Genomic DNA, 57,671 nt, shown 5'->3' on the forward strand with positions numbered 1-57,671 from the left:
ATCAACCTGACCACCGCCACGTCACCACCGAAACCCGCAAAGAACGCCGCCCCCTTGAAGACACTTGGATCGAACTCCTAAGTTGACGCGAATGGTCATCTCATCTTCAGTGACCGCAAACTCAATTACATTTGCCCGATCCAAAACTTTGGGACTAAACATATACGTCGTCTCATCAATATTCACAGTGCCGATCACAAAAAGATTTTGGGGATAGGGCACACTACGGGGAACATCACCCGGCTGTCCTAAAAATCGCTGCAGATTAGTCCCCTTCACTCCTTCCTGGTGCAACACTAGTTCTCCCTCTGACCGCTCCATCGCCGAAAGGAAATCCGCCAGATAGCGCTCGACGTGAGAAAGGTTCATCTCGTCCAGAATCAGGAAAAAGGGGGTCTTTTGATTTTTAGGCAGGTTGGCCTCTAGCAGGAGGTCTAGGACTTGGGTCGATTGATAGATGGGCAGACCATCCTCTCCCTCCCGCAGATGGTTCACATAACCCAGCACATTACGGCTATCAGTCCAATCCGAGCCTACGGCCACAACCGCGTAATTTTCCCTATTCTCATTTGTTAGCTGCTTCGCCAATGACTCCGCCACCTTGGTTTTCCCCGTTCCGGAAGCGCCGGTGAGAATCACAAAAGGTTTCGTAATAACACTGCACACAAGTGAAGCCATCTCTCTTTTCGAGTTCAGATTGCGCAATAACTCCTTACCGGACTCCAAATCATAATGCCTACTCGTGAAAAGCAGACCACTATCATTAACCAAACCTAACCCCTCTAGCCACCCCTTCTCTTCCAAACGCTTTATTGCTCTTCTTGACAAACGATTGCCACCTTCAACCCAATGACGAACATCCAGCTTGGATATACCAGCAAGCCCCCCTTTTCCTCTTTCTTCTGCAACCGGATCGAGGAAGCGATAATTAGCTAACTTATAAGCAAGAGTAGCACTCGTTATACCTATACTTTCAGCCACCTCCCGAACTCGACTATCATTAGCATCAGGCAAAACTTGATCGAACTCTTTATACAGGCTCAAAGCAGCCTCTTGATACTCGGGCGTCCATTTCACGGTGTAATTTTGGCTTAAATCTAACTAGTCGGCCAGCTCAGTTTACCCGAACCTCGAAAATTTTTGACTTCCGCTCCGGAAAAAGGAATCGCCTCTAAAATGCTACTCATAGTCGGTAGACCTTACCACCAGAAGGGGCTAGCTTTCCCTTATGCAATCCGCTCCTGATGAGGAAACTCCGACTCGGAAAGAATTACCGACGGTTCGCCTGACTCTCCTCGACTGGGGACAGGTGCAGGAAGGGCTCTCCTGTCGCCAAGAGGAATGGCAGGCGACAGCGGACTGGCATTCTGGACGGCTGGCTGATCTCCCCGATGGCTTCAAAGAAGTTCGTGATGCGGAGGAAGCTCAATGGATCGCCGACAATTACCAGCGCATCCTCGCCCTCATCGAGAGTCAACTTGAGAAGGGGAAGTGACCTGTTCGAGTCGACTTTCCGATTGCGAAAATCTACCCTTCCCCATGGCTCGCTGGACTCGGGAAGAATTGTTGCAGGCGCTGAACTTGTATCACCGCACGCCCTTCGGGCGACAGCACAGTCGGTATCGCCCCATCATTCAACTCGCGGACAAACTCGGACGCACGCCGGGGTCGGTCGCCATGAAGCTCAACAACTTCACTTCCCTCGATCCGCTGGAAAAGGCCCGTGGCATCAAGGGACTATCCGGGGCCAGTCAACTCGACCGTGCTATCTGGGAGGAGTTCGAGAACGATCTGCCAGCCCTGGCTGAAGAGTCTGAGCCTCTTCTCGACTCCGCACCCGAAGCAGGCATCAAGCCCATGGAACCCAATGGTCCCACTGAGAAGGTCACCCTAAGCAAGAGTCGCCGCCATCAGTCCTTTTTTCGCCGCACGGTGCTAGCTACCTACGACTATCGCTGTTGTCTCTCGGGCAACCCGCTCCCCGAACTTCTCCGCGCCTCCCACATCATCCCTTGGTCCGAGTCAAAGGCTTTGCGACTGAAACCCACCAATGGGCTCTGTCTGGCAGCCACCTACGACGCGGCCTTTGACCGAGGGTTGATCAGCTTTGACGAGAATTACCGTCTATTAATTGGCGCACGCCTGCACCAGTTTGCCGAGTGCGAGGACGTGCATCGTGCCTTCCTCGACCGCGCGGGTTCGCCGCTCTCTCTCCCTGAAAAAAACCTGCCTTCTCAGGAAGCTCTCGACTGGCATCGCAGACATCTTTTCCGTTCCTGAACCAGCGCCCCCTTCCCTCTTCAGCCAAGCCCCCTACCCAGCCAAGCCCCCTACCCGGGACTGGTGGAAAAATCGCCCGATAGAGCGACCAAAAGGAGCGATCGCACAGCCGAAATCAGTGATTTCACCGCTCGGATCATCGATCTCACCGCTCGGATCATCGATCTCACCGCTCAGATCATCGATCTCACCGCTCAGATCATCGATCTCACCGCTCAGATCATCGATCTCAGGGCTCAAATCGCCGATCTCAGGGCTCAGATCGTCGATTTTGGAGTCGCAATCACCACTTTCGGCCCCTTTTTTTGCGCCTGGAGAAGGTTTTCGGCACGCTTTCTGGACGGCAAAAAAGTGAAGAAATTTCTCTTTTTGGGAACTCACTACTCTCTTTTCGTAGGTTATGACAAATTCGATTCCTCTTCCATCTTGCCTTTTGTTCCATTTTCGGGAAATGTATCGGCCATGAACTTGAGCGGCCGTATCCCCCTGCTTCATGAAGCCCATCAGGTCCCCCACGCTCTGGATGCCTGCCATCATTGGTTGCGCGAGCTGCACCGGGCGCGCTGGCCGACGAGGCGGGCTCTGCAAGCTGATTTCCCCGGAGCGCTGCTGCTGCCGGCCAAGCTGGTCATTTTTCCCATTCTGGGAGAGGACTTCGCGGCGCTGGTCGTGCTCTGTCACCAGCGCCAGACGGCCTCGGTGCTGGCCGCCGGGCCCCTGTCCGCCCTCCTGCAACACTCTGCCCTGTCCGCCCATCGGGACCTCCTGGCCTCTTAGCCACCCGGAATCCCCAAGCATTAATGAACAAGACACATGAACAAATTATTGAAAACCAAAGACGATTACGAGCGGGCGCTCGCGAGGCAGCAAAAGCTGCTGCTGCGCGAGGAGGCCCTGACCGAGGGAGAGGAGAATGAGCTGGAGCTGCTCACCCACCTGCTGGAGGTCTACGAGGAGAAGGAAGCCCCCCTGCCGCCGGCCGATCCGCTGGGCGCGCTGCGCTTTCGCATGGCGCAGCTGAAGCTGAAGAACCGCGACCTCATTCCCTATCTGGGCAGCGCCAGCCGGGTCTCGGAGGTGCTCTCCGGCAAGCGCGAGCTCTCGCCCGCGATGATGAGCCGACTGCACTTTCAGCTCGGCATCCCGGCGGAGGCCCTGCTGCGTCCCCCCCCGGGCCAGGCGGCCAATGCGCGTCCGGCCACGGAGGCGGACGCTCCCCAGTCCCCGCAACCAGCCCCCGCCGCCACCGGACAGGCGCCGGGCGGGCAGACGAGTCGCCCCGAGCTGAACCCCAAGGCCCTTCCCATGGCGCAGATGCACCGCCACGGCTATTTTTCGCGATTTTCCACCCGGAAGCCCCTGCCCCGCAAGAACCGCGAGGCCATTCTCGCCGACTTCTGGCAAGAGGGGCAAGAGGGGCAAGAGGGGCAAGAGGGGCAAGAGGGGCAAGAGGGGCAGGAAGAGAGCGGAAGGGAGGCGGCGACCCCGCCGCTGGTGCTCAACCGGCAGAGCGAATCCCGCCGCGCGGGGGTCAATGCCCTCGCCCTGGCGGCGTGGCGGCACCGGGTGCGCCAGCGGGCGGCGGAGGCGAGCCAGGATTGGCCCGCGCATGATCCCGCCTCCCTGCGGGAGGACTTTCCCCACTGGCTGGCCGGGCTGAGCGCGCTCAAGCAAAAGGGCCCCAGCCTGGCGGTGGAGGCGCTGCAGGAGCGCGGGGTGGTGGTGATCATCCAGCCCCATCTGGACAAGACCTATCTCGATGGCGCGGCCTTTCTCCTCCCCGGCGGCCGTCCGGTGATCGCCCTGACCCTGCGCTACAACCGCTTCGACAACTTTTGGCACACCCTCTTCCACGAGCTCGGACACGTCGTCAGGCACCTCCGCCAGCCGGAGGACGAGTTTCTCGACATCGACATCCAGAATGTCCCGCTCGATCGGTATGAGAAGGAGGCCGACGCCTTCGCCCTCGACACCCTCATTCCCCCCGAGGACTGGGAACTGGTCCGCACCCTGAACCACGCGCGGGAGATTCGCCAAGCCGCCGCGGCCCTGAGTCGCGACGAGTCCATCCTCGCCGGTCGCCTCCGCCGCGAGGCCGGTGACTACCGGAAGCATCCCACCCTGGTGAGGAATAAGGAGCTGCGGCAGGCGCTGGGTTATCCGGATGAGGAGTGGCCGGGGTGACAGTTTTTTCCAAAGACGAAAGGTCTGGGGTTTAAAAACGAAAAACTCAAAAACCAAAGGTCTGGAACTGAAGGACGAAGAACGAAAGCTCGCTTTTGAAAAACGAAAAACTAAAGACTTAAAAACTAAAGAACCAAGAGCAACCGCTCTCAACTCTCAACTCTCAACTCTCAACTCTCAACTCTCAACTCTCAACTCTCAACTCTCCCCCCCTTTCCCCCTACCCGGCTGGCTGGCGACGTGAAGGCGTGGCGGCCCGATTCTCCGGGAAGGGGAAAACCCCAAATTGTAATCGTCATGCACGAAAACAACCCCCCCAAAAGAAAAAGCCGTTCCCTCGCGGAGCGGATTGAAGATGTCCACTCAGCGTGGACAGAATTGGCTGCGGAAGAGAGCTTCCACGGCATCTCGTTGGCAGACTTGGAAGCGGCCATGGCCCTTCTTGGAGAAGCCGACGCGGCGATCAAGGCCCTCGACACGCGGCGACGCGCGGCGGTCAATGATCGCAAGGCCACCGAAGCGACCCTGCGCGATCTCCTGGTCGAGGTCGTGGATGGCGTGAAGGGAGCTCCCAACCACGGGCAGAACGGTCGCCTCTATCGTGCCATGGGCTACGTGCCCCGACGCGAGCGGGCGAGCGGGCTCATCCGCCCGGGTTCCGCCAGCCAAGCCTCCGAATCGGAAGCGCCGGGGGCTGCCGGTGCCTCCGGAAATGCGGAAGCCGCCGCGTAGTCCTCCTGGCAGAGATTCGCTACGCGACGGCTTCTGAGGTGAGCCAAGCCATCGGTCCGGAAGGGCCGGTGGCTTTTTTCGTGATGGGAAGGTAAGCCGGTTTTTCCCCTTTTGCCAGCGTAAACAGCGAGGAGTGACAGAGGGGAAAGAAGCGCTTGCTCCGGTGGCCCGGCAGGGGCGCACTGCCGCATTTCTTGATCCTCCCGCCTTGCCAGAGGGAGGCCTTCTCGCTCAGTCTGGAGGCATGAAGAACCATCTCCTCGCTCTCGCCGCGCTTGCCGCCCTCTTTCTCGCCAGCTGCGGGGAGATGAGTACGGGGGGCTACACGGGCGGAGGAGCTGCCAATATGGGCGGGCCCACCGTCTCGGAGCGCGCGGCCCAGATTGCGGGCGAGCCCCGGGGGAACTTCTTCTACGGCCGCCGCTACTATGTGCACAAGACTCGCTTCTGGGGCTATGTGCGCAAGCCCGGCGAACCCTGGAATCGCGCCCAGCTGGTGGTGATCAATGAGCGATACGGCAAGCAGCCCGATCGTCTGCCCGAGGTGGGACCACCCGACCGCCGCTACGGCTACGACAATAATTACGAATACAAGCTCAAAGGCCGCTTCACGGGAGAGAAAGTTTACGAAATCAACTCCAACCAGTTCTTGCCCGAGTTCATGCTGACCGGCTACGAACTGCTCGACACCGACCCGGGCTGGCTCTTCTCGCCCAGCGACCATTACGACCCGAAACGCATCACGCTCTTGCCCCGCATCTAACCTTTCCACTGCCGCCATGACGCCACTGACCGACCTGAATGTAGTCGCCAACAATCCCCTGCCTTCGCCGGCCTTTCTCCACTCCGAGATACCCGCCAATGCCGCGCAAGCCGACCTGGTGGAACGCTCCCGCCGCGAGATTGGCGACATTCTCTTCCACCGCGACGAGCGCTTCCTCCTCGTGGTGGGCCCTTGCTCCATCCACGATACTACGGCCTGCCGCGAGTATGCGGAAAAGCTGGCCGCGCTCTCCGAGGAGGTGAAAGACAAGATTCTGGTGGTGATGCGGGTCTATTTCGAAAAACCGCGCACCACGGTGGGTTGGAAGGGCCTCATCATGGATCCGGACCTCGATGGCTCGGACGACATCATCAAGGGGCTCACCGAGGCCCGGCGCTTCCTGCGCGAGGTCCTCTCCCTCGGTCTGCCCACCGCCACCGAGCTGCTCGACCCCATCACCCCGCAATTCATCGCCGACCTCATCAGCTGGTCGGCCATCGGGGCACGCACCTCGGAGTCGCAGACCCACCGCCAGATGGCCTCCGGGCTCTCCATGCCGGTGGGCTTCAAGAATGCGACCTCGGGCTCGTTGAAAGCCGCTACCAATGCCATCAAGGCCGCCTCCCAGGGGCAGACCTTCCTCGGGGTCTCCGGCCAGGGGCTGGCCTCGGCGGTGACCACCAAGGGCAACCCCTACTGCCACCTCATCCTGCGCGGAGGTGAGAACGGCCCCAACTTCGATGAAGAGAGCGTGGCCCAGTCTTGCCAAATCCTGCGTGAATCCGATCTGGTGGAAACGGTGATGATCGACGCCTCGCACGCCAATTGCGGCAAAAAGCAAGAGCAGATGCCAGCGGTCTTTGAAAACATCATCGCCCAGCGGGTGGCCGGCAACAAGGCCATCACCGGGGCCATGCTGGAGAGCCACCTCGTGGCCGGGAACCAGTCCTTCCCCCAGCCCCTCGATCAGCTCACCCGCGGCCAATCCATCACCGACCAGTGCATCGACTGGGCCACCACCGAGCGCCTCATCAAGGAAGCGGCGGCCGCGCTCTGACCGCAATGGCGATCCCTCCCCTGCAGCGCCTCTACGAGGACGAATGGCTCATCGCGGTCAACAAAGAGGCCGGGCAACTGGTCCATCCCGCCGATGAGCCGCAGCCCGATGACGTGGTGACCATGAAGCTGGTGCGCGATGCCATCGGCGAGCATGTCTACACCGTGCACCGGCTCGACCGACCCACCTGCGGAGTGCTCGTCTTTGCCAAAGGAAAGACCGCCGCCCGGGCCCTGGGGCGGGCCTTCGAGCGCCAGCAGGTTAGGAAGATCTACCACGCCATCGTCACCGGGCACCCCCCCTCCGGGGAGTGGATCTGCCGGGAGCCCTTGCAAAAAACACCCGGGGCCCCCTCCCGGGAGGCCGAGACCGGCTTCCGATTACTGGCCCGGCTCCCCCACGACCTCGCGCGCCTGGAGGCCCGGCCCCGCACCGGCCGCTATCACCAGATTCGCAAGCATCTCCTCCACTGCGGTCACCCCATCGTGGGCGACTACCGCTACGGCGGCCTCGAACTCTGCGAAAGCCAGCGCACCACCCTCGGCACTGGGGGCCGCATGATGCTGCAGTGCCGCCGTCTGGAGCTCCCCCACCCCGTGAGCAAGGAAGTCCTCACCTTGGAAGCCCCGGAGGAGCCCTGCTTCGCGGCCCTGGCCTGAGCTTGGCAAAGGGCCTGCGAAAGAGATCGGTGATGACAAGCGATCACGGACCCAGCATCAAGGACGACGAGCAATACGAGGCCCTCCGCGAGGAAGGGATGAGCAAAGGCAAGGCCGCCGCCATCGCCAATACGCCCCGCGAAGAAGCGGGCAGGAAAGGCGGGCAGGCCCCACCCTACGAGGAGTGGACCGTGGCCGAGCTGCAGGAACGTGCCCGCGAGCTTGGCATCGGGGGACGATCCCAGCTGAACAAAGAGGAACTGATTGACGCTCTGAGAAACTCATGAAGATCGACCTCAGCAACAAAATCGCCTTCGTGACCGGCTCCAGCTCCGGGATCGGCCAAGCCATCGCCCTCGAACTGGGTCGGGCGGGAGCCCGGGTGGCGGTCCATTACCGCGGAAATCACGCGGGCGCGAAAAAAACTTTTGCCGAATTGCAGGCTCTGGGAGCACCCGATCCGCTCATCGTGCAAGGTGATGTGTCCTCTCCCGAGGACCTTGCAAAGTGCTTTACCGCCATCGATCAAGAGCTCGGTCCTCTGGATATTTTCATCAACAATGCGGGCTTGGACGGAAAAAAAGAAAATATGGCCGAGGGAAATCTTGCGACCTTCGAGAAAGTCATCGCCGTCAACCTCAAGGGTGGCTACTGCGGCATGCAGGAAGCCCTCCAGCGCATGGTCCCCCGAAAAAAAGGGGTGATTTTATCAATCACCTCAGTGCACGAGAAAATCCCTTGGGCGGGACAGGCGGCCTATTGTGCCAGCAAGGCCGGAGTGGCCCTGCTGACCCAATCACTCGCCCTGGAATTGGGCGATTGCGGGGTGCGCGTCCTCAACCTTGCTCCCGGAGCAATCAAAACTGCTATCAATAAAGACGTTTGGCAAGATCCGGAACAGAGGGCCGACCTTTTGCAAAAAATTCCCCAAGGCCGCCTCGGAACAGTGAAAGAAATCGCCGAAATCGCCACTTTTCTCGTTTCCGAGCAAGCGGGCTACATCCACGGCACGACCATTTTTGCTGACGGAGCGATGACAGCTTTCCCAAGTTTTTCGAAAGGAGGTTAGTAATTTTCCCAAAATGATACTAATAAAATAATAATAGCAACTCGCTTACGACAAGCAACTTTTGAGCTTTTGTTAGATTTTTTCCTTGCTAGGGAAGAGGGCGATGAAAACATTGGCCCGCTGGATAATCGCTACGACCTTATTCGTAGGTTCCCCCCTTCTCCCGGCTCTTGAGTTCGAGTTTCGCTACGACTTGGACCACTCTGGATTCTTCGACAACCCCGAGGCTCGGGAGTGTCTGGAAGCGGCGGGAGCGTTCTTTGCCGAGCTCATTAGCGACCACTTGGAGCCGATTGATCCGCTGGGATTCCACCCCGGCACATCCTATCGCTGGTATCCCACCTATCTGGAACCGGACAGTGGGAGCCAGCAACGGGCGACCGCGAGTTCCCAGCTGCAAGTGGCGGCCGACACGCTCGTCATCTTTGTGGGAGGCCGGGACTTGAGCAAATACGGGGTCTACACTTCAGCGGTGGGAGGCCCCGGAGGCATCGAGTTTGCCACTCCCGCCAACATGGAGTGGTTCGACCACCTGCTCAATCGGGGAGAAGCCGGGGCGGTGCACTTCGAGGGGCAGTCGTATTCGAGCAACCCGACGGATTTCGCGCCTTGGGGCGGGGCCATCTTTTTCAACTCTGCCCGTGAATGGAACTTTTCGACCACGGATGCCGAGGCCTCGGAGGGGGTGGATTTTCTTTCCATTGCCTTGCACGAGCTGATCCATGTGTTGGGAATCGGCAACACCAGCCCTCTTTCCAGCTGGTCTCCGCTGGTCAAGAACGGTCATTTCCAAGGACCTCTGGCGACCATTTCCAATACCGGGACCCCGCCAATTTGCACGGGCGACAAGCTCCACTGGTCGGCCCAAATTGAGGAGAACCACACTGCGGAGGCCTTCGGGCTGCCGCAAGCCCAGCCACAGGAACCTCTGATGACCCCGGCAACTGGCACCACCCGCTCGGCCAACTTTGAGATTCCCACCGATCTCGATTTGGCGGCCTTGCAGGACATTGGCTGGGAAATGGATTTCTCGAACAAAACAGTGGCCCCGGAGGTCGTCTTCGAGGGTGGATTGCCTTGCTTGGCCATCCCCACCATCACCGGGCTGCGCTATGAAGTCGAGCGCGCCCCTTCACCTGACGAGCTAGCTCCCCTCGGGGCCGCGCTGGAGGGCGACGGCTCGGTGCAGGTTTGGGAGGACGAGCAACCCCTCCCCGGCAAAGCCTTTTACCGCATCGCCATCACGGCGAGTGAGAAGCGGGCCCTGCCAACCGCCAAGAAGGCCCCCTCTTCCGCCCCACCAGAAGAATACCCGGGAGGGCTTCCCGCCGCCCTCCCGGCCAGCGACTGTGCCTGCAGCCACCCCTGAAGGCCGCGTCTCTCTAAAAAATTCCCGCCCGGGGGAGACTTTTTTCAAAAAGAAGGCACTTCCCGCTTGGAGATCGGGCCCCGCTCCCATTTGCTGTCGGAAGCTCTTCGCTGCTCCATGAGTCTCCGCCAACAACTGACCGATTCCCTGCCGCACATTCTCCCCGCCGATCCCGCCCAAGCCATCAAAGGCACCGAGCTCATCCGGCTGGTCCGGATGCGGCTGGATGGCGATTACTCGGATGCGTCCCTGCGTTACCACTTCTCCATCATGTCCTGCGATCCGGCCTCGCCCATTGCGAAGGTGGAAAAAGGCCAGGGCTACTACCGCCGCGCTCCCGCCGTGCCGGACCTGGTGAAGGCCCGCGAGATGATGTCGCAGGGCCAGCTCGACGACGTGGGCACCGACCCCCAGGCCCTCGACTACGCGGTGGCCCGCATTCAAAAATTCCGCGCCATCGTCACCCGCTACTGCGAGACCAACAACCGCTTCCCCTACCAATTCCGCTCCTCCCTGAGCAAGGGAGCCTCCATTGGCAATCTGTGGAAAATCCCCGATATGGTCATCGTGGACTGGGAATCCGGCGAACCCGGAGACCATGGCTTCGAGCTCGACCGCACCAACATCATGCTCCGGCGCTCGGTGGGACTGGCCCCCTACCGCCTCGATGCGGTCTCGCTGAAGCTAACGCCCAATCTCGAGCTCTGCCGGGAGGACTTTTTCCAGGCCCTCGCCGTCTCCTCCTGGTGCAATGCCGGGGAACTCTACTACGCCAATCCCATTCCCGACGAAGCCCTCGCCGAGGCCCTGCGCCACCTCGCCAGCCGCTACGGCGTGGGCATCACCACCTTCGGCCTCTCCCTGCAAGGACTGGACGAGCTCCCGGCAGCGGAGCACATTCTCAATGCCCAGCCCCGCGAGACGGAAGCCCTCATGGAGCGCCTCGACGTGCGCCGCATCGCCCCCTCGCAACGGCGCGACCATCTGGACTGGTCTTCCCTCCAGAATCTCCGCATGGAAAACCCCGAAGTGCACCAGCTCTTCGTCTGGATTGCGAAATCGCTGGATGCCAACCGGGTGGACCCCCAGAGCTACGAGTAGGGCCGCCGAAGACGGACGGGGTCCCTGCGGGAAAAGGACAAAAAGTTGATTTAGCCAAAGCGGTGACATTTCTTATGCTGGAGCACAAAGACCCAGTATGAGCTACACAATCGGAATCGACTACGGCAGCAACTCGGTGCGCGCCATCGTGGTGCGGACAGCGGACGGAGCGGAACTCGGCACCGCCGTCTATGACTACCCGAGCGGGCATCAAGGCATCTTGCTCGACCCCCAGGACCACAACCTCGCCCGCCAGCACCCGGGCGACTATCTGGCCGGCGTGGAGGCCACTGTTTCCCAAGCGCTCGCGGAAGCAGAGAGCAGCGATGGCGACTTTTCCCGCGACCAGGTCATCGGCCTCGGAGTCGACTCCACCGGATCCAGCCCCATCCCGGTCGATGCCCGGAATGTGCCCCTGGCCCTCAAGCCGGAATTCGAGGGCCACCTGGCGGCCCAATGCTGGCTCTGGAAAGATCACACCGCCATCGCGGAAGCAGAGGAAATCACCCGGCTGGCCGGAGAGCATCGCCCGCATTATTTGGCGAAAATCGGCGGCATCTATTCCTCGGAATGGTTCTGGGCCAAGATTTGGAAATGCCTGAAAGTAGCCCCCGAAGTCTTCGAGGCCGCGGACAGCTGGGTGGAACTCTGCGACTTCATCCCCGCCCACCTGGCCGGGGTCACCGACCCCACGCAAGTGGTGCGCGGGGTGTGCGCGGCGGGTCACAAGGCCCTCTACGCGCCGGATTGGGGCGGGCTGCCAGACAAGGAATTTCTCTCCCTCCTCGACCCCAAGCTCGCCGATCTGCGCGACCGTCTCTACGCAGAAGCCCACGATGCCAGTGCCACCGCGGGCCAACTCTCGCCAGCGTGGGCGGAGAAGTGGGGCCTCCCCGCGGGCATTCCCCTCGCGGTGGGAGAATTCGACGTCCACTACGGGGCCATTGGCTGCGGGGTGGACGAAGGCACTCTGGTCAAGGTCATCGGCACCTCCACCTGTGATTGCGGGGTGGTTTCCGCCGACCAGGAGGTGGCCGATATCCCCGGCATTTGCGGCATTGTGAAGGGAGCCATTCTCCCCGGATTCTACGGTATCGAAGCCGGACAATCGGCGGTGGGCGATATCTTCAAATGGTGGGTGGAAGTGGTCTGCGAAGGCTCCGACGAGCTGCACCGCACCCTGACCGAGGAAGCGGCCAAGCTCCGTCCCGGCCAATCCGGCCTCCTCGCGCTGGACTGGAACAATGGCAACCGCACCATTCTCGTGGATCAACGCCTCACCGGTGCCCTCATCGGGCAAACCCTCTACACCACCCGGGCCGAGATTTACCGCGCGCTTATTGAGGCCACCGCCTTCGGCGCCCGCGCCATCATCGAGCGCCTCCGCGAGCACGGCGTGCCCGTCAACCGCATCGTCTGCTCCGGTGGCATTGCGGAGAAGAATGCTCTCCTGATGCAAATCTACGCCGACGTCACCGGCTGCGAGATGCGGGTCTCCCGCTCGGCGCAGAGTTGTGCCCTGGGCGGGGCCGTGGCCGCCGCCGTCATCGCAGGAGCTCATCCTGACTTCGCCACCGCGCAAGGAGCGATGACAGGGCTGAAGGAGGTCACCTACACCCCCGCCGCAGAAGGCCAGGCACGCTACGAAAAGCTCTACCGCCTCTACCGCCAACTCCACGACGCCTTCGGCGGAGTGGACGAACAGGCCAATCTCGGCCAGGTGATGAAGGACCTCCTCGCCCTCAAACAGGCCTAAACCTTTTCCCCGAAATCAAACGATGAGTGAGTATCAAGCGATCAAAGAAGAATGCTGCGAAGCCAATATCCAGCTGCCCAAGACGGGACTGGTCGACATCACCTTTGGCAACGTCAGCGTGGCCGACCCGGAACGCCGCGTCTTTGCCATCAAGCCCAGCGGGGTGAACTACGAGGCCCTCACCCCCGACCACATGGTGGTGCTGGACTACGACGGCAAGCAGCTGGAAGGCGAGCTGCGTCCTTCCAGCGACACCCCCACCCACCGCTGCCTGTTTCTCAACTTCCCCGGCATCCGCTCGGTGGTGCACACCCACTCCCGCACGGCGGTGTCCTTCGCTCAGGCGGCCAAGGACATCCCCTGCTTGGGAACGACCCACGCGGATTACTTCTACGGTGACGTGCCCGCCAGCCGGGACATGACGGCAGAAGAAATCGCCGCTGGATACGAGTGGGAAACGGGTGAGGTGATCGTGAAAACCTTCGCCGAGCGCGCACTCAATCCCCTCGAGATCCCCGCCGTGCTCGTGCGCAATCACGGCCCCTTCGCCTGGGGTCCCAGTGGAGCCAAAGCCGTGGAGACCGCTCTCGCGCTGGAGGTGGTCGCCGAGATGGCTTGGAAAGCGCTCCAACTCAATCCCCAGGCCCCCCGCATTCCCCAACACTTGCTCGACAAGCACTACCTGCGCAAACACGGTGCCAACGCCTACTACGGACAAAAGTAAGAGCACCACTCTCCGCCCCCACCAGCCCGCCGAGCACGATGCTCTGCGGGCTTTTTTTGCTCCCCACCCCGGCTTGAGCGCGTCCCGAAAATTCCTCCCGCCACCACGAGCAAGAAGCCTAACAATTCAATCTTGTCGCATTTTTACACATAATTAGTCGAGAACTTCTGGTTTTCGATCGATAACAGTAGTTTCAACTCTTGCATTATCCATACCATAACAGACAGTTCCCCATCTCCCGCCTCCAACAAGAAGAGAGCACGGCACCCCCCAAAAAACGAACTTGTCGTTTTTTTCTTAGTCCTGCCTGTTCTCGGTGTCGGGAAGTCAAACTTAGCAACTGATGAAAAAAGAAACCTCCAATCCAACGAATCTCCCTAAGATTTGGTCCGCTCCTCTGACCAGTCTTTTGGCGATGACCGCATTTTGCGGATCAGTCAGCACAGTCTGTGCCGACTTTACCCCCATTGAAAATTTCCAGAGCCTGACCGAAGGCGCTCTGGAAGGACAGGGCAACTGGGTCACCAACGGCACCGGCTTCAACATCGTCTCTGAGCCGGGCCGCCCTTACAACAAGGTCCTGCAGCACACCGGGGCGAGCGACGCCGGCCTGCCTTGGCCCCAGTCGTTCGCAGAAGGCGGCACGGCCACCTATTTCTTCCGCGTGCTGGTGAACAATGGCTCGCAAGACATCTCGCTCGGCATCACCCACGTGGCGCCCACCACCGAATCCGTGGCCAACTTTGGCAACTTCCTGGCCCAGCCCGTCATCGTGGGCGGCAATCTGGGCGCACGGGATGGCATCCCCGGCACCGGCAATCCCAACTTCCAACCCCAGGTCAATGGCCTTCTCCCGGGAGACTGGTACAAGATCTGGGTCGTCTTCGACAGCGCGGCGGACAGCTACCAATTCTATGTGCAGAGTGACGACGACTCCCTCGTGGGCACCCAGCAGGAGTTTCCTCCCCTCGATGGCACCTGGGACTTCCGCTCGATTGTGACGGATGCCATCGTGGCCACCCAGCTGACCTCGAACTCAGGCAACACCAACTATTACATCGACGACATCTACCTCGATGACGCGGGCGCCAATCTCGCCGACCCCTCTGCGGCGGATCGGGCGGATGGCGACAACGATGGCATGACCGATGCCTGGGAGATGTTCTACTTCGGCAATCTCAACCAGAGCGCGGGCACGGACTTCGACAACGACGGTCTGCGCGATGTGGAGGAAGAACTGGAAGGCACCGACCCCACGGAAGCAGACACCGATGAGGATGGAGTGAGCGATGGCGATGAAGTCTCCGGCGATGCCAACAACGCCTTCTTCAACCTCGGCACCGATCCCCTCGACAGCGACAGCGATGACGACGGGCTGACCGATGGCGAAGAGATCAGCGGCAGCAAAAACCCGGTCGGCAATCGCCCCACCGACCCCAACTATGCGGACACCGACGCTGACAATGTGAGCGATCCCGAGGAATTCCTCTACGGGTCCAATGCCATCGACCCCGACAGCGTGCCACAAATCCACACCCTGATCGCTCCCGGCAAGCGCAATGGCGGCTTCGAATCCCGCAGCGGGGCCGTGGTGGGCACCAATTACAAACTGGGCTGGGACGGTCCCGATCCAGACAACATTGATGCCTGGACCACTTGGAGCGAGCAAACCACGACCTCCACCGACAGTGGCGTCGAGGCCGGCGGCCAGTCCGAAGGGGCGGTGCACGGCTTCACCCAGAATGGCAATGGTGCCAAGAACATGACTCCTTACCTCGTGCAGGAAGGCGACGTCATCCGCCTCACCTATGATCGGGTCAATGGCTACACCACGGGGGACACCTTCCTCCTCTCCGACCTCACGGAGGATTCCCTTGGCTTCGTGCAACTGCCCGGCAGTCCCGCGCAGGAAGACACCGCGGACGGCTCCTACACCATCACCTACGTGGTTCCGGCAGGCAGCCTGGCCATCGGCCACCCGCTGGGCATTGGCATTCGCAACAACACCGCCGCCTCTTGGCCCGGTTGGGACAACATGGTCCTCACCATCAATGATCGCGATAGCGACAACGATGGGCTGAGCGATTTTGCGGAAGACTTCTACTGGGGCAATGGCGATGACCTGGTGACAGCGGAAGAGCTCGAGGTCACCACCGGTTCCGCCGACTCCGACAACGACAGCTACAGCAACGCCGAGGAGGTGGCCAACGGCTCCGACCCCCTCGATGCCAACTCCGGCCTCAATGACTCCGATGGCGACGGCCTCAACGACGACTGGGAAAGAGATATCTTCGGCGACCTGTCCCAATCGGCGGAAGGAGACTTCGACAACGACCAGGCCACCAACCTGGAAGAAGAATCGGCAGGCACCGACGGTGCGGATGCCAGCAGCTGGCCCGACCTCGACAACGACGGCATGAGCAATGCCTGGGAAATTGCCAACGACCTCAACCGCTTCACCAATGACGCCAATGGCGATGCCGACAATGACGGCTTCACCAACTTGGAAGAACACGACGCTGGCTCCGATCCGCAGGACCCGAACTGGACCCCCGAGAATGCCCTCCTTGCCCATCGTTGGAGCTTCAACGGCAATCTCACTGATTCGGCTGGCGACTCCGATGCCACGATCGTGGAAGTGGGTGCCAACGACGTCTCGCTGAACTCCACCGGCATCACCCTGACAGGCGGCGCGCAAGGCGAGTCCGACTATGTCGTCCTGGGTGAAAACCTGATTGGCGGGAAAACCACCCCCGTGACCATCGAGCTGTGGGCCACAGCGCACACCGTGCAGAACTGGTCCCGCATCTTCGACTTCGGCTCCGACACCACCGACTACCTCTTCATGAGCTGGTCCACCGGCACCAACGGAAATACCGATCGCGTTGGCTGGGTTTCTCCCAACGACACCGGCTTCAACTCCGACAGCACCAATGCCCCCTACGTGCTGGATGTGCCCTACCACATCGTCCTGACCATCACCCCGGCCTACTACTCCGGCGCCCTGCAGGGCTCCACAGTGACCTGGTATAGTGCCCCGGTGCACGATTCCCAGCCGGGTGGACACGGACTTCTCGCCGCCCAAGGCTCGGTCGAGACCAACCTCCACCTCACGGACCTGACCGACGCCATGAACTTGCTTGGCCGCTCCTTCTTTCCGGACAACACCGCCCATGCCACCTACGACGAGGTTCGTATTTGGGATGGAGCGCTCAGCGAGACCGAGCGGGAGCTCTTCCATTTGCTCGGACCCGACTCCATCGACCGCAGCAATACCGATGGCGACCCCTTCCCCGATGCTTGGGAGCAAGCCTACTTTGGCAGCACCAATGTGGCCCGGGGCGGCTCCGATAGTGATGGCGATGGCGACAACGACGATGAAGAGTTGGCCGCCGAATCCAATCCCAACGATGCCACCTCCACCGTGGCCGATACCGATGGTGATGGTCTGGACGACGAGAACTTCGAGCTCGTCTACTGGAACAACCTTCTCCAGAACGGAACCCAGGACCCCGATGGCGATCTCGTCAACAACGAGGAAGAAGAAACCGGCGACAGCAACCCGCTCGACGCCAACTCCTCCCCGGACAACGACGAAGACGACCTCTCCGACAGCTGGGAGCTGGTGAACTTCGGCGACCTGGATGAAACGGGAAGCACTGATCCCGATAACGACGGCGACAACAACGCTCTCGAGTTCGCCAACGGCACCGACCCGAACGATCCCTTCTCCTCACAAGACTCCGAGCCCGATGGCTTGGCCGATGGCTGGGAAACGTTCTACTTCTCCGATTTGGATGAAGGGGCGGCCGGCGATCCGGACAGCGATGGTGCGACCAACTTGGCTGAATTCAATGCCGGCACCAATCCCACGGATGGCACTTCCGTGCCCGATGTGAACAACGACGGCATCCCGGACGGACGCACCCTCATCGCCTCCGATGGCCTTGGCACTTCTTCCTTCGACCAAGACGGAGTCAACAACTGGGACGATACCCTCGACCCCACTGCAGGCTTGAACTACCTGGTCTACGGCTACGATCTACGCACCCCGGCGACTGGTGACGTCACCTTCGCCGGAGCCCGCCTGATCATTGCCAGTGATGAAAACACCACCTCCAATCTGGTAGCGAAGAACGCGGGCGTGGCCACCATCCCCTACTTCGGGCTGGACGGCCTCACCATCAACCAGGCTGGCGGAGCCAACCTCACCCTGGCTGGCAGCGAGTTCCGCGTCTCCTCTCCCTCGGAGTTGTGGGCCAACAATGGCAACCTGATCATCAACGCGCCCTTCACCGGTTCAGCCCAGCTGAATCTGACCACCACGGGACCAACGAATCAGGTCATCCTGAACGGGCAGAGCACCTTCACAGGTGACCTCAACCTGACGACCCACGGAACCAACCCCGACAACGGGAAACTGGTCTTGGGCAATGCAGGTCGTCTCACCTTCGCCCCTACCACCAATGGCGTGACCAATGCCATTACCGGGGCCGGAACGGCCGCCTTGAACGGGTCCATCGCCTTCGACCTCAGCAATGCGGATGAAACCAATGGCAACCAATGGCTCATCTTCGCCACCACCGGCGAGGTCACCATCGGCGCCACCTTCAACGTCACTGGATTCACCTCCGATGGCGGAGCTCCCGGCAGCCGGATCTGGACCCAGGGAGAGTATACCTTTGACGAAGCGACAGGGGTGCTCACCTTTGGCGCGGTCTCAGCAGGCTATGCCGATTGGGCCAGCTTGAACGGTCTGGACGCGGGCAACAGCGGTGCCACCACCGATGCGGAGGGCGATGGCTTCGACAACCTGCTGGAATATCAGCTGGGCGGCGATCCCCTGGCAGCCGATGGCGGCGAACTCGTCTCGACCAGCGTGAGTGACACCCACCTCGTCTTCACCTTCGAGCGCTCCGATGCCTCGGAAAGCGACACCACCCTGACCTTCCAGTGGAGCGGCAATCTGCAGACTTGGCAGAACGCCGCCGTGGGGGCCGCCAGCGCAACCAGCGCGGAGGGGGTGATTGTCACCGTGACTGAAGACGGCGGCTCCAGCCCCGACTTCGACCTCATCGAGGTGCAGGTGCCCAAGACCCTCGCCACTGACGGCAAGCTCTTCGGTCGCCTCAGCGGCAGCCAGCAGTAAGGAGGCGTCGCCAACAATCGAAATCACAACCAAAAAGCCCGGGAGTGCGCTCCCGGGCTTTTTTGGGGTAAAAAAAGAAGGGGAAGCCATCTCGCTCCCCCTTCTTTCTCTCTCTTATGCCTCTCGGAAAGCGGTCTTTACCAACTGAAACGATGGATCATGGTGTGGGAATAGGTTTCCCCGGGGCGCAGGATACAGTCCGGGAAATCCGGTTGATTCGGACTGTCCGGGAATCGCTCGGTCTCCAAGCAGAAGGCCGAGCGCTTGCCATACTCGACCCCCTTCTTTCCCGTGACCGTGCCATCGAGAAAGTTTCCTCCATAAAATTGGATGGCCGGCTGATCGGTGAGAATCTCCATCGTGCGCCCACTGGTCGGCTCACTCACCCGGGCAGCCAGACGGAGGCCGTCTCCATTGAGGACCCAGGCATGGTCGTAGCCTCCTCCAAAGTGGAGGGCCTCGAAATCGGCCTCCACCCGCTGGCCAATGGCAGTGGCTTCCCGGAAGTCCATGGGGGTATCCTCCACCGGAGCCAGTTCACCGGTCGGAATGAGCCCCTTGTCGGTGGGCAGGTAGCGATCGGCATTGAGCTGGAGGAGATGATTATTGATGGAGGTGGTCGCCTCGCCGCTGAGGTTCCAGTAGCTGTGATGGAGTAGATTCACGGGAGTCGCCTTGGTGGTGGTCGCTTCCGCCTGCCAAATGAGCTCGTTGTCATCATTGAGCCGATAGGTCACCGTCACGCTCAAGGCTCCGGGATAACCTTCTTCGCCGTCGGCGGAGAGATAGGAAAAGCTCACCCCCCCGGCGATGGCTTGCCCCGACCAGAGAACTTTGTCGAAGCCCCGGGTGCCGCCATGCAAGTGGCAGGGAAGGCCTCCGGGCTCATTATTGGTGGCGAGCGTGTAGTCCTCCCCATCCAAAGTGAATTTGCCCGCCGCGATGCGATTGCCGAAACGACCCACGCTGGCTCCGAAATAAGAGGTATTGCCCAACCAACCCGCCAGATCATCGTAGCCATGGGTCAAGTCCTCCACCTGGCCGTTCTGATCGGGGGTAGAGAGGGAGACCAGGGTGGCCCCATACTCCATCACCCTGGCCTCCACGCCGTCCTCGTTGCGCAGGGTCCAGATCCGCACCTCCCGCCCGTCCGGCAAGGTGCCATACACTTCCGCCTGGGGGAGTTCGTCCGCTGCCGGAGCCGCGCCCGCGACCATTGCCAGCAGGCCCAGCATCGCCCCCATCGCATCATATTGCTTCATACACCTCTCACTCTGAGGAGAGGAAGAAGAGTGGTCAACGCAATGAGAATGGTCAAAATGCACGGACTCCTGCGAAAAATCCACCGCGCTCGCTGGCAGACCAAGCGAAAAGGGCCGGCGGGAGAGCCGGCGGCTGGACTCTCCCGACGAAAAAAGCCCGCAGAAAACTGCGGGCTTTTTGCCTTCTCTTCCGGGAAGCTCCCAGGGGAGAATGGCGGAGCGGACGGGACTCGAACCCGCGACCTCCGGCGTGACAGGCCGGCGTTCTAACCAACTGAACTACCGCTCCGGGTAGAACCGGAAGGCTTGCTTTTCAGCGTCCCTTCCGGCGTGGGCGCGAACTCTAATGACGACCGAGCCCCCTTGCAACTAAAAAAGGGACTTTATTTCAATTTTTCTATCAGAGCCTCCAAGCTGGCCCAATCCCCGGCCGTTTCGATGGTCGCTCCCTTGTCGATGCGAGGCATCAATCCGGCCAAAACCTTGCCCGGACCCAGCTCGATGAAAAGCTCGTTACCCTCGCTACGAAGGAGTTGCATCGACTCGACCCACCGCACGGAGCCAGTGACCTGCTTTTGCAGAGTCTCGCGGATGGCCGCCGGGTCGGTCACCGCTTCCGCGCGGTAATTGCTGACGACGGGAAATTTCGGGCTCTGAATTTGCGCCTCGGCGAGCACGGGACCGAGTTTGGCCTCCGCATTTGCCATCAGCCGGGAGTGATAAGCGCCCGCGACCTTGAGCTTTTTGGCCAGTTTGATCTTCCGGGCTTTGGCACCCGCCACCGCCTGATCGATACCCGCCACCGTGCCGGAGAGAACAATCTGCCCCGGGGCATTGAGGTTGGCCACATCGACATCCGCTTCGGCGGCGAGCTCACGCACGGCCGCCTCATCTCCCCCCACCATGGCCGCCATGGCCCCTTCGGTCTCGGCACAGGCCTCGTCCATCAGCTTGCCGCGTTGAGCGACCACGCGCAGACCTTCCTCGAAGGAGAAACTGCCCGCTGCGGTGTGCGCGGTCATCTCTCCCAAGGAAAGACCCGCGGCCGCCACGGGATTGAGGTCGGGACATGCGTCTTTCAAAATAGCCCACATTGCCAGACCATGGACGAAGAGGGCAGGCTGGCAATTGGCGGTCTTGGTCAGCTCTTCCTCGGGGCCTGCAAAAAGGATCTCGCTGAGCTTGCGCCCGAGCACCTCATCGGCTTGGGCAAAGAGATCCGAGGCAATGGGGCTGGCCTCCATGAGGTCCTGGCCCATCCCCACCTTTTGAGCACCTTGTCCGGCAAATAGTAATACGCAATTGGTCATGTGGACGACAGCCAAACCGCTTGAACTGGGTCAGGCAAGCCCGGAAAGCGACCAGAAGCCGGGGAGGTTCCTGTTTTTGCGACTTGAAAAAGGAGGCCACTCGCAGAGATTCGGGTATGATCGTTTCTTTCACCAAGATGAACGGAGCCGGTAACGACTTCGTCGTCCTCGACAACCGCGACCTCACCTACAACTTGAGCAAGGAGCAGATTGCCCGGCTCTGTGACCGGCATCGCGGCATCGGTGCCGATGGCCTGCTGGCGGCAGAACCAGCGGAGAGCGACGCCGATTTCCGCTTCCGCTATTACAATGCCGATGGGGGCGAAGCGGAGATGTGTGGCAACGGAGCACGCTGCTTTGGCCGCTTCACCGCCAGCCTCCTGGCGGAAGAGACCGACGAGGTGAGCTTCGAGACCATTGCGGGCCGGCTTTCCGCCAAGTTGATCGACGATCAGGTCGAGGTCGCAATGTCCGATCCTTTCGACCTCACGCTCGATCTCCCTATTGCAATCGAGGGCTTGGCGCACGTTCATTCCGTCAATACCGGGGTGCCACACACGGTGAGCTTCGTGGACAATCTCGCCGAGCTCGATGTGCGTCGCCTGGGAGCAACCCTGCGCTATCACGAGCATTTTGCCCCGGCGGGCACGAATGCCAACTTTGCCCAAGTGCTCTCGCCCGGCCACATCGCCATCCGCACCTATGAACGCGGGGTGGAGGACGAAACCCTGGCCTGCGGCACCGGGATGGTGGCCAGCGCCATTTATCACCACCTCCTCACCGGAGCGCCCTCCCCCATCAAAGTCGACGTCAAAGGAGGAGAGACTCTGGAAATCGGCTTCGAGAAGGACGGCGATCACTTCCGCAAGGTGACGCTGACCGGTCCGGCGGAGATCACCTTCACGGGAGAAGTGGAAATTTAAGCTCCTCCCTCGCGCTTGAAGGAATCGGAGCTACAATGCGGAGGTCAACCGGACGAAAAAAGAAGCGCTCCGGTGTCGTTTCCTTTCCCGGATGAAAACTCTCCTGCGCCCCCTACTCGCCTCCCTCGCACTCATCGCCACCGCTGCCCCCCCGGCCCTGGCGGAGGCAAACTACAATCACGTCGGGCGCGCTTTGATCAGCGCCCTGAGCGATGCCCATTACGAGGTTCTCCGCTTCAATGAGAATATCAACCAGCGGATTCTGGCCCGCTACCTCGACAACCTCGACCCGGAGAAACTCTATTTCACCCAAGCCGATGTGGCGGATTTTGCCGGCAAATACACCGGTCCCACGGATACCCCTTTCGATATTCTACTTTTCCGCTCGCGGGGAATGGAACCCGCCCAGGAAATCTACCGCCGCTTCGCCCAGCGGGTTGGCGAACGCACCGAGTTCATCGAGCAAGCCGCTGACAACGCGGCCTTCGACTTCACCGCCGACACCCTGGTGCCTCTCTCGCGCGAAAACGCCTTTTGGCCCGAGGACAGCTTCGCCGCCCAGCGAGCCTGGGGACTGAAGATCGCAAACGAAATCCTCACCGAGCAGCTTCTCCAGGAGCAGGTGGCCAAGCGGCTGCAGGAGAAAAAGCCCACCGCCCCGGCAGACGAGGGCGAAGCGCAGCCCCTCCAACCCGAGCCGGAAAAAAGCGAGAACGGGGAAGAAAGCGAAGCGGAAAAGACGCTGAAGGAATTACTCCCCGTCAACCTCACCCCCGCGGTCCCGCCCCGGGAGAATGCCCCCTTGGCCCCGACCGCCCCCGACCTGGTCCCTCCGGCCTGGCAGCGGGACTCGCCCCGCAAGATCGTCAAAGCCCGCTACCAGCGCTTTCATGAGACCGTGCAAGCGGCCTCTGAAGAGAAAATCGCGGACTACTTTTTCAGCGCGGTCGCCCAGGCCTACGATCCCCACTCGGACTACCTGAGTGTGGCTGAGAATGAGCGCTTCGACCGCGAGCTGCAGAACCAGCTCACCGGCATTGGGGCCGAACTCAGTGCCAATCCCGATGGCTCCACCCGCATTGGAGGCCTTATTGTCAATGGCCCGGCCCACCGCCAGGGCGAACTGCAGCCCAATGATCGCATCGTCGCTGTCGATCCCCTCAATGACGGCCGAATCATCGACATCACCCACCTGCCGACCAACGAGGTGGTCGAGCTCATCCTGGGCCGCAGAGACACCCAGGTCGGCCTCCTGGTGGAGAACCGCACCCCGGAAGATCCCGCAAAGCGAAAAGTGGTGATCACCCGGGATACCGTCGAGCTCAAGAATGCGGCCGCCTCCGCGATGCTGGTAAAAGTGAAGCGGGAAGACAACGACCCCCTCACGCTAGGATGGATCACCATTCCAAGCTTCTATCTGGACTTTGAGGATGGCGACCCGAGCGTCTACAAGGACGTCCGCCGTCTGCTCACGCGCATGAAAGCCGAGAAGGTGGACGGCATCGCCCTCGATCTGCGCGGCAATGGAGGCGGCTCCCTCACCGAAGTGCCCCGGTTGGCAGGTCTCTTTCTCCCCCGGGGACCCATCGTGCAAGCGCGCAACCGGGCCCGCAGCGTGGAGACCTACGCTTCCACTCCCCTCACCCCCCTCTACGACGGCCCCCTGGTGGCCCTGACTGATCGCGAGAGCGCCTCTTCCAGCGAAATCCTGGTGGGCGCGCTGCAGGACTACAACCGCGCCATCCTCGTCGGCGAATCCTCCACTTTCGGAAAGGGGACAGTGCAGGAGAAGATGGGCATCGCGGAATATCTGCGCTTCATGCAAGACCCCACCCGGGCAGGCGAACTGAAGACGACCGTGCAAAAATTCTATCGCGTCACGGGCAGCTCCACCCAATTGCGCGGAGTGGTGCCGGACATCATCTTCCCCTCTCTCAACGATCTCCACGAGATCGGCGAGCGCTATCTCCCCTATGCCCTTCCCCACGACATCATCCCTCCCGTGCGCAACTTCCAGCCTCTGGACCGCGCCAAACTCCACCTCCCCCAAGTGGCCGAAAACAGCCGCCTGCGCGTGCAGGAAAATCCTGAATTCGCTTACCTGCGGGAAGACCTCATCCGGGAAGAGGTCAAACGCCAGCGCAATGTGACCACCCTCAATCGCGAAAAACGCCTGCAGGAACAAGAGGAAGAACTCGCCCGCCTCGCCCAACGCAATCGCGAACGCCACGAGCGCTTCGTCCGACTGGAGAAAGAAGACCGCGAGACCTTTCAATTTCTCCGCCTGACCCTGGACGATGTCGATCGGCCCGTCCTCCCCCACGTCAACGAAGAGCGGGATTCGCAGAACTACATCATCCGCTCCGAGGCGCTGGCCTCCGGCCCCCGCGAGCAACCCCGGTGGCCCAGTGCATTGGACCCGGTGCAACGCGAAACACTGCGCATTTTGCAAGACACGGTCGAGGAAGGCTACCGGGCTGCTCAGATCGCCGAGCTGAAGCGTGTCATCGAAGACGAAACCAAGGCCCAGGAACGCCGACGGGCCAGCGAGGAGCAAGCCGTTTACTAGCGGTCACTCACAAATCCTTCCGCAAAAAAGAAACAGACTTTTGTGATTGTCTTTAATAAAAATCCCGCCCTCCTAATATTTTTGGCACGAAAACTGCTTTAGTTCTGGTCATCGGCGAAATCCGCGCTAAAAAGCAGTCGACATCATGGCTGGTCACGCACTTTCGCAAAATCTCTCGCAATCGCAGACCCTCGCGCCGCAAATGCGGCAAAGTCTGGAGATTCTGCAGGCAAACACCCTCGAGCTCTCGCAGTTGCTCCGACAACAAATCGAGATCAACCCGACCCTGGAGGACATCACGGAGCGCGACTCCCTGGAAGATTTGGACTTCGACGAGCCCAACGAAGACAGCTTCGACGACCACCACGACAGCTATGACGATGACCTGCGGGAGCTGGCCATCATGGAAGGGCGGGCCTTGGGCAGCAATCCGGACTCGGAGGAAAGGCGCGAGTTTCTCTACAACTCCCTGGTCGCGCCCCAGACCCTCGCCAGTCATTTGAGCGAGCAGATTGAAGAATCGGCCTTGGAGGGCGATTTGCGGGTGGCTTGCCTCGCCCTGGTGGGCAACCTCGACGAACGGGGGTTCTTTGCCGAGCCCCCGGAAGAGCTGGCCGCCCGCCTGGAAATCTCCGGGGATCTGCTGGAAAATGCCTTGGCTCTCCTCCACACCCTCGATCCGCCCGGCATCGCAGCCCGCAATTTGCAGGACTCCCTCCTCTTGCAACTGGAGCGCCTGGGCCTCGCGGACTCCCTCGAGCACCGCATCGTTTCCAAGCACCTCGATGCTCTGGCCCGCAAGCAGTATCCCCAGATTGCCCGTTCGCTAAAAACCTCCATCGAGCAGGTGGCCCGCGCCGCCGACCACATTGCGGCCCTCGATCCCTCGCCGGGAGCCTCCTTTGACGCCACCCGCAATCCCATCATCTCGGCCGATGTGCGCATCATGCGCTCCGAAGACGGGGAATGGGTCGCCCAATCGACAAACGAGAATCTCCCCCGCCTGCGCATCGCGGATAGCTACAAGGACATGCTCTCCAGCACGCCGGATAAAAAGGTGCGATCCTACCTGCGTGACCAGATTCGCGATGGCCGAGTGCTTATCCGCGCCCTCGATCAGCGGCAGGACACCATTCTCGCCATCACGACCGAGATCATTCGCAACCAGCCGGAATTTCTCGCCAAAGGTCGGCGCCACTTGCGCCCCCTCACCATGAACGATGTCGCGGAGACCATCGGGGTGCACCCCACCACCGTTTCCCGGGCCGTCGCGGGGAAATACGTGGAGACCCCGCACGGCATCATCGAGATGCGCAAGTTCTTTGCCACCGGTTATCAAACCTCGGGGGGAGGCAATGTCTCCAACACCGGGGTGCGCGAAGCCATCCAGGCCATCGTCAACGAGGAAAATCCGCAGAAGCCCCTTTCGGACTCCGCTATCGAAAAGGCTCTGAAAGCCCAAGGAATCAAAGTCGCCCGCCGCACGGTGGCCAAATACCGCGAACAGCTCAACATCCTGCCCTCCCACCTGCGCAAGAGCTACAAGTAACCGGCCCCAAAAAAAAAGCCGCCCGGACGAGGGGCGGCTGGAGAAAAGCGGAAAAAGCGGCAAATCGCTTACTGGCTGAGGTAGCTGGAGACACCGGCGTGATCGGCCGTCATCGCCTTCTCGCCCTTTTGCCAGTCCATGGGGCAAACTTCGCCATTTTGCTCGAAGTGCTGCAAGGCATCGACCACGCGCAGGCACTCGCGGATGGAGCGGCCCAAGGGCATGTCGTTGACCACTTGGTGACGGACCACCCCTTCCAGGTCGATGAGGAAAAGGCCCCGGTAGGCGACGAGTTCCCCCTCCACCACGCGGTTGCCCTCGGCATCGAAGTCCTCTTGCCCAGCCAAGACATCGTAAGCCTCGGAGATGGTCTTGTTGATATCGGCCACCAGCGGGTATTGCACGCCCTGGATGCCACCCTTGGCACGAGGCGTGTTCAACCAGGCCCAGTGGGAGAATTCGGAATCGGTGGAACAACCGACCACTGCGACGTCGCGCTTCTCAAATTCCTCCAACTCCTCCTGGAAGCGGTGCAGCTCCGTGGGGCAGACGAACGTGAAGTCTTTCGGATAGAAGAAGAAGACGACATACTTCTTGCCGATGAATTGCTCGAGGGAGAATTCGTCGATGATGGTTTCACCCTGCACCGCTTTGGCAGTGAAGGTGGGTGCTTTTTTTCCTACGAGTACTGACATGATTTTCGTGTTTCGGGGTTAGGTTGCGGGCGACCCGATAAGGGGGCCCGCTGGCGGCGTCAAGATTCGGCCGCCAGTTTCTCACCCTTCTTTCAAGCTCGCGAGGTAATCGATGAGAGAATTGAAGTCCGCCACACTCAAGGAAGAACCCAGGCCAGGAGGCATCATGGAGCTAGCCTGCTCCTCCCGCTTGGTGATCGCCTCCGCCTGCAGGGTGGTGACCACTCCGCCGATGTTGCGAATGTCCACTTCGCCATCTTCCTCGCGAGTGATGAAGCCCAGATGCACCCCGCCATCCTTGGTCGTGATCATCTGGGTGCGGAATCCTTGCGCCACGGTCGCCTCGGGAGCGAGAATCGACTCAATGAGGTAATCCCGGGTGAACTTGCTGCCCGCCGAACCAAGGTAGGGCCCCTTCTGCACCTCATCGAGGCTGACGGCATGACAGCTGGCGCAGGCCTGCTGAGTGAAGAGCTTTTCGCCCAAAGCGAGATCACCCTGCCCGGCCGCAGCCATCACCAGGGCGGTGACCTCGTCCGCAGGCAAGGTCGCCACCAGCTCACTGCCACCCTGACTCTTCTTCGCTGCCACTGCTTCCTCAATGGCTTTCCGAGCAGCGGTGGCGGCCTCGATGAGCGCGCGGTTGTCCCCGTCCATGGCATCGGCAATGGGCCCTTCAAAGCCCTCCAGCTTCATCTCTTCCAGCGCGTGGAAGTATCCAAGAGCCTTCGGGTTCGCGAGCGCGATCTTGAGAGCGTTCTCCCGAAAGCGGTCCTTGATCAGTGGACTGCGGGAAAAGCTGAGAATGGCCTGCCAGGCAATTTTGCTCACCTCGGGGCGCTCACGCTGCCCGATTTGCTTCAAGCGGCCCAACTCGAGAATGAGCGCGGGAGAATTGATGAACTCGTTGATCTCCCGACGGGCAATCTCCTCCAGGCCTTCTTCGTTGGCCCAGCCAGCGAGCACTTCGATCCGCTGCAGCAGGGCCTCTTTTTGCGAAGAGCGATTGATGGCCCGGTAGCTGGCCAGCCGCTGCTCCCACTTCCGGTCCGCATCAAGGGCGGCTTTTTGCAAGAGCTCCAGCTGAGCCTTGGAAGAATCCTGCGCGCCAATGGCAAAGAGAACCGGATCTTGAGCACCCAAATCCAGCTTGGTGACATCGAGACGGTTGACGGCGAGCAAGCTCAGGCCCTCTTCCTGGTCATCTTTGCGAAGCGCTTGGAAAGTCTTTTCCACCGCCCGCAGTGCCCGATCGCTCCCCTCCCACCGGGTGGGGGCAAAGTAAGGGCCCCGGTCATCGGGACGAGTGCCCCACCAAGCCTGTTGGTCCCATTCCCCTTCGCGATGCACGAGACGAGCGAGAACCTCCAGCACCGCCAGTCGAAGCTCGTGGTCGCTGCCTGCCTGGGCGGCGATTTCCTCCAATCCGGCGACCGCTTCCAGCCGGGGCAGCCGCTTGAGAGCAGCGAGAGCCACCCCCCGGGTCTCGGGATTTTCCACCGCCGCGAGACAAGCCGAAACCGCTTCCAAGTCAGCGAGAACTTCCACCGCCGTGTGCGGGAAGCGGTAATCATCCTGTCCCTCCAAGCCGGAAAGAGCGGTGAAGCTCTCCGCCGCTGCCCGAATCAAGGTCGAGGCCAAATCCGTCCGCCCGGCCCGCTCGATGGCAATGGCAGCCTGCAGGCGCACCCGGGGATTCTCGTCATTGAGCAGCTCCCCATACTGGCGGCGGGTCAGCTCCGCCACCTGCCCCCGTCGATCGGCTGCCGCCCGGAGGGCAAACTCGCGCACCCCGGCATCCTCCAGGAGAGAAACAAGAGCCTCGTTCGCAGCCGCTTGGTAGAGCTGCTTGAAAGTAAAGATGGCGGCAATGCGGCCATTGAGAGGGGCCTCCTGATCCTGCATAAGAGCGCGCAAGGCCTTGCTCACGGCTGACTCCCCTCCCCGGCGCAAGAGAATCTGCTGGGCCTCCAGACGGCGGACTGCACTCTCGGTCGCCAGTTGAGCCACGAGCTCCTCGGACGAAAGATCGCGCAACTGGGGCCAGGGCTCGGCCTGATATCCCTTGGGAACAATACGCTGGATCTGCCCCACGGGCACGTTCTGGCCTGCGAAATCGAAGCGGCCACCCCGCCAATCGGCGGTATAGAGGCGCGACTCGCCATCGACGTCGATGTCCACCGCGCGATTCAAGTTCATCCACTCTTTCTCGCTCGCCTGAAAGGTTGCCTCCAGCGGAGTCAGCTCATGACGATAGACTTTTCCGGTCGTCCAATCGCAGGTGAAAAAGCTGCCGCGATAACCGGCGGGGAATCCCGGCTCGTCCAGGAAAAGGCCACCGGTGCCACTCCCGCCCCCGAGATCCAGGAGGGGCTTGACCGCCTCGTCGGCAAAGTTTTTGTAAAGGCGGGGGTAGCCGTGATTGGCCAGATTGGTGTGGTGATGGACGCGGATATTCCACCCCTTGCCATCATTGGTATTGTCGCGAGCGAAGAGGTCCAGGCGGGGACTAATGGCGACATCGTATTGATTGCGCGTGTATTCCGAAAACATCTCGAGCTCACTGCCATCGGGCCGCACCCGGGCCACGCCTCCCCCGTGCAGGGTCACCACGCGGCCATCAGTCCCGGTCGAGGAACTCATCCCGAAGTCACCGACCGCGATATACAACCAGCCATCGATGCCCATGCGCACCCCATTGGTGGTGTGATCCCCCCCCCGCGATTCCTGCGCACTCGCGCCCAGGCCATCGACCAGCTTTTGCGACTTCTCCGCCACCCCATCACCGTCCTCATCCCAAAAGACACTGAGATACGGAGGATGAATGAGATAGAATTTCCCGTCCACCCAGTGACCACCGCGGGGAGACTCCACCTCCGGAATGTAGTCCCAAAATTTGTCGGCCCTGCCATCGCCATCCTCATCACGACAAGCCACCACTCGTCCTGAAAACTTTTTTCCCAAGGAACCATCGGGATCGACCGAGACATAGACCGTGCCCTCCGGGGCCACCGAAATCGCCGCCGGATACTCGGCCTCAAAAGGCTCCGCAAAGACGGTCAACTCGAACCCTTCGACCAGCATTTCGGCCGGAGGAACGGGAGGGGTCTTTTTTTCATCGGGAGCAGCCGGCAACCACGGCGCAGTCATGACCAAGAGGGGCAATACGGGAAAGGTTTTCATCAAATTCGAGTCCCGCTTACGTCGGAAGCTCGGTTTCTCTGTCAATCCGCTTTCTTCTTTCCCTCCTTCCGGTTAAGGGCGTCGCGTTGCCATGAAGAAAGCCTTCCTCCTTGGTGCCGGTCTCGGCACTCGCCTGCGCCCGCTCACCAACACCGTCCCCAAGCCCCTGGTGCCGGTCTTCCACCGTCCCCTCGCCTGCCATGCTCTCGACCATCTTGCCGAAGCAGGCATTGAGGAAGTGGCCATCAATACCCACCACCTCCATCAGGAATGGGAGCGAACCTTCCCCGACGCCACTTACCGGGATCTCCAGTTGCACTTTTTCCACGAGCGCGAACTTCTTGAAACCGGGGGAGGCATCAAGAACATCGCCACCTTCATCGGGGACGACTCCGTGCTCGTTTACAATGGCGACATCCTCACCAACATCGATCTGCAAGGCTTGATCGCCCGGCACCGCAGCGGAGGCGGGTCCATCACTCTCGCAAGCCGCTCCACCGGCCCCGGCCTCCACCTCGAGGTGCAAGGGGAACAGGTCATCGACATCCGCAACAAGTTGGGACGCGGAGCAGGCACTCACCAGTTCACCGGCATCTACTGTCTTGAGCCCGAGGTGCTGGACCTCATACCCCCGCGGGAAAAAATCTCCATCATTCCCGCCTTCCTAACTCTGGCCCAGGGAGAAAAACTGGGGGCTTTCGATGCCGACAAAGGCCACTGGCTGGACCTCGGCACCCGCGAGGCTTATCTGGAAACCCACGGCATTGGCGGAGAAATGCCCCCCGGGCTCGACCATCCCCGCGTCCACCAGAGCGCCCGGGTGGTTGCCGACGCTCACATCGAAAACTCATGGATCGGCCCCGACTGCGTGGTGGGAGCCGGGGCCCTCGTGCGCGACTCCATTCTCTGGCCAGGAACTGTCGTCACGGCCGGTGCCCGGCTCGAACGCTGCATCGTGCACTCGAGCACCCCCGTCTCGGGAACGCACGAAGACCGCGACCTGTAAACGGGAAAAGCAGCCCTGCCCCCCGGGAGGCAAGGCCGCTCTTTGAACACCATCCAAAAAATCAGGAGGCTTGAGCCTCGCGCACTTCCTTGACCGCTTGCACTGCGGCATCCAGAAGCAGCTCGGGCAAGGCCGGGTGAACGTGCATCATTTCCGCCATTTCGCGGACATCATTTTTCAAGCGCAAGAAGGGAAGCACCTCATGCAGCACGGTGGACGAATCCGGTCCCACCAGGTGGCAGCCCAGGATGGAGTAATCCGCGGGACTGACGAGCAGCTTCACGCGGGGATAATCGAGGCGGGAAGCCATCGCCCGGGCGCTGGACTTCCAATCCCGGAAAACGCTGACGTAAGGGGTGCCCGCCTCCTTGAGCTGGGCTTCGGTCTGCCCCACCGCCGCCACCTCCGGGTCTGTGAAGACGCCGTGTGGCACCATGCCATAATCGATTTCCTCATCCAGCCCCTTCAGCAAGCGCTGGCGAAGGTAGTGCACGTCGTAGCTGGCCACGTGCTGAAGCTGGTAACGCCCCGCCACATCGCCCGCCGCATAGACTCCCGGGACATTGGTCTGCAGCTTGTCATTAACCACAAAGTAGCCCCGGCGGTCCATTTCCAAATCGGTCTTGTCCAAGCCCAGGTCGTCGGTATTGGGGGTGCGACCAATGGCAAAGAGCACGCGCTCGCTGCGATGGGTCGACGTGCTCCCGTCGGCCGCTGCAATGGTGACTTCATAGCCCTCTTCCACTTCTGCCATCCCTGTCACCGACACCCCGAAATCAGTGGGAACATTCTTGACAAACTCCTCCTTGAAGACCGCGCCAATCTCGTGATCCTCGATGGGTAACAAGTCATCTCCTCGCACCAGGAGCCGAGTCTCCACCCCCACGGCGGAAAAGAAATTGGCGAGCTCGCAGGCAATGAAGCCACCCCCCACCACCGTGAGGGAGTCGGGGACTTTGCCTTCCAGAGGAAAAATGTTCTCGTTCGTCCAAGCCCCCGGATAAGGCGCGGTGCGAGGACGGGTCCCGGTGGCCACCACGATGGTCTCCCCTTCCAGCTCCTCCCCATTGACCTCGATGACCTTGTTGGCCACGAAGCGGCCGTGACCCCGGTAAAGGTCCACCCCGTCGAGACGGCCTTCGTAGCGAGGATCCACCCCCCGCACCCATTCATTGACTTCCTGAAAGATGCGCTCCCGGTCAATCTTCTCAATTTTAGCCGTGATGAAGTGGCGATCCGCCTCCTTCACCCGCCGGGCCGCCTCGGCATAACCAATCAACAACTTGGAAGGGACACACCCGGTATTGGGGCAGGTTCCCCCGAGCCGATCCTTCTCAATCAAGGCGACGGACTTTCCTTCCTGTGCTGCCGCAATGGCCAACCCCGAGGCCCGTCCGCCTCCCAACACTATCAGATCATATTTTTTCATGATAAATTCCTATTTCCGCCACAGCTTGCCGCGCTCAATCCCCCTCGGAGTCCAAAAGAGAAAGCACGCCTTCCACCTTAATCCGGAAGTCGTTGAAGACCACGCTCCCCCTCGGATCAATGAGCACAAACCAAGGCGTTCCCCCACTGCGGTAACGCTGCATGGTTTCCGAGCCCGCGCGACGGCGACCTTTGCCTTCATCGTGACCAAAGGGAGCATGCAAACCATACCTCTTCTGGGTCTCGAGGAGGGCTTCAAAGGTGTTGCTCTCAAACCCCTCGAAAACAGTTTGCACCGCACACATCCGCAAGCGACCCAGATCGTCCGCCAGCAATTCCTCCAGCTTTTGAAGAGTAGGGAAACCCGCACTATGACAACCCGGACACCAACTTTGAAAAAAATAAAGCAGTCGCCAGTTCCCTTGGAACTCGGAGAGCCGAAAGGGCTCCCGCTCGTTTCCCGAGGCATCGACCCAATGACTCGCCACCGGCTCCGGCGCGGTCACTCCCACAATTCCATAGCGTTCTCCCAGCATCTCATTCTCCAGTTTGGCGTTTCACTTCCGTCCCATCACCTGTCCCGCCCCTTCTTCATTCCTCTTGGAACAAATGGCGGTAACTCTCGCGAAATTTGCTCAACTTGGGAGAAATCACCGCCTCGCAATAGCCCGCCCGGGTATTGTTGCGGTAGTAGTCCTGATGATAATCCTCCGCCGGATAAAACTTCTCGAAGGGAACAATCTCAGTCGTCGCTGAATTCCCGGTCGTCTCCTCATAGGTCGCCACCACCCGTCGGGCGATCTCCTCCTCTTCCTCGGTGCGATAGAAGATGACACTGCGATACTGGGTGCCCACATCCGCGCCTTGCTGGTTCAGAGTCGTCGGATCATGGGAGCCCATGTGCACCCGGATCAACTCCTCATAGTCAATCACCTTCGGGTCATAAGAAATCTCGATCACCTCCGCATGCCCGGTGTCACCACTGCACACGTCTTCGTAACTTGGCTCCCCAGACTGGCCTCCACTGTAGCCGCTGACCACTGCATCCACCCCTCGCAACTGCTGAAACATGGCTTCGGTGCACCAGAAACACCCCCCTCCGAAAGTGACCTTGGCCAAATCGGCCGAACCCTCGGACTCCCCTCCATCGACCCGGGTCAGTGCCACCCCGTTCATGCAATAACGCAATCCGGTCGGCTCGGGGCCGTCGGGAAAGACATGGCCCAAGTGCGCTTCGCAAACATTGCACACCACCTCCACCCGCGTCATCCCGTAGCTGTAGTCGACATTGTAAGCGACGACATTGTCCTTCACCGGCTGGGTGAAAGAAGGCCATCCCGTTCCGCTCTCAAACTTTTCCGACGAGTCAAAGAGAACGGTCTCGCAACACACGCAGGCATAAATGCCCGCCTCATGCAATCCGCAGTGCTCCGAACTAAAAGGACGCTCAGTGCCATGCTGCCGAGTAACAGAATACTGCTCGGGGGTGAGCTGAGCCTGCCACTCGGCATCCGATTTCTTCACCACCCGATCAGGCTCGGGACTCCCCTTTTCCGCAAATTCCAGCACCTGAGGCCAATTGATTTCACTCATCGTTTACGACGATATAGTGAGCACAAAGTGGCAAATTTTCCTAACGCAAACTTAATAAAAATTCCGACTCATCACCGCCCGCTGCGGAGAATCAGTTGGAGAACCTCCTCCCGGGAAGCCGGATTGTTTCGAAAAATTCCTCGCATCGAGGAAGTTACCGTCTCACTCCCGGGCTTCTTGATCCCGCGCATGGACATGCACATGTGTTGGGCCTCGAGAACCACCGCCACTCCCCGGGGCTGCAACTTGCGCTCAATGGCATCGGCCACCTGCCCGGTGAGGCGCTCCTGCACCTGTGGACGCTTGGCATAGCCATCCACCAGGCGGGCCAGCTTGGACAAGCCCGTGATGCGACCGTCCGGCTGCGGCAGATAAGCCACATGGGCGCGACCAAAAAACGGCACCAGGTGATGCTCACAAATGGAATAGAAAGTGATGTCGCGCACGATGATGATCTCATCGTGATCCACCTCGAAGGTCTTATTGAGGTGCTCCGCCGGATCCTCATGCAAGCCCCCGCAAACCTCTTCAAAATACCGGGCCACCCGCAAGGGAGTGTCCTGCAAGCCGTCGCGCTCCGGATCTTCTCCAATCGCTGCCAGGATCTCTTTCACCGCCTTGGCTATTCTCTTGTGGTCGACTTCCTTTTTCATCACTCGTCTCGGCTTCTTGCTGGATAACCGAACGCCCTCTTAGCCTCTCCTTCCCAAAAAAACCAACCCTGCCACTAGAAAAATTCTTCCCTCTTGCCGAAGATCCTTCCCTTTGTCACTCTCACTTCAGATCCTTCCTGCCTTCCCATGTCTACCCGCCTCTTTCCGATCATCGTGTTTTCGCTGCTCACTCTTCTTTCCTGCAGCCCCTCCCGGGAATCATCGTCATGGAAGCAGACCAACGAAGCCCTCATGCAGAACCTGCGGGAGACCGACTCCTTGGCCGCCATTCGCATCCCCATCCTACGCTCGCCGACTTTGGAGAAAAACTGGGGCCCACCCACTATCGAGACCTCGCCACAGGGCACCTACCGCCTGTCCTATCAGCATCCCGAGGAATCCTTCGAGCGCCTCGTTATCTACGGCAGCCCCCTCCCCTTCCCCGTCTTGTCGTCGGCTCCCGACGAAGAGCGGGACCATCTCGTAGATGGCGAACTCGGCATCGTCACCATCCCCCAATCCTGGCGCTCCACGAATATCATGGACCGTGAAATCCGCTGGTTTACCGAGACAACTGGCGGCGGAGCCGATGGCGACTACTTCTCTACCGAAGGCTTCCCCCTCACCGCTCCCGACGGACGCACCGGCCATTACCGCCTCGTGGTGGAATCCATCACCGATCAAGCCGCTCCCCGCTTCGCGCAGGTCGGCTGGTGAATTCTCTTCCGCCAGAAAAAGTTCCCGAAAGATGGAAATCGCATCATCCTCTACCGGTTGAGAGAGATGAGAGCCGCGCGGCGAGCTCTCCCACACTTCTCAATTGGTGCCATGAACTCACGCTCTCCCTCCCTGCTCTGGGCCCTCGTCCTCATCTTGGTCAGCGGCACTTCCCTCTACGGCCAGCTCAATCGCGGAGTCTGGTTCTGGGGCAGCACCACCACCCCGGATGGCCCCAGCCCCTACGGCAGCTCAGTGGTGGTGGGCGATGCCGCCAAGGAGGACGAGACCATCACTTTCTTCACCACTCACGGCGTGAAACGGGTCTACGGCAGCTACCAAAACCGGCCGGTGAGCGAAGCCGGAGTGATTGCGGCCTGGAACGAAAAGCTCGAGTTCGCCGGCATTCAGTCGCAACTGCTTTTCGACCTCATCAACATCCACGATCCCGCAGAAGTTGCCAGCTTGCTGAACAAAATCCAAACCCGCTTCATCAACTTCAATTCCAGTTTCTACGACCTGCCCCAATACCGCTTTGATGCCATCCATCTCGATATCGAACCCCAGGGCTCCGCCCCCTGGGATGCGGCGGATGGAATGGGCAAAAGAGCCATCCTCGACGATCTCTCCGCACTCTACGCCGACATCCGGGCCCTCCTCGTAACGGAAGGCATGGCCACCGTGCCCATCTACGCCGACATCCCCTACACCTGGGACAAGCTGCCTGCCGACGGAGGTTCCATCGCCTGGGCCGACGCCAGCGACCGCGATGCCTGGTTCGCCGGTCTCGGAGCCTCGCTCAACGGCCTCTCCATCATGACATTTTCCAAAGACACCGTGCCCGAACTCACCGATGCCACCGACTACGAACGAACGGGAGCTTTTCCCGGTTTCGCGCGCATCGCCATTCAGCCCAAGGGCTGGCCCGGAGAGCAATGGGAATCGATCTGGGAGGTGAATGGCATTCTCAACGACTTGGAGGCCCTCCACGCCCCCAACCACGCCACCGACCTGGAAAACTACGCTTTCTGGCGATACTCTATCGAAAATTCGCTCTTGGTCGCCGAGATTGTCGATGTCGATATCGTGATTTGGGAGGATGACCCCGGTATCCCCTTCGGAGAAATCTGGACCGGACCCTCTCTTTACCTCAAAGGGCGCCCCAACACGATCTACACCATCAAGCGAGCTTCATCCCTCGACGGCAAGTGGGAAGAACTCGCCCAGCTCAAGACCCGCTCCGGACAAGAGAGCGAAACGCTCCGTTATGCCATCACTCTCTCAGAGCCGAGAGCCTTCTATCAAGTGACCGCCACGCCAGCAAACTCCGCCCAATAGCACGCCCCCAGCCCACCCCAACCGAGTTCAGCGCTCAACTCGATCAGCTCAAGGATAAAGCTGAAGGAATTCTTCCAGTTCTGGTGTTGGAGCGGTCTTGCAGGCTGAATTCCACAAAGTGCTCGGTTCCTACCTTGACTCCGATTCTTTCTTCCAGCTCTCGATAACTTTTCTCTGCGTAGGTGAGTATTTCCGCTTCATGAGCGAGAGCAAGTGCGCACTCGGCTTGGTGGGCAATTTCGTCGTCTCGACTTCTTGCTCCTTGTTGAGGGCACGAGAAGTCGTCAAATACCAAGTCTTGTAGTCTGTGGTAGAACGCCTCAAGCAGATCGTCGTCTTCTGGCCGTGTGTCTTCACTTATGGGAAGTCATAATAGGCACCCTGACATTCTTTGGCAACTTCAAGATGCTCGCGCGCGCAAGAGGAACGAGTGGGGTCGCTCCGGCCTCCCCCACCGAAACACCAAAAGAACTCGCTTTGAATAAGTTGAACCCTCACCCCCGCAGGGCCTTGTCGATGATCTTTTCGCTCACCTTGCCCTCGCGGGGCACACCGGGGGCGAAGAGCTGGATGCGCCACTCGGCCAAGAGCCAACCGACCTCCCAGAGGCGCACGGCCTCGGGTCGCGCCCGCCATTGCTTGAGCCAGTCCAACCACAGGACGTCGAGCTGGCGCCGCTTTTCCTCGTCCTTGGCCAGCGGCAGACTGTCCAGACGCTTGAGCCGCTCCTCCAAGGCCTCGTAGTGGCGGGCATAACGCAGGGCCCTCCGCGCCCCCGCTTTCCAGACGAATTGATCCCGCTTGAGCCACTCCAGCTCTTCGCTGAGGTCGGCCACCGTCTCGACATAGAGTTTGTCCTCCCCTTTCCCCGCCAGCCAGCGATTGGCAAAATCGTAGACCTCCGCCGCGCGCTCCAGCTCCGCCGCCAAATCACGGGCCTGGTCGAGCACCCAACCGCGCGCCACCTCCGAGGCCGCCGCAAAGTCCCCGGCGGAACGCGGGAGCTCGGCCCCTTTCTTGTAAAAAGCCGCCTCCACCGCCACCCGCATGACCTGCTCTTCCAAGGCCTCGCTCTGGCCGGGGCCGAAGACCAGCTTGGTGAGCGGGCGCAGGAAGCTCCGCTTCATGAAGCCCCGCAGCATGGCTTCATGATCCATCCAGAAGAGACGCACTACCCCGGCGCGATGACTTTCCGCCGCTTCTTCCTTTTCCAAAAAAGCACGCATCCCCACCGATTCACCCTCATCCACGAGCGCGGGATAGACGCCCTCCGCCCGCTCGGGCACCTCGCCAAAGCTCCAGTAGGTGCCGCCCGTCATCTCCCACTTCTCGTTGGCCGCCGCCTCCCGCCGCGAGCGCAGCAGGCCCGCCAGCTTTTCTTTGAGCTCGCGCACGTCCTCCGAGAACCCCAGCACCTTCCCCTTCTCATCCCGCACCGTGACCGTCGGCCGCAGCGAGACCGGCAGGCGACTTTCGTCAAAAAGCTTGGGCTCAATCACCACCCCCGCGATTCCGGTGAGAAACTCGCCCAAGGCCTCGAGCAACCCGGTCTGGGGCTCCCACCCGGTCCATTCCTTGAGAAAATCCTCCGCCGTTTGGCTGATGGGCTGGAAGCGGGTGCGCCAGTCCTTGGGCAGACTGCGGATGAGCAATTCCACCCGCTCGGCCAGCATTCCCGGCACCACCCAGCTGGGCAGGTAATCGGGAAAATGGGGCAGCTCGGCCAGCTCCAGTTCAAAGACCAGCCCATCGTCGGGAGCCTCCGGATCGCAGACGTATTCTACCAGCCACTCCCGCCCGCCATGCTCGATGGTGTCGGGAAAAAGGAGCAATTCGCTCTCGATGCCCTCTTCCCAGACGACATCGCGCAGACTGATCATGAGCTTGTCCTCATGGCCGTCCTGCTTCCGCCATTGGTGAAAAGCCTTCGCCGTGGTGGCCTCGACGGGAATGCGGGCGAAATAGAAGTCGAAAGCATACTCCTCCAGCCATAGCCCGCCCACCCGGCGCAGCTTGCGCTCGGCCGCCGCACACTGCCGCCGCACCTGGGCGAGCCGCTCCAGACAAGGAGGGGGACTGCCCCCGCCCTTGACCAGCCGCCCTTCCAGAATGGCCTCCCGCACAAAGACCTCGTGCGCCGCCTTGGGCGAGACCCGGCCGAAAAAGACCGGCCGCCCGGGCACAATGGTGAGCCCGCCGAGGAGAATGGTCTCCTTGCCATAGACCGCCCCCTGACCCTCATTCCACTCCGGCGAATGATAGCGCTTGCGGCAGAGATGCGGAGCGACTTCCTCCACCCAGTCCGGCTGCATCCAGGCCACCTTGCGCGCCCAGAGCCGGGAGGTTTCCACCAGCTCGAAGGCCAATACCCAATCGGGCCGCTTCTTTTCCTTGAACAAGCCGGAGCCGGGGAAAATGGCGAATTTCATCCCGCCCACCCCTTTGTAGCTCTTGCTCTCTTTGTCCCAAATGCCGATGGAGCGCGGCATGCCAGCTAGCAAGGCACAGTGGATTTCCTTGTAATATTTCGCCGCTCGATTGCGCGCGCCCTTCCCCTCGCCCACCTCCACCTCGAAGCTCGCCAGCCGAGTCTCGGGCCGCTCCTTTTTGACGCAAAAGGAACGCGCGATTTCGCCCACAATCTGGTCCCACTCGACGAGACGCCGGAAATTGCAGAAGCTCTTCTGGCAAAACTTACGCAACTGGTTGCGCTGGAATCGTCCTTTGCCATCGCGAAACTTGCTCACCGCGTTCCAGATTTTCAGCAAAGACAGGAAATCCGAGCGCGAGTCGCGGAACTTCGCCTGGGCCTGCCTGGCCGCGTCCTCTTTGCCTTCCGGACGCTCGCGCACATCCATCACGCTCAGCCCGCCCACGATGACGAGAATTTCGGCCAACACGCCCCGCTTTTCCGCCTCCACCAGCATGCGGCCCAGGCGCGGATCAAGCGGCAGCTTCGCCAATCGCCAGCCCACCTCGGACAAGCCATTGCGGCCCTCATCATGCAGCGCGTCCACCTCCTCCAATGTGGCGTAGCCTTCCTTGATGGCCTTGCCATTGGGTGGATCAACAAAAGGAAAATCTTCGATCTCGCCCAAGCCGAGGGCTTTCATCTTGAGAATGACTCCCGCCAGCGAACTGCGCCGAATCTCGGGATCGGTGAACTCCGCCGCCTCTTCCAGGTCGAGTTCGTCGTAGAGCTTCACACACACCCCCTCGCGCACGCGACCGCAGCGACCGCGCCGCTGCCGGGCACTGGCCTGCGAAATCTGCTCGATCTGCAAGCGCTGGATTCCCCGCTGGGGTGACCAACGGCTCACCCGCGCGAGACCGCTATCAATGACGTAGACGATGCCCGGGATGGTCAGGGAAGTCTCCGCCACATTGGTAGCCAGCACGATGCGGCGCTTTCGGCTGGGGGCAAAGACCCGCTGCTGATCGCCCATCGACAAGCGGGCAAAGACGGGCAAGACCTCGGTATTGCGAAAGCCCCGGTCCTCCACCGCTTGCGCCGCCTCGCGGATTTCCCGCTCCCCGGGCAGGAAGACCAGCACGTCACCATTGCGGTCGTAGGCATCGACCCACTCCACCCCCCGCACCACCTGATCGGCGAGGTATTCGCGCTCCAAGGGCGGCAAAAAGTAATCCTCCACCGGAAAGGTGCGCCCCTCCACCATGACCATGGGCGCTTGAGAAAAAAACTCTGAAAAACTCCCCGCATCGAGAGTCGCGGAGGAAATCAATACCCGCAAATCCCGCCTCTTGGCCAAGAGCTGCTTGAGAATTCCCAGCAGGAAATCGATATTCAACGAGCGCTCGTGGGCCTCATCGATGATGATGGTGTGATATTTCTTGAGAAAGCGATCACCCTGCAGCTCGGCGAGGAGAATGCCATCGGTCATGAACTTGACCTGGGTCTCTTCGCTCGTGCGTTTGTCGAAGCGCACCTCATAGCCCACCTCCGCGCCCGGCTGCACGCGCAGTTCCTCGGCCACCCGCTTGGCCACGCTGGTCGCGGCCAAGCGCCGCGGCTGGGTGCAGCCCACCATCCCCTGCCGCCCCTCCGCGAGAGCCAGCTCCAGCGCCATCTTGGGCAGCTGGGTGGTCTTGCCCGAGCCCGTCTCGCCCACCACCACCACCACCTGGGCCTGCCGCATGGCGGCCAGGATCTCCTCCTTGCGCGAGGAAACGGGAAGAGTGGGATAAGTGATTTTCACAGCAATGGGCGGGGCGGAGAGAGGAAACAGCAGTCGCGCCTTTTCGCAAGCCAGAAGGACGGAAAGCCCACAGAGAGTGGGAAAGCCACCACCCATGCGGCCTCGGATCGAAATCAATTTGGAAACCTACTTCTCCCTCTCCCAAAGGACACAATTCGCGCCCACTCACGTAATCCTCGGGTCCGTAAGCCGAGAGCTTCCATCCATGAAAACTCTTCTCACCCTCCTTTTCCTCGCCGGGTTCCCCCTCCTCTGGGCCAAGCCTCCCAACATTGTGCTCATCTTTGCCGACGATCTCGGCTACGGCGATCTCAGTTGCTACGGCAAATCCAAAGCAGAGACCCCCCACCTCGATCGAATGGCGCAAGAAGGCCTCCTTTTCCGCGACTTCTCTGTGCCTGCCAATGTGTGCGGCCCCTCCCGCGCCGCCCTCCTCACGGGGCGCTATCCCATGCGCTGCGGCTTCCCCATCTCCCGCTTGGATTTGCCAAAATACGCCAAATATGGCCTCGCCGCTGAGGAAATCACCATCCCCGAGCTCTTGGGACAAGCCGGCTATGAGAATTTCCTGGTCGGGAAATGGCATTTGGGCTTTCGCGTCGACGGCTCCCACCCTCTCGATGCCGGCTTCCAGAACTACTATGGCATTGCCAACAACCACTCCTCCTCCCGCCCCCATTCGGACACCCTCTACCGCAATCGCGATATCGCAGAAGAAAAGGTCCCCTATGAAAAATTGACCACCCTCTACACCGATGCCGTGGTCTCTTTTCTCGCCCAAGAAAGAACTCACCCTTTCTTCATCCTCCTCGCCCACAACGCGGTCCACACCCCCATCAAGCCCAGCGCGGAGTTTCGTGGTCAATCGGGCCAAGGTGCCTATGCCGACTTCGTTCAGGAGCTCGACCATTCCACAGGGCGTATATTGGCCGCTCTGAAGGACCATGACCTGGAAGAAGACACTCTGGTCATCTTCACCTCCGACAATGGCCCCGCCAACCTCGGCTCGGCAGGCCCTCTGGCGGGGGGCAAATACGTCACCATGGAAGGCGGCCATCGCGTCCCCGCTCTGGCCCGTTGGCCGGGGGTCATTCCTCCAGGATCCACAACGGAGGCCATCACCACGAGCATGGATTTTCTCCCCCTCTTCTGTGCATTAGCCGGCGTCGCGCTCCCTGGCGACCGGACCATCGACGGGCGCAACATCCTACCTATTCTCCAGGGAGAGACCGAAGAATTCCCCCAGCGCCTCTTGGCTTATTACAACGGAACCCACTTGCAAGCAGTGCGCAAGGGCCCCTGGAAGCTCCACCTTCCCCGAACCCTTTCTGACCAACCCTTCTGGGCCAAGAAACAAGGAGGCAATCGCAAGAAAATCCATCTCACCCTCGACGAACCCCTTTTGTTCAATCTGAAGGAGGACTTGGGAGAAACCACCAATCTCGCCGACAAACATCCCGAAATGGTTGCCGCTTTGCAAAAAGAGGCCGCGAACATCCAAGCCGAATTGGGCAATCTCGATTCTCCCGGCTCAGCCCAACGACCCCACGGTCTCATCGAACCGCAGGAACGAAAGCTTGAGGAAATGCCGGACCACTCACTGCCAACCCCTCTCCAACCATGATTCGACCACTCTTTCTCACCACCCTCCTCCTCGCCGGGCTCCCCCTCCTTTTTGCCAAGTCCCCCAATGTCATTCTCATCTTTGCCGACGACTTGGGTTACGGCGACCTCGGCTGTTATGGTGCAACCCACGTGCGAACTCCCAACATTGACCAACTGGCCAAGGAGGGGCGACGCTTCACCGATGCCCATTCCGCTTCCGCCGTTTGCACCCCTTCCCGCTACGCCTTGCTGACGGGCTCCTACCCCTCCCGGGCAAAAGGCGGCGAAGGCCTCTGGGGACCGGCGCCCATCAACTCCCCCCTTCTCATCGCGCCCGACACCTTCACCTTGGCCGACCTCTTTCAAAAGGAAGGCTATGCCACCGCTGCCCTTGGCAAATGGCACCTGGGTTTCGGCGAAGAAGCAAACGATTGGCAACCACCACTACGGCCGGGACCACAGGATCTCGGCTTCGACTTCTACTTCGGCCTCCCTGTCGTCAATAGCGCACCGCCCTATCTCTATGTGGAAAATGATCGCTTCGTGGGAGAGGATCCCGACGATCCCCTCATCTTCATTGGGCGGAAACGCCACAGTGAAGCCACCCCCATCACCCCCATTCCCAAGGAGGCCTCCCAACGCACGGCCAACCAGTTCAAGGGAGCGCGGCGGGCCCACGAGCACTACAACGACTACGAAGTGGGCACAGTGTTGACAGAGAAAGCCACCGCGTGGATCACCACCCACCGCCAGCAGCCCTTCTTTCTCTATCTCGCTACCACCCACATCCATCACCCCTTCACCCCCGCCCCCCGCTTTCAAGGCACCAGCGAAGCCGGCCTCTATGGAGACTACATCCACGAGCTCGACTGGATGGTGGGCGAAATCCTGACTTGTCTGGAGGAAAACCAACTGACCGAGGACACTCTCGTCATCTTCACCAGCGACAATGGAGGCATGCTCAACTCGGGCGGTCGGGTTGCCGTGCAAAAGGGGCACCTGCCCAACGGAGACCTCCTTGGCTTCAAATTTGGCGCTTGGGAGGGCGGCCACCGCGTGCCCTTCATCGCCCGTTGGCCTGGTAAGATTCCGCCCACAACCGTCTCCCCCCAACTCCTGAGCCATTTGGACCTCATGGCCACTCTCCACGCCGCCCTCGGCAAAGAGAAGCCTCCCCAAGCCGGACCGGACTCCCTCAATCTCCTGCCAGCCTTGACCGAAGAGCCCTCTCTCCCCCTCCGGGAAGAACTGCTCCTCGCCGCCCACCGGCCCAGCCACCTCTCCCTCCGCCAAGGCCCCTGGATGTATATTCCCGCCCGCGGCAGCGGAGGCTTCACAGGCTCGAAGCCCTCCCACCACGCCTGGGGCGGCCCCCCCGCAGTCGCCTTCGTGCAGGGGAAAAACAGCGATCTGAAGGACGGCAAACTCCGCCAGGACGCGCCTCCCGCCCAGCTCTACAATCTCGCCGAAGACCCCAATCAAAGGGAAAACCTATACCACAGCTATCCCGACAAGGTCCGCGAAATGGCGACCCGACTCGATCAACTCACTCCCGAAAATCCCGCCTCTTCTTCCAAAAAATGAAATCACTCGTTCTCCTCCTCGCCCTCCTTCTCCCCCTCCACGCGCAAGATTCCCCGCAACTGCCAGAAGTCCCCTGCACCCGCACCGTCCTCACCGGCATCGGACAGGAAGACGGGGTCATGCGACGCGATCCCAGCGACATCATCAAAGTCGGCGACCTCTACTACCTCTGGTATTCCAAAGGCAAAATCAGCACCGGCTACGATGCCACCCTTTGGTATGCTACTTCACAGGACGGCGTCTCTTGGCAGGAACAAGGTCAAGCCCTCGACAAAGGAGCGCCCGGCAGTTGGGAGGCGGGCAGCGTTTTCACCCCCAATATCCTGGTCGCGGAAGGACGCTATTGGCTCTTCTACACCGGCACCTCCAAAGCCTACGAAGCCCCCTTCAACCCCGATTCCAAAATTGGCCTTGCCGTGGCTGATTCCCCCCGCGGACCCTGGGAGCGCATGCCCGACAATCTCATTCTGCGCAACAGCGAGGATGCGGACGATTTCGACAGTCACCTCGTCGACGATGCCTGTCTCCTCGTGCGCGACGGCCGTTACTGGCTCTACTACAAAGGCCGTCAACAAGGAAAATCACCTGCCGAAACCCAAATGGGCCTGGCCCTCGCCGACCACCCGGCCGGCCCTTATCGCAAACACCCGGGCAACCCCGTCATCCCCGGCAATCACGAAGTCGTGGTCTGGCCACAAGGTCCCGGGGTAGCCGCTCTCATCGGCACCACCGGCCCCAAGGAAATGCGCGAGTCCGTCTTCTATGCTGAGGACGGCATTCATTTCCAGCAAACCCACCGGGTGATTCGCCACCCTTGGGCCGCAGGCACCTACCGCCCGGCCGCCTTCTTGGACAATGGAAAAGGGCAGCCCGTCACTTGGGGAGTGGAAATCGGCCGCCCCCAGAAAAAAGGCGACCTCCCCTTCCTCCAGCGCTTCGACCTCCAGTGGCCAGACTAACCCCCGCCCCCCTTCCCCCTCCTTTCACAAGTCCTCTTCGTCCCGTTTCATTCCAGATATGAGACTCGACGATGTCAAATTCTTCACAAAACTCAAAAAAGCGCCTTTCAAGTCCCCATCACCAGAAAGGCCTATTTTGTGAACTTTGCGGATAGAGAGGTAGCTTCCCCAGTTGAAAAAGAGGGCTCGTAAAACAAAAGGATATTGGCTACCTCTAGGTTGGCCTAACTGCCATCACCACCGCGTCGAGGGATTCGCCTTTGTCGTTCCAAGAGAATTCGCTCAGCGGCTCCAGCTTGGGTCTTCCCACTCAGATACCGATGTCATTATCCCCACCAACAAAAGAGCCCGAGGACGTCAAATGCGAAGGACCGACGATTAGTCTGACCATCGCTCCGAAGATTGGCTTTGCCTCCCAACAAAATGCAGTTCCGCTCATTCGAGAACTCGCCCTTGTCAACGAGACCGATTCTCCTTTGGAAGAGCTGACTCTGACGCTCACTTCTCACCCGGCCATTCTTGAAAAGAAGGCTTGGAAGGTGTCTCAGCTGAAGCCGGGAGCGGTGGTCCATATCAACGATCGCCACGTTTCGCTGGATGCAAGCCTGTTAGGAGAATTGACGGAATCATTAACCAGCCAGGTGGTCCTCACGCTGAGCCAAGAGGAGAAAGTCTTGGCTCGGCGGGAAGAATGCGTTGAAGTCTTGGCCAAGAATCAGTGGGGTGGAATCGGATCCATGGCCGAGCTTTTGCCTGCCTTTTGCCAGCCCAATGAACCCGCCATCGACGGACTTTTAAAGGCGAGTTCGGAAGTTCTCCGGCGAAGCCAACAACCCGGAGCCATCGACGGATACAGTTCAAAATCCCGGAAGCGCGTTTGGCAACTCTGCGCAGCAATTTGGGTGGCGGTGCAAGAACTCAATCTGAGCTATGCGCTTCCCCCCGCCAGCTTCGAAAGTGAAGGACAAAAAATACGCCCGCCCGTTCGCATTCTGGAAGGAGGGGTAGCGACTTGCTTGGAAACAGCCCTTCTCTTCGCTGCAGTCTTCGAACAAGCGGGTTTGAATCCCTTCATTGTCTTGACCGAAGGCCATGCCTTTACGGGGGTATGGCTGCAACCACAAGAATTCTCCCACCCGGTAGTGGAGGACCTGGCGACCATCCGCACCCGTCTCGAGCTCAAAGAGCTGATCGTCTTTGAGACAACCCTCGCCACCAAGGAAGGGAAACCCGGTTTTACCCAAGCTCTCGCAGCAGGTTCAGCTCAATTGAGCGAGGAAAGCTTTCATGCGGTCATTGATATTCGTCGCTCCCGCCTTCGCCAGATACACCCCTTGGCCAGCAGCGGTTCCTCCCTGATAGCCAAGAGCAGCCAAGTTGCCTCTACTCCCGACCCCGGGGTTTTGGAAACTCCGCCCGTGGATTTGCCAGCCTTTGATGTCGAAGTGGAGATTGAGGCAACCACTGCCTCGGACCGATTGGACCAATGGCAACGTCGCCTTCTGGATTTGACCACGCGCAATCGTCTCTTGCACGTTCCGGAGCGAGCGAAAATCATTCCGTTGCTTTGTGAGGACCCGGCTCAATTGGAGGATGAATTGGCGGCGGGAGATAAGATTCGACTTCGGGGCATGCCCGATCTGGAGGCTGGAGGACGCGACGTGGACCTCTACCAAGAGCAGAACCGCGAATCTTTGCAAACCGCCCTCATCCGGGAGTGCGCCGAGCGAGGTGAAGTTCTCTCCTCACTGGACGAGAAAAAATTGGATTCCCGGCTGACCGAGATTTATCGCCAATCTCGCACAGATTTGAAGGAGGGCGGGGCAAACACGCTCTTTTTGGCTCTTGGCTTTCTCAAATGGAAAAAGACTCCAGACGACACCCGGAGTTATCGCGCTCCACTCATCTTGGTGCCGGTGACTCTGACAAGAAAAAGTGCCGCTTCGGGAATCACGATGACTCTCCACGAAGACGAGCCGCGCTTCAATCTCACTCTCTGGGAGCTTCTACGACAAGACCTGGACCTCACCTTGCCTGGTCTGGATGGAGACCTTCCCACCGACGAGAGTGGCATCGATGTAAAGCTCATCTGGCAGAGGGTCAGGGAAGCCACCAAAGAAATGGCCGGCTTCGAAGTTCTGCCTGAAGTGATGCTGGGCAACTTCTCTTTTGCGAAATTTCTGATGTGGAAGGACCTGGTCGAGAGACGGGAACAGGTCCTCGATAATCCGGTGGTGAGTCGCTTGGTCAACTCCGGGAACGAAAAGGACCAAGCATTAAGAATGGAAGGTTTTCCCAGAGAGAGCGAACTGGACCGCGACACGCCCCCGGGCGAGATTTTTGCTCCTCTCCCCGCCGATTCCTCCCAGTTGGCGGCAGTAATCGCCTCGGCCCGCGATTTCCACTTTGTCTTGGACGGACCTCCCGGAACGGGGAAGTCGCAGACCATTGCCAATATGATTGCGCACAATCTGGCTCTGGGTAGGCGTGTTCTCTTCGTCGCCGAAAAAATGGCCGCTTTGGAGGTTGTCTATCGCCGCCTGGATAAGATCGGATTGGCGGACTTTTGCTTGGAAGTTCACTCCAATAAAACCTCGAAAACCGAGATTCTCAAACAATTGGATAGAGCTTGGGAAAGCTCCGAGGAGTTGGCTGCGGAAGAATGGCAGCGAGAAGCCGACCAGTTGGCAAAGGTGAGAAACGATCTCAATCGCATCGTGCATTTGTTACATCGCCAGCACCGCAATGGTCTGACCATTTACCAAGCAGTGGGCCGTGTGGTTCGCGATTGGACTCCAGGCATGATTTCACTGCAATGGGAGCGTCCACAACCTCATTTGTTGGAGGAATACGAAAAGATGCGTTCCGTTTGTCGCACACTGGAACTCAATGCGGCCACCCTGAAAAAAGCTCCAGAAGAATTCGTTGCGATCTCTTTTGATGATTGGTCAAGTGAATGGCAAGAAACGCTGATTGCCCAAGCCCGTGAGATGGGGCCGAGACTCCAAGCCCTTGTCTCTGCCTATCAACAATTCACAAAGGCAACAACTCTCCCTGCTGAGAACAGCGAGCCCGGGTCCATACTCCGCTTGCTTCCCTTGGGCCAACTTCTCCTCGCTGCTCACGGCCGTCATCTGGCGGTTGCCTTTGAACCGGGTTTTGGAGAAAAAGAAGCGAGCGCGCAAAAACTGGCAGCCTTGCTTTCGCGGTATCGCGCCTGCCAGACTCGCCTTTCCACAGACTACCCCCCTGAGGTTGAGCGCTCTCTCGATCTGGCGGGGATACAAGTGCGATTGGCTGAGGCTGACAAGAAGTTCCTCTTTCTCGGCAAAATGGCTCGCAAGAAAGTCGTCAAAGATTTCCAAGCCCGCACCAGTACTCCGGTAACAACCAAGATTGATCAGGACCTGATCACTCTCACAGAAATGCGCGCTCTTCTCGCGAAGATCGATCCTGAACTGCACACCCTCTCTGGCCTTGAGGGAGTTCGCGGGCTGGAAACTGATGAAGTTGCGCTTACGGAACACCTCGAGTTTGCTCAACATCTTCGTTCCACAATCTCCTCCCTCGCACAAACACCCGATGAACTCATTGCCGTGCGGCAAGCAGTGAAAGCCCTGCTTCTTGATGCAAATGAACTGCTCTCCCCAGAGGGGCCGGTGGCTTTGGCACTGCATCACCTGCAGGATACCGCCAAAAAATATGAAGAGGTCGATTCTCAGTTTTGCAGGCTATCGGGCTTATCGTCACAAGACCTCTCTAGCGAAAGGAAACTGTCTTTGGCTCAAGCAATTTGTGAACACGAGTCTCGATTGCGGGCCTGGACACACTGGCAGGCGGCTGTCAACGAAGCCTGCCGTCTGGGCCTGAACCCCTTGGTGGAAGCGGTCCAGAAAGGCGCAGTGCAAACGGATGGAATCGTCGACCAGTTCGAGCTCTGCTACGCCAAATGGTTCGCGACCCGCGCCCTCGATGCGGATGAGGAGTTGCGGAAGTTCAACGCGGTCGAGCATCAGGATCTTATTGGGCAATTCCGAGCGCTGGATGATAAGTTCGCCGAACTGACCACTCGCTACATTCGGGCTAAGCTCAGCGGGCAAATTCCGAGCAAGAATGAGGTCACGCGCCGCAGTGGCTATGACGTCCTCCAACATGAACTGCAAAAGCAACGCAGGCACAAGCCCCTCCGTCAGCTTGCCAGCGAGATGGGCGATGCGTTGACAGCGCTGGCTCCTTGTATGCTGATGAGTCCCCTCTCCATTGCCCAGTATCTTCCGGTTGAACAACAGCTTTTCGATCTTGTGATTTTTGATGAGGCTTCACAGATCGCACCGTGGGATGCCGTTGGCTCGGTAGCCCGCGGAAAACATGTTGTGGTCGCAGGAGATCCGAGACAAATGCCACCAACCAATTTCTTCGGTCGCAGCAACACCTCTCAAGACGACGACTTGAGTGATGACATGGAGAGCATTTTAGATGAATGTTTGGCAGCGGGAGTGCCCCGACAAGGGCTCACCTGGCACTATCGCAGCCGTCACGAGAGCCTTATCGCCTTTTCGAACCTTCGCTACTACGATGGCAATTTGATCACTTTTCCATCGGCTGTCACCAGCGACCGGGCAGTAAGATGGCGTCGGGTCGAGGGGCTTTACGCCAAAGGAAAGGGTCGCACCAACCAAGAGGAGGCCAAGGCCATGGTGCAGGAGGTCTTAATTCGTCTCACGGATCCAGAATTTGGGCGGGCGGAGAAGTCTTTGGCCATCATCACCCTCAATAGTGATCAGCAACGACTCATCGAAGATCTCTTGGATCAAGCCCGGCGGGAAAATCCTGCCATCGAACACTTTTTCGGCGATGACTGTTCCGAGCCAGTCGTGGTTAAGAATCTGGAGACCGTTCAGGGTGATGAGCGTGATTTGATTTTGCTGGGCATTGGCTTCGGCCCCTCCGAGCCGGGAGGTGCGATGTCGATGAATTTTGGTCCCCTGAACCGCGAGGGGGGTTGGCGACGGCTGAACGTGGCTCTCAGCCGAGCCCGGGAAGAAATGATCGTTTTCACCTCCTTCGACTCATCCCACATCGATCTCAACCGGACCTCGGCTCGTGCCGTTCGCGATTTGAAGCACTTTCTGGAATTTGCCGAGCGAGGCCCCGAGGCCTTTGCCATGGCGGTGGAGGGCTCCCTCGGAGGCTACGAGTCCCCGTTCGAGGAAGCTGTCGCCACCGAATTGAAAAACAAGGGATGGGAGGTGGTTCCCCAAGTAGGCGTTTCCCGTTTCCGTATTGATCTCGGCATTGTCCATCCCGACCAAAAAGGAAACTTTTTAGCGGGGGTTGAGTGTGATGGTGCCACCTACCACCGCGCGGCCACAGCTCGCGATCGTGACAAGGTGAGAGAAGAAGTTCTTTCCGGCCTGGGCTGGAATCTGGTGCGGATTTGGTCGACCGACTGGTGGTATGATAAGCAGAACTCTCTTGAAAAACTACACGCTCAACTGAATGAGCTCTTGGAGCGTTCACGCATAGAGGGATCCTCAGAGGAAGAGAAAGTTGTAGATACCGATGAAAAAAAGCGGATTTTGCCAGATGAAGCTCCCCAAGTAAGCTCGCCAGCCGAAACAGAATTTCAACATGAGCATGAGTCCGAAACGGTAGCGCGAGTGGTGGCCTATGAAGAGGCACAACTAGAGAAATTCGCAGAACAAATCTCTGCAGAACGGTTCAACGATCCCGCCTACGACACGGTTTTGCGATCCCTCATCCGGGAGCTCATTGAGGTGGAAGCTCCGATCTCAGAAAAACTGGTCGCGAGAAAAATCTCCAAATGCCACGACTTCGGACGAACCGGACGCTTGATTCGAGAGCGCATTCTAGAGCTTGCCGAACATGAATTTCCGAATTTGGAAGAGTCCGATGGAGTCTCCTTTTTTTGGCGAGACTCCGAGCATCCCGAATCTCTCACAGTCTGTCGGCAGCCTCAGGAAGGACAAACAGGGCGCCGTCTCGATGACATTCCCGCTGCGGAAATTCGGGTGGCTGCCCAAGTGACCGAAAATCCCTCTGAGTTGAGCCAACTCGCCAGATTATTGGGGATAAATCGCCTATCGGCCGAGAACCGGGAGAGACTCGCCGAGATTTTGAATCAAGCGAGACAAAATTAGCAGAAAGTCCGGATTCAAGTAAGCTCACACACCTTATTCCTCCAAGCATTGGACATTGATAGAGAGCAGGAAGATAGAATCCTGCTCTCTCCGCCACCGCCTTTTCCCTCTCCTCTGCCTTGACTTTTTCCGGGGAGGGCTTTTTCTTTTTCGCCGTTGAACGCCTGTCGGTCCATTTTGCTTCTCATCGGTTGCCTCCACGTGGCAGTGGGGCCGATGAATATGCTGCAGATTATCGCCTGGACCGGGATGCTTCTCGACAATTCGCGCGAGAACTCGATGGCCGACGCCATTGAGATGACTTTCGATGGCAGCAAGCCTTGTGGCCTTTGCTGCGCCATCGCAGAAGCCAAGGAGCAGAAAAAGGAAGATCCGCTCGCACCGGCTCCCAGCGAAGGCCGCGATCAATTGCGCCTCGATCTCTTCCCCTCCTCCGACCCGAAAGCCCAATCGGGTCGCTCTTTCCGGCTGCAGGCCGGTCCACCCGCCGGTGAGCAGGTGGCCTTTTGGGCGGAGCATGTGGCCAGCGTGCCCTCTCCCCCACCCCAGCGGGCTGCGGTCTAATCTGATCTACCGTCTCTTTCTTTCCGGCCAATTAACGCCCGGAAAAGAGTTCCAGACTCTTGGCTCTAGCAGTCTTGAATCTTTCGCAAGAAAGAACAGTCACACTCGACTCGCGATGAGACGGTTGAGTCCAAATGACAGGCTCTTTGCGCCTGACTTGCTTCTGTAACCGGCGAGACGCCGGTGCTCCCTGACCAGGTGATCTCTGAAGAGGTGATCTCTCCTCTTGGGATCCTTGCTTTTTCCTTTCTCTATGAAACCGATTTTCTTTTTGCTCACTATCCTTGGCGGAATGGGAGTGGCTCACGGCGAGCCGCTCTTCGAATCCCGCCCCGTCCACCCCCTCGCCATCAATGCGGAAGGAACGCGACTCTATGCGGTCAATCCGGCGGAAGGCCGTCTCTCCATTTTCGCCCTGGGCGGAGAGGAGCATCCTGCCCCCAGCCTCTTTGCCGAAGTGCCGGTGGGGCTCCTGCCGGTGACCGTGCGCCTGCGCAATGAGGAAGAAGCCTGGATCGTCAATGAGCTCTCGGACAGCATCACCATTCTCTCCCTTCCGGATCACCGCACGCTGGCGACCATCGCGACCGGGGATGAGCCCGCCGATGTCGTCTTCGCCGACGGAAAGGCCTTCGTCACCTGCTCGCGGGACCATTCCGTGCGGGTCTATGATGCCGACTCGCGGGAGGAACTCGCTATTCTGCGCTTGGAAGGCTTGCTGCCCCGCGCCTTGGCGGTGAGCCACGGGGGGGACAAGGTCCACGTCGCCTTTCTCCACACCAGCAATGGCACCACCATCCTCCCCCGCACGGAGGCTCCCGCCCAAGAGCCGCCCGCCTACACCGACCCCACCCTCCCCGAGCCTCCACAGGTGGCCCAGATTGTCAGCACCGAGCACCCCGATATCGACTACGAGGTTCTCGACCACGACATCGCCACCATCGATAGCGACAATTTGTCGATTTCTTACACGGGAGGAATCGGCACCAATATCCTCGCCCTAGCGACTACGGAAGACAACACCCTGCTGGCGGCCAACTCCGAGGCCCGCAATCTCATCCCGTTCGAGAGCGAACTGCGCGGACGATTTGCGATCAGTCGCTTGGGAATTCTCCGCGCGGACGGCTTCGGCGACATCACCCTCAACCCCGACCCCGACGGCATTTTTCCCAACATCGATACCACTGCTGCCGACACCGCCCTGGCACAACCCATGGCCGTTCTACCGGTCACCAACGAGAAAGCCTATCTCGCCGCCTACGGCTCAGACCGTATCGCCCTCATCGACCTGCCTACCGGCACCCTTGATTGGCGGGTCGACCTCCGCATGAACGACGACCCCGAGGCTCCGCGCGGGCCCCTCACCGTGCGCGGTCCACGCGGCCTGGCCGTCCATCCCAGCCAACCGCGCCTCTATGTTTTCAACAAGCTTTCCCACACCCTATCCACGATTGACACCGTAGCAAAAGAAGTGATCGCGGAAGTCGGTCTCGCGACCTTCCCCGACCTCGCCAGCGACCTCAAGATTGGCCGTGCCCTGCTCCAGGACGCCCGTCTCTCGGGCAATGGTTCGGTCTCCTGCGCCAGTTGCCACATCGATCTCGAGCGCGATGGCATTGCCTGGAACTTGGGCGACCCCTTCGGCGAAATGCAGACCATCCCCGGAGCCCTGCGCTCGCTGCATGAGAACGACACCTATGTCAACCGCACCTTGCACCCCTTGAAAGGGCCCATGATCACGCAAACCCTCATCGGCCTCAGCGACCAAAGCAAGCTGCACTGGCGGGGGGATCGGGCCCGCATCCAGGACTTCAACCCCACCTTCGACAAGCTGATGGGGGGGAGTGAAATTCCCGCAGCGGAGATGGACAAAATCGCCGACTATCTCCTCGCCCTCCGTCATCACCCCAATCCCCGGCTCAATCCCGACCGAAGCTTTCCCGCTGAAATCGAAGGGGGCGATCCCCTGGCGGGTCTGCTCGTTTTTACCAAATTCGAGAACCATTGCGCGGCCTGCCACAGCCTGCCCTCGGGCACTTCCAACAATCTCGACATTCCCTCCACCTTCGGTTCCTTTCAGCCCCTCAAGGATGCCCCCTTGCTCACCCTTGAGCATCGTCGCCACTTCGACAATCGTCCGGGCGCCCGCAACGTCACCGGCTTTGGGCTTCTCTCCGACGGCACCGGAGCCGGACATGAGTTCCCCATCGTGCACCCCTATTCCCTGCATGAACTGGACGATGTCGACCGCCCGGCCTCCGTGCGAGCCAAGGAAAAGCGCGACCTCACCGCCTTTCTCCTCGCCTTTGACAACGGCACGGCCCCGGCGGTGGGGCAGAGCGCAACCTTCACCCCCGGGGAAGGGGCCGATCCCAGCAAGCAAGCGCGCGTGGAGCTCCTGCAGACCCTGGCCGGAAATGAGATGACTTCCACCGGGCTCATCGCGCGGGGCCACTGGCAGGGAGAGCGGGCGACCTTTTTTTACCAGCCCGAGAGCGGAGGCTATCAAGCTCCCGACCAAGAGGGAGAGTTCACTCTCGCCGATCTCTTGAGCGGACTCACCCCCGGAGATAGCCTGACCTTCCTCGGGGTGCCGGTAGACTCTGCCCGACGACTCTCCATCGATCGCGATGGCAATGGTCTCCCCGACCGCGGGGACGCCCCCGCGCTCATTCTAAACAACCAGCTCCTGCGCTGGCCAACCACCCGACCGGGCTGGACTCTGCATCACTCCCGCGATCTGAGGGACTGGCAGCCCTTTACCGCTCCGGTCCACTCAGACAGCGAGCACTATCTGGCCCCTGCCGACACGCCGGATGACCGCCAATTTTTCCTCCTCCAGCGCCGCTGGTAAAGGGAGCAAAAAAACCAAACACAATCGAACAACCAACAACTATGAAAAAACTGATCCTGACCGCCGCTCTCCTCTCGGGCATTCCGGCGGCCTCCGCCAATGCCGCCGTCGTCACCGCCCAGAGTGGCAATCCCACCGGAGGAGCCGGCTACAACTTCAACGTCGTGCTCGGAGGCGGCGACCAGACCTCCTTCCAGGGCACGGTGGGCAGCTGGTCTTGGAATGACAGCACCATCGCGGAAGGCGAAGGCTGGCGCCACCAAGCCGATTGGATCGCCTTCACCCTCACCGAGCCCTCCTACCTTCATCTCGAAATCAGCCGGGTCGATGAAACCGCGGATGCCAAGCTCTTCCCCTCCTACACGCTGCTGCGCTTCTTCAACGACACCACCGACGGGCCCCATTTCTTTGATAACGACGCCAACATCCAGTGGACTGCGGGTTCGGTGGAAATGGAATATCTCGCCCATCTGGACAACAGCACCTCAGGGTCGGTGCATGAACACTACCATCTCCCGGCCGGCGACTACACCCTCGCCATCGGGGGCAATGCCCAATCGGAAGCTGTGGCCGAGAATGTCAACTACACCGCCTTCCTGGCTGCCGATGCCATCACCGTTCCCGAGCCCTCGGCGGCTCTCTTGGCCTTAATCGGAGCTGGCAGCTTGCTCCTCCGCCGTCGCCACTGATTTTCCCAACAAAAACACCGGGAGCCTCCTCAGTCTTCCCCCTCGGGAGGCTCCCTCTTTTCCCATGCGCTCCACTTCTACACTGCTTCTCTGGCCGCTGCCCCTCGCCGCCCATCACGGGCAAGATTTTCTCGTGACCCTCGATACCGGCACTCCGGAGCCCTGGCACTGGACCACCACGACGGGCTTCGAGTTCACGGCCCAATCCGATGGCGATGAAGTCTCCGCCCTGCAGGGAATCGCCCTCGGCTTGCCGGGGGGCTTCAACTTTTCCACCGCGCTTCGCTTTGCCGATGAGGGCTCCGGAGCCTGGGACGCCCTCGCGCTATCCCCCGCCCTGCAATGGAACACGCCCACCTTCGACCTGCCCAATAATAGCACCGTCACCTTCGGAATGGCCTTTGGCTGGGAATTCCCATTGGAAAAAGCCGACCACGACCATGGCAGCCACGGCCACCCGCAGTTGGAAGACTGCTCCCAATATCTCGGCAACCCCTTTGCCTACGCAGTCTGTCAATTGACCAATCAAAACAGCCTCAATCACAGCCACGATGAAGGCACCGGACACAGTCATGGCGGGATTCACCGCCACGGGGAGAGCCATGGCTTCCTGCGGCTCATCGCCGAACTGCGCCTCGGAGAGAGCGATCGCCTCGCCGCCAATCTGGTTGCCGTTTTTCCCGAAGACGGCGACGTCGCTATGGGTTACGCCCTCGCCTACCGCCATAGCTTCACCCACCACTTCGCCATGGGGCTGGAAGCGACGGGAGACTTCGACCTCAACAAAGAGCACCTCCTCTACCTCACCGCCACCAACTACCTCACCCATGATTTCTCAGTGACTTTTGGCGGCGCGGCCGGTCTCACCGCCGACTCGCCCTCCTATTCCCTGCAAGCGCTGGCCACTTGGAGATTTTGAGCAAGAATCACTTCAGGCAAAAAAGCTTGCACCCAGGGCCCGAAGAAACGATCCTCGGCACGCGGTCAGTCCGCCCCTGCCTCATGACACAACCGGAAGCCGAAAAGGAAAAGGCGATTGCGTGGGTCCGCCCCCTTGCAGTCGCAAGCCGCACTGGCCTCTTATTTCACTAATCTTTACCAATTCGTCTTGTGAGAGACAACGCCACCACCCTGCCCTATCTGCTGCGACTGCTGGACGACGAGCAGCCCGATGTGCGGCGCGAAGTATCGGCCCAGTTGGCCAACTTCGGTGGTGACCTGAGCGATCAAATCGCCGGCCTGGGAGTCGACCTTTCCAGAGAAGATCGCGAGATTCTATCCACGCTCCTTCTCCCTGCCCGCCGCGCGGCCCTCCGCGAAGCCTGGTTCACGCCCTCGCGGGCCTTGCTGCAACCCGACGGTGACTGGGAGCTTTTCGAAGCCTTCCTGCGCATGATCTCCGATTATCTCCACGATGGCGTCTCCCTCCGCCCTTCCCTCTCCGATATGCTGGATGAGCTTGCCGAGGAATCCACCGATCTGGAGCTCAACGATCCCATCCCGCTCGCCAGCTGGCTCTTTGAAAGCGGCAAGCTGAAGCCCAACAAGGAGGATTACTACAACCCGCGCAACTCCGACCTCGCTGCCGTGCTGGAAAATGGCGCCGGAAATCCCCTTTCCCTCTCCCTCATCCTCACCCTCGTGGCCCAGCGGCGCAAGATTCCCATCTACGGCTGCAACTACCCCGGCCACTTCCTTTGCTGGACCGACACCTCTTCCGGCCCTCTGGTCATCGACCCTTACAACAAGGCCCGCACCCTGGCCGTGAAGCAGATCATCGCCAACAATCCCGGCATCTCGGCCACCAGTCGCGAGGCCCTCGCCACCCCCGCCCGGCAGGTTGACATGCTGCGCCGCGTCCTCTCCAATCTCGCCCACGCCTTCACCAAAAACGGCTCCGAAGAAGACCTCGCCCTCGTTACCGAGCTGACCGATAGTCTAGATGAACTCGATATCTCGCTCGTCTGAA

At 60.0% G+C, this 57,671-nt stretch carries 42 protein-coding genes and 1 tRNA gene (1 of these 43 running past the window's edge); 31 read left to right on the forward strand and 12 right to left on the reverse strand.

The features are described 5' to 3' along the window. Window positions 1–21 precede the first annotated feature (21 nt). Window positions 22–1,077 (reverse strand): AAA family ATPase, encoded by a 1,056-nt coding sequence (locus JIN78_RS17730; RefSeq protein WP_200391825.1) that lies wholly within the window; start codon window positions 1,075–1,077, stop codon window positions 22–24. A gap of 151 nt (window positions 1,078–1,228) precedes the next feature. On the opposite strand from JIN78_RS17730, the gene JIN78_RS10005 reads away from it, so the two are divergent. After that, window positions 1,229–1,495, forward strand: coding sequence for a hypothetical protein (locus JIN78_RS10005; protein WP_200391826.1), 267 nt, complete (start codon window positions 1,229–1,231; stop codon window positions 1,493–1,495). A gap of 44 nt (window positions 1,496–1,539) precedes the next feature. Continuing rightward, a complete protein-coding gene (locus tag JIN78_RS10010) occupies window positions 1,540–2,280 on the forward strand; it encodes an HNH endonuclease (protein ID WP_200391827.1) in 741 nt (246 codons plus the stop codon). 33 nt (window positions 2,281–2,313) lie between these two features. Here the strand turns inward: JIN78_RS10010 and JIN78_RS10015 are convergent, their stop codons facing one another. After that, on the reverse strand, window positions 2,314–2,661 hold the full coding sequence (locus tag JIN78_RS10015; protein WP_200391828.1) for a hypothetical protein: 348 nt from the start codon (window positions 2,659–2,661) through the stop codon (window positions 2,314–2,316). Between the two features lie 81 nt (window positions 2,662–2,742). On the opposite strand from JIN78_RS10015, the gene JIN78_RS10020 reads away from it, so the two are divergent. From JIN78_RS10020 to JIN78_RS10080, 13 genes are all read left to right on the forward strand, one after another. Next, window positions 2,743–3,057 (forward strand): type II toxin-antitoxin system HigB family toxin, encoded by a 315-nt coding sequence (locus tag JIN78_RS10020; protein ID WP_200391829.1) that lies wholly within the window; start codon window positions 2,743–2,745, stop codon window positions 3,055–3,057. A gap of 36 nt (window positions 3,058–3,093) precedes the next feature. Continuing rightward, on the forward strand, window positions 3,094–4,464 hold the full coding sequence (locus JIN78_RS10025; protein ID WP_200391830.1) for an ImmA/IrrE family metallo-endopeptidase: 1,371 nt from the start codon (window positions 3,094–3,096) through the stop codon (window positions 4,462–4,464). A 297-nt stretch (window positions 4,465–4,761) separates the two neighbouring features. Further along, on the forward strand, window positions 4,762–5,196 hold the full coding sequence (locus JIN78_RS10030; protein ID WP_200391831.1) for a hypothetical protein: 435 nt from the start codon (window positions 4,762–4,764) through the stop codon (window positions 5,194–5,196). 244 nt (window positions 5,197–5,440) lie between these two features. After that, window positions 5,441–5,959: a hypothetical protein gene (locus JIN78_RS10035; protein WP_234037917.1), complete on the forward strand. Its 519-nt coding sequence runs from the start codon at window positions 5,441–5,443 to the stop codon at window positions 5,957–5,959. A gap of 16 nt (window positions 5,960–5,975) precedes the next feature. Then, entirely contained in the window at window positions 5,976–7,016 is a 1,041-nt protein-coding gene (locus JIN78_RS10040; RefSeq protein ID WP_200391832.1) for a 3-deoxy-7-phosphoheptulonate synthase, read from the forward strand. A 5-nt stretch (window positions 7,017–7,021) separates the two neighbouring features. After that, window positions 7,022–7,675, forward strand: coding sequence for an RluA family pseudouridine synthase (locus JIN78_RS10045; RefSeq protein ID WP_200391833.1), 654 nt, complete (start codon window positions 7,022–7,024; stop codon window positions 7,673–7,675). A 32-nt stretch (window positions 7,676–7,707) separates the two neighbouring features. Next, the gene (locus JIN78_RS10050) at window positions 7,708–7,962 is read left to right on the forward strand and encodes an SAP domain-containing protein (RefSeq protein ID WP_200391834.1); all 255 of its coding nucleotides are present in this window, start codon (window positions 7,708–7,710) and stop codon (window positions 7,960–7,962) included. Continuing rightward, window positions 7,959–8,744 (forward strand): SDR family oxidoreductase, encoded by a 786-nt coding sequence (locus JIN78_RS10055; protein ID WP_200391835.1) that lies wholly within the window; start codon window positions 7,959–7,961, stop codon window positions 8,742–8,744. The genes JIN78_RS10050 and JIN78_RS10055 overlap by 4 nt, the downstream gene beginning before the upstream one ends. Before the next feature lie 103 nt (window positions 8,745–8,847). Then, window positions 8,848–10,113 (forward strand): M10 family metallopeptidase domain-containing protein, encoded by a 1,266-nt coding sequence (locus tag JIN78_RS10060; RefSeq protein WP_200391836.1) that lies wholly within the window; start codon window positions 8,848–8,850, stop codon window positions 10,111–10,113. Window positions 10,114–10,230: 117 nt separating this feature from the next. Next, the gene (locus tag JIN78_RS10065; RefSeq protein WP_200391837.1) at window positions 10,231–11,214 is read left to right on the forward strand and encodes a hypothetical protein; all 984 of its coding nucleotides are present in this window, start codon (window positions 10,231–10,233) and stop codon (window positions 11,212–11,214) included. Window positions 11,215–11,311: 97 nt separating this feature from the next. Then, entirely contained in the window at window positions 11,312–12,970 is a 1,659-nt protein-coding gene (locus JIN78_RS10070; RefSeq protein ID WP_200391838.1) for a ribulokinase, read from the forward strand. A gap of 22 nt (window positions 12,971–12,992) precedes the next feature. Next, window positions 12,993–13,694, forward strand: a complete 702-nt coding sequence (locus JIN78_RS10075; protein ID WP_200391839.1) for an L-ribulose-5-phosphate 4-epimerase — start codon at window positions 12,993–12,995, stop codon at window positions 13,692–13,694. A 415-nt stretch (window positions 13,695–14,109) separates the two neighbouring features. Continuing rightward, entirely contained in the window at window positions 14,110–18,843 is a 4,734-nt protein-coding gene (locus JIN78_RS10080; protein WP_200391840.1) for a hypothetical protein, read from the forward strand. Window positions 18,844–18,980: 137 nt separating this feature from the next. On the opposite strand, the gene JIN78_RS10085 is transcribed toward JIN78_RS10080, so the two are convergent. From JIN78_RS10085 to fabD, 3 genes are all read right to left on the reverse strand, one after another. Then, window positions 18,981–20,105: an aldose epimerase family protein gene (locus JIN78_RS10085; protein ID WP_200391841.1), complete on the reverse strand. Its 1,125-nt coding sequence runs from the start codon at window positions 20,103–20,105 to the stop codon at window positions 18,981–18,983. 212 nt (window positions 20,106–20,317) lie between these two features. Continuing rightward, window positions 20,318–20,394: transfer RNA gene (locus JIN78_RS10090), tRNA-Asp, on the reverse strand. 94 nt (window positions 20,395–20,488) lie between these two features. Next, window positions 20,489–21,415 (reverse strand): ACP S-malonyltransferase, encoded by a 927-nt coding sequence (gene fabD, locus JIN78_RS10095; protein ID WP_200391842.1) that lies wholly within the window; start codon window positions 21,413–21,415, stop codon window positions 20,489–20,491. Window positions 21,416–21,531: 116 nt separating this feature from the next. Between fabD and dapF the strand changes: the two genes are divergently transcribed. From dapF to rpoN, 3 genes are all read left to right on the forward strand, one after another. Next, a complete protein-coding gene (gene dapF, locus JIN78_RS10100; protein WP_200391843.1) occupies window positions 21,532–22,338 on the forward strand; it encodes a diaminopimelate epimerase in 807 nt (268 codons plus the stop codon). A 91-nt stretch (window positions 22,339–22,429) separates the two neighbouring features. Continuing rightward, entirely contained in the window at window positions 22,430–24,907 is a 2,478-nt protein-coding gene (locus JIN78_RS10105; RefSeq protein WP_200391844.1) for a carboxy terminal-processing peptidase, read from the forward strand. A 145-nt stretch (window positions 24,908–25,052) separates the two neighbouring features. After that, window positions 25,053–26,456, forward strand: coding sequence for an RNA polymerase factor sigma-54 (rpoN, locus tag JIN78_RS10110; RefSeq protein WP_200391845.1), 1,404 nt, complete (start codon window positions 25,053–25,055; stop codon window positions 26,454–26,456). 68 nt (window positions 26,457–26,524) lie between these two features. Here the strand turns inward: rpoN and JIN78_RS10115 are convergent, their stop codons facing one another. Next, the gene (locus JIN78_RS10115; protein ID WP_200391846.1) at window positions 26,525–27,151 is read right to left on the reverse strand and encodes a peroxiredoxin; all 627 of its coding nucleotides are present in this window, start codon (window positions 27,149–27,151) and stop codon (window positions 26,525–26,527) included. Between the two features lie 81 nt (window positions 27,152–27,232). After that, complete coding sequence (locus JIN78_RS10120) at window positions 27,233–30,334, reverse strand: DUF7133 domain-containing protein (RefSeq protein WP_200391847.1); 3,102 nt, start codon at window positions 30,332–30,334, stop codon at window positions 27,233–27,235. 91 nt (window positions 30,335–30,425) lie between these two features. Between JIN78_RS10120 and JIN78_RS10125 the strand changes: the two genes are divergently transcribed. Next, window positions 30,426–31,340 (forward strand): sugar phosphate nucleotidyltransferase, encoded by a 915-nt coding sequence (locus JIN78_RS10125; RefSeq protein ID WP_200391848.1) that lies wholly within the window; start codon window positions 30,426–30,428, stop codon window positions 31,338–31,340. A gap of 61 nt (window positions 31,341–31,401) precedes the next feature. On the opposite strand, the gene JIN78_RS10130 is transcribed toward JIN78_RS10125, so the two are convergent. From JIN78_RS10130 to folE, 4 genes are all read right to left on the reverse strand, one after another. Further along, window positions 31,402–32,769, reverse strand: a complete 1,368-nt coding sequence (locus JIN78_RS10130) for a dihydrolipoyl dehydrogenase family protein (RefSeq protein WP_200391849.1) — start codon at window positions 32,767–32,769, stop codon at window positions 31,402–31,404. 34 nt (window positions 32,770–32,803) lie between these two features. Then, window positions 32,804–33,304 (reverse strand): peroxiredoxin family protein, encoded by a 501-nt coding sequence (locus tag JIN78_RS10135; RefSeq protein ID WP_200391850.1) that lies wholly within the window; start codon window positions 33,302–33,304, stop codon window positions 32,804–32,806. 55 nt (window positions 33,305–33,359) lie between these two features. Further along, entirely contained in the window at window positions 33,360–34,361 is a 1,002-nt protein-coding gene (locus tag JIN78_RS10140) for a bifunctional methionine sulfoxide reductase B/A protein (RefSeq protein ID WP_200391851.1), read from the reverse strand. Window positions 34,362–34,432: 71 nt separating this feature from the next. After that, window positions 34,433–35,014, reverse strand: a complete 582-nt coding sequence (folE, locus tag JIN78_RS10145) for a GTP cyclohydrolase I FolE (RefSeq protein ID WP_200391852.1) — start codon at window positions 35,012–35,014, stop codon at window positions 34,433–34,435. Between the two features lie 147 nt (window positions 35,015–35,161). Here folE and JIN78_RS10150 point away from each other — a divergent pair, with 147 nt between their 5' ends. Both JIN78_RS10150 and JIN78_RS10155 read left to right on the forward strand, forming a co-directional pair. Continuing rightward, the gene (locus JIN78_RS10150; protein ID WP_200391853.1) at window positions 35,162–35,731 is read left to right on the forward strand and encodes a hypothetical protein; all 570 of its coding nucleotides are present in this window, start codon (window positions 35,162–35,164) and stop codon (window positions 35,729–35,731) included. Window positions 35,732–35,842: 111 nt separating this feature from the next. After that, window positions 35,843–37,069: a hypothetical protein gene (locus JIN78_RS10155; protein ID WP_200391854.1), complete on the forward strand. Its 1,227-nt coding sequence runs from the start codon at window positions 35,843–35,845 to the stop codon at window positions 37,067–37,069. 494 nt (window positions 37,070–37,563) lie between these two features. On the opposite strand, the gene hrpA is transcribed toward JIN78_RS10155, so the two are convergent. Further along, window positions 37,564–41,403, reverse strand: coding sequence for an ATP-dependent RNA helicase HrpA (hrpA, locus tag JIN78_RS10160; protein ID WP_200391855.1), 3,840 nt, complete (start codon window positions 41,401–41,403; stop codon window positions 37,564–37,566). A gap of 88 nt (window positions 41,404–41,491) precedes the next feature. On the opposite strand from hrpA, the gene JIN78_RS10165 reads away from it, so the two are divergent. The 10 genes from JIN78_RS10165 to JIN78_RS10210 form a co-directional block, all read left to right on the forward strand. Further along, a complete protein-coding gene (locus tag JIN78_RS10165) occupies window positions 41,492–42,910 on the forward strand; it encodes a sulfatase family protein (protein ID WP_200391856.1) in 1,419 nt (472 codons plus the stop codon). Beyond that, entirely contained in the window at window positions 42,907–44,475 is a 1,569-nt protein-coding gene (locus JIN78_RS10170; protein ID WP_200391857.1) for a sulfatase family protein, read from the forward strand. Before JIN78_RS10165 ends, JIN78_RS10170 begins: the two co-directional genes overlap by 4 nt. Then, entirely contained in the window at window positions 44,472–45,434 is a 963-nt protein-coding gene (locus JIN78_RS10175; RefSeq protein ID WP_200391858.1) for a family 43 glycosylhydrolase, read from the forward strand. Before JIN78_RS10170 ends, JIN78_RS10175 begins: the two co-directional genes overlap by 4 nt. Before the next feature lie 320 nt (window positions 45,435–45,754). Next, complete coding sequence (proA, locus tag JIN78_RS10180; protein WP_200391859.1) at window positions 45,755–51,595, forward strand: anti-phage protein ProA; 5,841 nt, start codon at window positions 45,755–45,757, stop codon at window positions 51,593–51,595. Between the two features lie 222 nt (window positions 51,596–51,817). Further along, window positions 51,818–52,159 (forward strand): hypothetical protein, encoded by a 342-nt coding sequence (locus tag JIN78_RS10185; RefSeq protein WP_200391860.1) that lies wholly within the window; start codon window positions 51,818–51,820, stop codon window positions 52,157–52,159. Window positions 52,160–52,412: 253 nt separating this feature from the next. After that, complete coding sequence (locus tag JIN78_RS10190) at window positions 52,413–55,013, forward strand: YncE family protein (protein WP_200391861.1); 2,601 nt, start codon at window positions 52,413–52,415, stop codon at window positions 55,011–55,013. Window positions 55,014–55,054: 41 nt separating this feature from the next. Further along, on the forward strand, window positions 55,055–55,702 hold the full coding sequence (locus JIN78_RS10195; protein WP_200391862.1) for a PEP-CTERM sorting domain-containing protein: 648 nt from the start codon (window positions 55,055–55,057) through the stop codon (window positions 55,700–55,702). Between the two features lie 64 nt (window positions 55,703–55,766). After that, complete coding sequence (locus tag JIN78_RS10200; RefSeq protein WP_200391863.1) at window positions 55,767–56,621, forward strand: hypothetical protein; 855 nt, start codon at window positions 55,767–55,769, stop codon at window positions 56,619–56,621. A 191-nt stretch (window positions 56,622–56,812) separates the two neighbouring features. Next, entirely contained in the window at window positions 56,813–57,670 is an 858-nt protein-coding gene (locus JIN78_RS17735) for a transglutaminase-like domain-containing protein (RefSeq protein WP_200391864.1), read from the forward strand. Beyond that, a protein-coding gene (locus tag JIN78_RS10210; RefSeq protein WP_200391865.1) for an alpha/beta fold hydrolase crosses the window boundary here: on the forward strand, window positions 57,645–57,671 show its start. It continues 834 nt past the right edge of the window; the window shows 27 of its 861 coding nt (coding positions 1–27); it begins with the start codon at window positions 57,645–57,647; the stop codon falls past the right edge of the window. Before JIN78_RS17735 ends, JIN78_RS10210 begins: the two co-directional genes overlap by 26 nt.

The sequence above is a fragment of the Roseibacillus ishigakijimensis genome (assembly GCF_016595415.1).
In the GTDB taxonomy this organism is placed as follows: Bacteria; Verrucomicrobiota; Verrucomicrobiia; order Verrucomicrobiales; family Akkermansiaceae; genus Roseibacillus; species Roseibacillus ishigakijimensis.

Coding starts and splice junctions, on each gene's coding strand:
- proA (WP_200391859.1), top strand. CDS start 45,755: ATGTCATTATCCCCACCAACAAAAGAGCCCGAGGACGTCAAATGCGAA.
- JIN78_RS10040 (WP_200391832.1), top strand. CDS start 5,976: ATGACGCCACTGACCGACCTGAATGTAGTCGCCAACAATCCCCTGCCT.
- dapF (WP_200391843.1), top strand. CDS start 21,532: ATGATCGTTTCTTTCACCAAGATGAACGGAGCCGGTAACGACTTCGTC.
- JIN78_RS10085 (WP_200391841.1), bottom strand. CDS start 20,105: ATGAAGCAATATGATGCGATGGGGGCGATGCTGGGCCTGCTGGCAATG.
- JIN78_RS10010 (WP_200391827.1), top strand. CDS start 1,540: ATGGCTCGCTGGACTCGGGAAGAATTGTTGCAGGCGCTGAACTTGTAT.
- JIN78_RS10130 (WP_200391849.1), bottom strand. CDS start 32,769: ATGAAAAAATATGATCTGATAGTGTTGGGAGGCGGACGGGCCTCGGGG.
- JIN78_RS10060 (WP_200391836.1), top strand. CDS start 8,848: ATGAAAACATTGGCCCGCTGGATAATCGCTACGACCTTATTCGTAGGT.
- JIN78_RS10050 (WP_200391834.1), top strand. CDS start 7,708: ATGACAAGCGATCACGGACCCAGCATCAAGGACGACGAGCAATACGAG.
- JIN78_RS10065 (WP_200391837.1), top strand. CDS start 10,231: ATGAGTCTCCGCCAACAACTGACCGATTCCCTGCCGCACATTCTCCCC.
- JIN78_RS10170 (WP_200391857.1), top strand. CDS start 42,907: ATGATTCGACCACTCTTTCTCACCACCCTCCTCCTCGCCGGGCTCCCC.
- fabD (WP_200391842.1), bottom strand. CDS start 21,415: ATGACCAATTGCGTATTACTATTTGCCGGACAAGGTGCTCAAAAGGTG.
- JIN78_RS10175 (WP_200391858.1), top strand. CDS start 44,472: ATGAAATCACTCGTTCTCCTCCTCGCCCTCCTTCTCCCCCTCCACGCG.
- JIN78_RS10200 (WP_200391863.1), top strand. CDS start 55,767: ATGCGCTCCACTTCTACACTGCTTCTCTGGCCGCTGCCCCTCGCCGCC.
- JIN78_RS10035 (WP_234037917.1), top strand. CDS start 5,441: ATGAAGAACCATCTCCTCGCTCTCGCCGCGCTTGCCGCCCTCTTTCTC.
- JIN78_RS10045 (WP_200391833.1), top strand. CDS start 7,022: ATGGCGATCCCTCCCCTGCAGCGCCTCTACGAGGACGAATGGCTCATC.
- JIN78_RS10030 (WP_200391831.1), top strand. CDS start 4,762: ATGCACGAAAACAACCCCCCCAAAAGAAAAAGCCGTTCCCTCGCGGAG.
- JIN78_RS10025 (WP_200391830.1), top strand. CDS start 3,094: ATGAACAAATTATTGAAAACCAAAGACGATTACGAGCGGGCGCTCGCG.
- JIN78_RS10140 (WP_200391851.1), bottom strand. CDS start 34,361: ATGAGTGAAATCAATTGGCCTCAGGTGCTGGAATTTGCGGAAAAGGGG.
- JIN78_RS10135 (WP_200391850.1), bottom strand. CDS start 33,304: ATGCTGGGAGAACGCTATGGAATTGTGGGAGTGACCGCGCCGGAGCCG.
- JIN78_RS10105 (WP_200391844.1), top strand. CDS start 22,430: ATGAAAACTCTCCTGCGCCCCCTACTCGCCTCCCTCGCACTCATCGCC.
- JIN78_RS10075 (WP_200391839.1), top strand. CDS start 12,993: ATGAGTGAGTATCAAGCGATCAAAGAAGAATGCTGCGAAGCCAATATC.
- JIN78_RS10005 (WP_200391826.1), top strand. CDS start 1,229: ATGCAATCCGCTCCTGATGAGGAAACTCCGACTCGGAAAGAATTACCG.
- JIN78_RS10155 (WP_200391854.1), top strand. CDS start 35,843: ATGAACTCACGCTCTCCCTCCCTGCTCTGGGCCCTCGTCCTCATCTTG.
- JIN78_RS10125 (WP_200391848.1), top strand. CDS start 30,426: ATGAAGAAAGCCTTCCTCCTTGGTGCCGGTCTCGGCACTCGCCTGCGC.
- JIN78_RS10185 (WP_200391860.1), top strand. CDS start 51,818: ATGCTGCAGATTATCGCCTGGACCGGGATGCTTCTCGACAATTCGCGC.
- folE (WP_200391852.1), bottom strand. CDS start 35,014: ATGAAAAAGGAAGTCGACCACAAGAGAATAGCCAAGGCGGTGAAAGAG.
- JIN78_RS10190 (WP_200391861.1), top strand. CDS start 52,413: ATGAAACCGATTTTCTTTTTGCTCACTATCCTTGGCGGAATGGGAGTG.
- JIN78_RS10070 (WP_200391838.1), top strand. CDS start 11,312: ATGAGCTACACAATCGGAATCGACTACGGCAGCAACTCGGTGCGCGCC.
- JIN78_RS10120 (WP_200391847.1), bottom strand. CDS start 30,334: ATGAAAACCTTTCCCGTATTGCCCCTCTTGGTCATGACTGCGCCGTGG.
- JIN78_RS10080 (WP_200391840.1), top strand. CDS start 14,110: ATGACCGCATTTTGCGGATCAGTCAGCACAGTCTGTGCCGACTTTACC.
- JIN78_RS10150 (WP_200391853.1), top strand. CDS start 35,162: ATGTCTACCCGCCTCTTTCCGATCATCGTGTTTTCGCTGCTCACTCTT.
- JIN78_RS10115 (WP_200391846.1), bottom strand. CDS start 27,151: ATGTCAGTACTCGTAGGAAAAAAAGCACCCACCTTCACTGCCAAAGCG.
- JIN78_RS10195 (WP_200391862.1), top strand. CDS start 55,055: ATGAAAAAACTGATCCTGACCGCCGCTCTCCTCTCGGGCATTCCGGCG.
- JIN78_RS10055 (WP_200391835.1), top strand. CDS start 7,959: ATGAAGATCGACCTCAGCAACAAAATCGCCTTCGTGACCGGCTCCAGC.
- JIN78_RS10020 (WP_200391829.1), top strand. CDS start 2,743: ATGAACTTGAGCGGCCGTATCCCCCTGCTTCATGAAGCCCATCAGGTC.
- rpoN (WP_200391845.1), top strand. CDS start 25,053: ATGGCTGGTCACGCACTTTCGCAAAATCTCTCGCAATCGCAGACCCTC.
- JIN78_RS10165 (WP_200391856.1), top strand. CDS start 41,492: ATGAAAACTCTTCTCACCCTCCTTTTCCTCGCCGGGTTCCCCCTCCTC.